The sequence below is a fragment of the Streptomyces sp. NPDC001822 genome (assembly GCF_042892135.1).
In the GTDB taxonomy this organism is placed as follows: Bacteria; Actinomycetota; Actinomycetes; order Streptomycetales; family Streptomycetaceae; genus Streptomyces.
In genome coordinates this window covers 747,002-804,672 of record NZ_JBIATW010000001.1, presented here as the reverse complement: position 1 = coordinate 804,672, position 57,671 = coordinate 747,002, and the positions used below count along the sequence as shown (strand labels likewise).

Annotated in this window: 31 protein-coding genes (1 of these 31 cut by a window edge); 19 read left to right on the top strand and 12 right to left on the bottom strand. The window is 70.9% G+C overall.

Features of this window, described 5'->3' with window-relative positions; translation table 11 throughout:
• Positions 1 to 530: the 5' portion of a hypothetical protein gene (locus ACFYY2_RS03670; protein ID WP_388736500.1), read on the bottom strand. 232 nt of this gene lie to the left of the window's left edge; 530 of the gene's 762 nt are visible here — the first part of the coding sequence; its start codon is at positions 528 to 530; its stop codon lies beyond the left edge, outside the window.
• 278 nt (positions 531 to 808) lie between these two features.
• Between ACFYY2_RS03670 and ACFYY2_RS03665 the strand changes: the two genes are divergently transcribed.
• From ACFYY2_RS03665 to ACFYY2_RS03655, 3 genes are all read left to right on the top strand, one after another.
• Positions 809 to 1,249 carry an ATP-binding protein gene (locus tag ACFYY2_RS03665; RefSeq protein WP_388736497.1) on the top strand — a complete coding sequence of 147 codons (441 nt, stop codon included), beginning with the start codon at positions 809 to 811 and terminating at the stop codon, positions 1,247 to 1,249.
• A 262-nt stretch (positions 1,250 to 1,511) separates the two neighbouring features.
• A complete protein-coding gene (locus tag ACFYY2_RS03660) occupies positions 1,512 to 2,381 on the top strand; it encodes an alpha/beta fold hydrolase (RefSeq protein ID WP_388736495.1) in 870 nt (289 codons plus the stop codon).
• 358 nt (positions 2,382 to 2,739) lie between these two features.
• The gene (locus ACFYY2_RS03655; protein ID WP_388736492.1) at positions 2,740 to 3,303 is read left to right on the top strand and encodes an SMI1/KNR4 family protein; all 564 of its coding nucleotides are present in this window, start codon (positions 2,740 to 2,742) and stop codon (positions 3,301 to 3,303) included.
• Positions 3,304 to 3,342: 39 nt separating this feature from the next.
• Here the strand turns inward: ACFYY2_RS03655 and ACFYY2_RS03650 are convergent, their stop codons facing one another.
• A complete protein-coding gene (locus tag ACFYY2_RS03650) occupies positions 3,343 to 4,107 on the bottom strand; it encodes a lysophospholipid acyltransferase family protein (protein ID WP_388736490.1) in 765 nt (254 codons plus the stop codon).
• A 718-nt stretch (positions 4,108 to 4,825) separates the two neighbouring features.
• Here ACFYY2_RS03650 and ACFYY2_RS03645 point away from each other — a divergent pair.
• Entirely contained in the window at positions 4,826 to 6,760 is a 1,935-nt protein-coding gene (locus ACFYY2_RS03645; RefSeq protein WP_388736487.1) for an N-acetylmuramoyl-L-alanine amidase, read from the top strand.
• A gap of 162 nt (positions 6,761 to 6,922) precedes the next feature.
• On the top strand, positions 6,923 to 7,933 hold the full coding sequence (locus ACFYY2_RS03640; RefSeq protein ID WP_388736485.1) for an LLM class flavin-dependent oxidoreductase: 1,011 nt from the start codon (positions 6,923 to 6,925) through the stop codon (positions 7,931 to 7,933).
• A gap of 263 nt (positions 7,934 to 8,196) precedes the next feature.
• Here ACFYY2_RS03640 and ACFYY2_RS03635 read toward each other — a convergent pair whose 3' ends face one another.
• From ACFYY2_RS03635 to ACFYY2_RS03605, 7 genes are all read right to left on the bottom strand, one after another.
• Positions 8,197 to 8,577 (bottom strand): hypothetical protein, encoded by a 381-nt coding sequence (locus tag ACFYY2_RS03635; RefSeq protein ID WP_388736483.1) that lies wholly within the window; start codon positions 8,575 to 8,577, stop codon positions 8,197 to 8,199.
• A 336-nt stretch (positions 8,578 to 8,913) separates the two neighbouring features.
• Complete coding sequence (gene fabV, locus ACFYY2_RS03630) at positions 8,914 to 10,113, bottom strand: enoyl-[acyl-carrier-protein] reductase FabV (protein WP_388736480.1); 1,200 nt, start codon at positions 10,111 to 10,113, stop codon at positions 8,914 to 8,916.
• 179 nt (positions 10,114 to 10,292) lie between these two features.
• Positions 10,293 to 10,646 (bottom strand): VOC family protein, encoded by a 354-nt coding sequence (locus ACFYY2_RS03625; RefSeq protein ID WP_388736477.1) that lies wholly within the window; start codon positions 10,644 to 10,646, stop codon positions 10,293 to 10,295.
• Positions 10,647 to 10,823: 177 nt separating this feature from the next.
• On the bottom strand, positions 10,824 to 11,675 hold the full coding sequence (locus tag ACFYY2_RS03620) for a septum formation family protein (RefSeq protein WP_388736474.1): 852 nt from the start codon (positions 11,673 to 11,675) through the stop codon (positions 10,824 to 10,826).
• 240 nt (positions 11,676 to 11,915) lie between these two features.
• Positions 11,916 to 14,030, bottom strand: a complete 2,115-nt coding sequence (locus tag ACFYY2_RS03615) for a discoidin domain-containing protein (RefSeq protein WP_388736819.1) — start codon at positions 14,028 to 14,030, stop codon at positions 11,916 to 11,918.
• 257 nt (positions 14,031 to 14,287) lie between these two features.
• Positions 14,288 to 16,465, bottom strand: a complete 2,178-nt coding sequence (locus ACFYY2_RS03610) for a discoidin domain-containing protein (RefSeq protein ID WP_388736472.1) — start codon at positions 16,463 to 16,465, stop codon at positions 14,288 to 14,290.
• A 542-nt stretch (positions 16,466 to 17,007) separates the two neighbouring features.
• On the bottom strand, positions 17,008 to 17,442 hold the full coding sequence (locus ACFYY2_RS03605) for a VOC family protein (RefSeq protein ID WP_388736469.1): 435 nt from the start codon (positions 17,440 to 17,442) through the stop codon (positions 17,008 to 17,010).
• Positions 17,443 to 17,721: 279 nt separating this feature from the next.
• On the opposite strand from ACFYY2_RS03605, the gene ACFYY2_RS03600 reads away from it, so the two are divergent.
• The 3 genes from ACFYY2_RS03600 to ACFYY2_RS03590 all read left to right on the top strand — a co-directional run bounded on the left by ACFYY2_RS03600 (position 17,722) and on the right by ACFYY2_RS03590 (position 19,663).
• Positions 17,722 to 18,291, top strand: a complete 570-nt coding sequence (locus tag ACFYY2_RS03600; protein WP_388736467.1) for a hypothetical protein — start codon at positions 17,722 to 17,724, stop codon at positions 18,289 to 18,291.
• A gap of 149 nt (positions 18,292 to 18,440) precedes the next feature.
• Positions 18,441 to 18,959 (top strand): SigE family RNA polymerase sigma factor, encoded by a 519-nt coding sequence (locus tag ACFYY2_RS03595; RefSeq protein WP_388736464.1) that lies wholly within the window; start codon positions 18,441 to 18,443, stop codon positions 18,957 to 18,959.
• Positions 18,959 to 19,663: a hypothetical protein gene (locus tag ACFYY2_RS03590; RefSeq protein WP_388736461.1), complete on the top strand. Its 705-nt coding sequence runs from the start codon at positions 18,959 to 18,961 to the stop codon at positions 19,661 to 19,663. The genes ACFYY2_RS03595 and ACFYY2_RS03590 overlap by 1 nt, the downstream gene beginning before the upstream one ends.
• 81 nt (positions 19,664 to 19,744) lie before the next feature.
• On the opposite strand, the gene ACFYY2_RS03585 is transcribed toward ACFYY2_RS03590, so the two are convergent.
• The gene (locus tag ACFYY2_RS03585) at positions 19,745 to 21,649 is read right to left on the bottom strand and encodes a glycerophosphodiester phosphodiesterase (protein ID WP_388736458.1); all 1,905 of its coding nucleotides are present in this window, start codon (positions 21,647 to 21,649) and stop codon (positions 19,745 to 19,747) included.
• Positions 21,650 to 21,931: 282 nt separating this feature from the next.
• Positions 21,932 to 23,629 (bottom strand): amidohydrolase, encoded by a 1,698-nt coding sequence (locus ACFYY2_RS03580; RefSeq protein ID WP_388736455.1) that lies wholly within the window; start codon positions 23,627 to 23,629, stop codon positions 21,932 to 21,934.
• A gap of 371 nt (positions 23,630 to 24,000) precedes the next feature.
• Between ACFYY2_RS03580 and ACFYY2_RS03575 the strand changes: the two genes are divergently transcribed.
• From ACFYY2_RS03575 to ACFYY2_RS03555, 5 genes are all read left to right on the top strand, one after another.
• Positions 24,001 to 25,950, top strand: coding sequence for a DUF5010 domain-containing protein (locus ACFYY2_RS03575; RefSeq protein WP_388736452.1), 1,950 nt, complete (start codon positions 24,001 to 24,003; stop codon positions 25,948 to 25,950).
• Between the two features lie 647 nt (positions 25,951 to 26,597).
• Complete coding sequence (locus ACFYY2_RS03570; protein ID WP_388736450.1) at positions 26,598 to 26,960, top strand: WXG100 family type VII secretion target; 363 nt, start codon at positions 26,598 to 26,600, stop codon at positions 26,958 to 26,960.
• A gap of 58 nt (positions 26,961 to 27,018) precedes the next feature.
• Complete coding sequence (locus ACFYY2_RS03565; RefSeq protein WP_388736448.1) at positions 27,019 to 27,351, top strand: WXG100 family type VII secretion target; 333 nt, start codon at positions 27,019 to 27,021, stop codon at positions 27,349 to 27,351.
• Positions 27,352 to 27,426: 75 nt separating this feature from the next.
• Positions 27,427 to 28,785: a type VII secretion integral membrane protein EccD gene (gene eccD, locus ACFYY2_RS03560; protein ID WP_388736445.1), complete on the top strand. Its 1,359-nt coding sequence runs from the start codon at positions 27,427 to 27,429 to the stop codon at positions 28,783 to 28,785.
• A 118-nt stretch (positions 28,786 to 28,903) separates the two neighbouring features.
• Positions 28,904 to 31,504 (top strand): right-handed parallel beta-helix repeat-containing protein, encoded by a 2,601-nt coding sequence (locus ACFYY2_RS03555; protein WP_388736443.1) that lies wholly within the window; start codon positions 28,904 to 28,906, stop codon positions 31,502 to 31,504.
• A gap of 41 nt (positions 31,505 to 31,545) precedes the next feature.
• Here the strand turns inward: ACFYY2_RS03555 and ACFYY2_RS03550 are convergent, their stop codons facing one another.
• On the bottom strand, positions 31,546 to 32,169 hold the full coding sequence (locus ACFYY2_RS03550; protein WP_388736440.1) for a hypothetical protein: 624 nt from the start codon (positions 32,167 to 32,169) through the stop codon (positions 31,546 to 31,548).
• 182 nt (positions 32,170 to 32,351) lie between these two features.
• Here ACFYY2_RS03550 and ACFYY2_RS03545 point away from each other — a divergent pair, with 182 nt between their 5' ends.
• The 6 genes from ACFYY2_RS03545 to ACFYY2_RS03520 all read left to right on the top strand — a co-directional run bounded on the left by ACFYY2_RS03545 (position 32,352) and on the right by ACFYY2_RS03520 (position 57,545).
• Positions 32,352 to 32,657: a WXG100 family type VII secretion target gene (locus tag ACFYY2_RS03545; protein WP_388736437.1), complete on the top strand. Its 306-nt coding sequence runs from the start codon at positions 32,352 to 32,354 to the stop codon at positions 32,655 to 32,657.
• A 2-nt stretch (positions 32,658 to 32,659) separates the two neighbouring features.
• Positions 32,660 to 33,091: a WXG100 family type VII secretion target gene (locus ACFYY2_RS03540; RefSeq protein WP_388736434.1), complete on the top strand. Its 432-nt coding sequence runs from the start codon at positions 32,660 to 32,662 to the stop codon at positions 33,089 to 33,091.
• The gene (gene eccCa, locus ACFYY2_RS03535) at positions 33,092 to 37,153 is read left to right on the top strand and encodes a type VII secretion protein EccCa (protein WP_388736431.1); all 4,062 of its coding nucleotides are present in this window, start codon (positions 33,092 to 33,094) and stop codon (positions 37,151 to 37,153) included. It abuts the gene before it with no gap.
• A 174-nt stretch (positions 37,154 to 37,327) separates the two neighbouring features.
• On the top strand, positions 37,328 to 46,816 hold the full coding sequence (locus ACFYY2_RS03530; protein ID WP_388736428.1) for a hypothetical protein: 9,489 nt from the start codon (positions 37,328 to 37,330) through the stop codon (positions 46,814 to 46,816).
• A gap of 306 nt (positions 46,817 to 47,122) precedes the next feature.
• A complete protein-coding gene (locus ACFYY2_RS03525; RefSeq protein WP_388736426.1) occupies positions 47,123 to 47,866 on the top strand; it encodes a DUF3152 domain-containing protein in 744 nt (247 codons plus the stop codon).
• Positions 47,867 to 48,083: 217 nt separating this feature from the next.
• Positions 48,084 to 57,545, top strand: coding sequence for a hypothetical protein (locus tag ACFYY2_RS03520; RefSeq protein WP_388736423.1), 9,462 nt, complete (start codon positions 48,084 to 48,086; stop codon positions 57,543 to 57,545).
• The last annotated feature ends 126 nt before the right edge of the window (positions 57,546 to 57,671 follow it).

Sequence of the window (57,671 nt, the reverse complement as noted above, 5' to 3'; positions counted from 1 at the left end):
CCGAGACCCGCGAGGACGACGGCCGCGCGTACACGGTGCGACAGGACCGCGGTCGCCATCGCGAGGGCGGTCAGCAGATACCAGCCGGTGAGCGCCCCGGGCAGTGCCACGTACTCGCGGAAGAGACTTCCTTCATGGGCGGGGAGGTGTGTGAGAGGCACCCAGCAGGCGTAGGCGAGCTCGATGCCGCTGGTCAGCAGCAGCGCGAGCGCGGTGCGGACGTACAGGGCCGGCCGTCGGCTCGCCAGCCAGAGCAGGACCAGCGCGGTCAGCGGCCAGGGAACGATTACGTACAAGGACGTCATCACCTCGGCCGAGTCCACCCATGCCAGATCGGGGTAGGGCTCACCGCGACGGGAGACTCCCAGCACGGCCGCATGGAGCATCGCGACCCCTGCCGCCCCTGTGGCCAAGTGCCGCAGGATCCGGGACAGTCGCGCCTCGCGCACGACGACGCCGCGCCGGGTGCCGATCGGGTGGACTGACGTCTGAGCTGCGGTGCCCGACGTCATCACAGCATGGGCTTCCACAGGTAACCGCCTCACTTTGTTGACTGCGCAAGTATAAGCAGTACTTGATGCGTCAAACAACTACTGGGGTCCGATGCTCACGGGAAGGGGGCCCTGTGGCCGCGGCGGTCCGCCGGACTGAACACCCGTCACGAATCCCTCCCCCCTTCCGGGCGCGGCAGCCGCGACTCCCGCGGATCCGTGGACGAGCCCGCCCCTACGTCCTGAGGCGCCGAGCGGGGCAGTGGGCTTCGGATGCGGGGGTACAGGAAGAGGGAGAGTCGAACGAGGAGGGGCCGATGACGAAGAACACGTCGCTGTGTGCGGTGGGATGGGCGCAGTCGTTCCCGATCTCGCAGGGGGTACGGGCCGGCCGCCACTGGACCCGGGAGCACCTGGCGTCCCTGGAGTGGGCGAGGGACGCCCCCGAGACCGTCGACGCGATACTGCTCAGCGTTTCCGAGCTGATCACCAACGCCCACGTACACGCACACAGCGATGCCCAACTGGTCCTCACCTGGGACAGCCGGTGCCTGCACGTGAGTGTCCACGACTCCGATCCCCTGCCCCCCGCCCAACGGCCCGAGGACGTCACGACGACGGGCGGGCGCGGGATGGCCATCATCGATGCGCTCGCCGACGGGTGGGCCACGCACCCGCAGGCGACGGGCAAGACCGTCACCGCCTGCTTCGTACCCCCGGGTGCTCCGAAGCCCCGGCACGGCGAGACCATCGGCTGACGTCCGCGCGGGCCTGATCCGGGAGGGCGGGCGGAGCGTGGCCGGGAACGGCAGGCGCACGCGCACTCACGTCTCGACGCGCGCCTCACGTCCAGCGCGTGCCCGGTGTTCTTCGCCGGCTCGGTGGCGGGTCGGGGTGGCGGCTCGGTTGCGGCAACCCCGCGGGAGCCGGCCGGGCACATCATGCGGGCGCCCCGTGGCACCACCGCGAGCGAGGCTCCGGCACCGATGAGTTTCCGCGGCGGGCCCGGTCTTCATCGGTATGGAGACCTACACACTGGAGACGGCGGGCGCGGACCTCGTGTACGACGTCCGCGGGCCGCTGCCGACCGGCGGCGGACGACCACCGTTGCTCATGATCGGCCAGCCCATGGACGCCACAGGATTCACCGCGCTCGCGGCGCGCTTCCCCGAACGGACCGTCGCCACCTACGATCCGCGCGGGCTCGGTCGCAGCGTCCGCAAGGACGGACGGGCCGACCACTCGCCCGAAGTCCAGGCCGAAGACGTGCACGCCGTCATCGAAGCACTCGGGGCCGGGCCGGTCGACATGTTCGCCAGCAGCGGCGGCGCGGTCACGGCACTCGCTCTCGTGACCCGGCACCCCGGCGACGTCACCACTCTGGTCGCGCACGAGCCGCCCCTCGTCACCCTGACTCCGGACGGCCCGGCAGCCGTGCGGGCGCGGGCCCGGGTACGGGACGCGTACGAGGAGCGGGGATGGGGGGCCGGAATGGCCGCCTTCATGGCCATGACCTCCTGGCAGGGCGAATTCACCGACGCGTACTTCGCACAGCCCGACGCCGATCCTGCCGCGTTCGGCATGCCCACCGGGGATGACGGCGTGCGCCACGATCCGCTGCTGTCCGACCGGTCATGGGCCGTCAGCGGCTACCGGCCGGACGCCGCCGCGATCGCCAAGGCGTCGGCCCGCGTGGTGATCGCCGTCGGTGAGGAGTCCGCGGGCCTGCTGACCGGGCGTACCTCCGTCGCGACAGCCGAGCTGCTCGGTCAGCGGGTGACGACGTTTCCCAGCCATCATGGTGGTTTCCTCGACGGCGAGTTCGGATACCCGGGCAAGCCGGACGAATTCGCGCACCGACTGCGTGAGGTACTGGAGGGCACCTCGTAGAACAGCTGACGCGTCCCGCCACCGGGCAGGACGGCGATGAACGGCCGGCCGGGGGCGGAGCTCACGGCGCCGCCCACCACCGTCCGCCCCTCCCGGGCCGTCGGATCACGCCCCGGGCCGCCCCCCGGCCCCCGGGCACGCGGGCTTCGGGCACGCGGGCTTCGGGCACGCGGGCTTCGGGCACGCGGGCTTCGGGCACGCGGGCTTCGGGCACGCGGGCTTCGGGCCGTAGCCTTCTCCGGACGGTACGGCCCGAAGCCCTGGTTTTCGCCCGACGCGCGGGAGTCGCGCCCCAGGTCGCCCGCCCTCCGTCCGCACGCAGCCGGGACCACGACCGGAAGGGGGCCGTCCGCCCACCATGAACAACGATCACGACGTGCTGACCGGATGGGCACGCATCGACACGTGGCTCACCGCCCACGACCGCCCGAAGCCCACGAGGCCCAGGGCGGACGCCGCGGGGCTGGACGCGTTCGAGGCGCAGCTCGGCCGGCCCTTGCCGGCCGGGGTACGGGCGTGGTGGCTGCTGCCCGGTGTCTCCGCCGGCCACTGGATTCCGGGCGAGTTCGCTCCCGTGTCCCTGGAGGAGGCGCTGGAGACTCACGAGATCTGGCTGACGATCGCCGAGGAGGAAGGCCCCCTCGATGACGACGGGCGGCCCGAGACCCGCTACCGGCCCGAGTTCATGCCGATCGCGCTGGATCCCGGCGGCGATGGACTGATCGTCGATCTCCGGCCCGGTGCCACGCACGGCGCCGTACTCCTCTGGGACCACGAAACGTGGGTGCTGGGCGCCCCCTTGTGGCCTTCGCTGACCTCCATGCTTCTCGGCATCGCCGATGCGCTGGAGGCCGGGGCACCGGCTCTGCCGGACCGCGCGCGCGTCGGCGGCGACACGCGGCGGCCCTCGGCCCGCGGGTGACACAGCAAGTGCCTCGCGCGGGCTGACGGGCCTCCGGACTCAGTGCGCCTGTTCGGAGACGGAACGGCGCGCGCGCCGGGGGCCGTGCGGGAGCCGGCCCTTCGGGGGCTCCTCGCCGCGAATGTCCGCGAGGAGTCCGGTGATCGCGGCCATGATGTCCTCGGTCGCCTCACGCAGCACCTCCTGGGTGAGCGGCTTGCCCGCGTACTTGCCGAGGTCCACGGGCGGGCCGGCGACGATGTCGACACGTCGACGGGGAACCAGGCTCAGGCGCCGGTTCCCGCGCCCTCCACGCGCATAGGGCGGCGCGATGAGATGGGCGCCCCACTGGGCGACGGGTATGACGGGCGCGCCGGTCGTGAGGGCGATGCGTGCGGCTCCGGACTTGCCCGCCATCGGCCACAGCCCGGGATCACGGGTGACGGTCCCCTCGGGGTAAATCGCCACGCACTCCCCGTTCTTGACCGCCTCCACCGCGTCGCGCAGCGCGGTCGCCGCGTCCGCGGTCCCGCGGTGCACCGGGATCTGGCCGGTCTTGCGCAGCATCATGCCGACGAAGGGGATGCCGAAGAGGGAGGCCTTCGCCAGCAGCCGCGGCGGCCGGCCGCTGTTGTACTGGAAGTGCCCGTAGGTGAGCGGGTCGACATACGAGATGTGGTTGACAGCGGTGATGAAGCCGCCGGTGGCGGGGATGTGTTCGAGACCGCGCCAGCGGGGGGACACCAGGGGGAACAGCACAGGCTTCACGATGGCCGCCGCCAGTCGAAGCCAGACGGTGTAGGCGTGATCGGTGTCGCGGGGCACCCGGGCCCTCCTTGATCCTTGCGGCGTGACGGACCGGTCCGGCGCGACGGAACCGCCGGCATTGCGGTGCTTCCCCTCGGTAGGTCACACCGTGGGGCGATCGCAGTGTCCGGTGCGTGTCCGACGACAGCCGCACGCGGCCCGGGCCCTGAGCCAGTCACTCGTTTTGAATGTTGCCGCATCAAGTATATTGCCCGCCCGGTCCGGCGATCACGTGAGGTCCCGGGGCGGGGCTCCACCACCAGCGGCGGGCAGGGCCTCGACCGTGACCGGCCGGACTCAGGCGGCGGAGTGGGCATCGGCCCTCCTCGGGCCGGCCGGACGGAAGCACCGCCCCTTCCTGGCGGATATCTTCACCCTTCATCCACGGGACACTCACGCCCCAAAAGAAATACCTGACGGCATTGCGTCCGAATTCGACTCGTCCTCGCTGCCGGTTTCGACGAGGGGGGTTGTGACCGGCAGTAAGTGTTTCCCGTAAGATACGTGTGAAACCGGAGAGCGACTGCGGATCGCGGCCCCCGCTACAGCGTGGTGCGCGACCGCGGCCCACACGTGCCCGAGTCCGAGGGGGGATCGCCCTCATGGCTTGTCGGCCAGCGTGACAGCCGGGATGAGCCGGTTCCCGCCGGTTCGTCAGATCGCCAGGTATGCACGGCATTTGACAGTAATTCGCCTGAGCACCATTCAACCCCCACATCCCGTTAGGACCAGCACTTTGCACAAGAGGAGAAAAGGGCTGCGGCTCCCCGTCGTGATCGCGGCGGGCGTCCTGGCCGCAGGCGGTCTGGCGGCCACGGTGCAGTTCAGCGCTTCGGCCGACCCCCAGACCGACTCCGCGTCCAGGCAGCAGCAATTCACCTCGGCCGCTGAGGAGTTCCACGTCCCCGTCAGCGTCCTGCTCGGCCTCGCCTACCAGGAGTCGGGGTGGGACGCCCACGGGGAGCAGCACAGCACCAGCGGCGGTTTCGGCCCCATGCACCTCACCGACGTGACCCCGGCCATGATGGCCGCGGGTGGGGCGGGCGGCGCCGGACGTGACGACCTCGCGTCGATGGCCGCCGATCCCGCACTGCACACGCTGCAGGCCGCCGCGAAGCTGATCGGCCAGTCGCCGGACACCCTGCGCAAGGACTCCGCCGCGAACATCCGGGGTGGTGCGGCGCTCCTCGCCTCGTACCAGAAGGACGTGGCCGGCGGCACGCCCGCGGACGCCGACAAGTGGTACGGCGCCGTGGCCCGCTACAGCGAGTCGAAGCAGCGGCAGGGTGCGGTGGCCTTCGCCGACCGTGTCTTCAACACCGTGCGCAAGGGCGCCGCCGACGTGACGCAGGACGGACAGCGCGTCCGCCTCGCCGCCTCCCCCTCGGTGGACCCCGCGGAGTCCCAGGTGGACAGGCTGCATCTGAAGTCCGCGGCCGCCGGGAACGTCGAGTGCCCGCCGGCCGTCCAGTGCACCTTCGTACCGGGGTCCCCGGCAGGTGTGCAGGTGTCCAACCGGCCCGCGAACGGCATCCGGATCGACACCATCGTCATCCACGACCTGGAGACGACCTACGACGCCGGAGTCAACTACCTGGCCTCACCGACCAACTCCTCGGCCACGCACTACGTGATGCGTTCGTCCGACGGCGCGGTGACCCAGATGGTGCCCACCACGAACCTCGCCTTCCACGCGGGCAACTACTCGACGAACATGCACTCCATCGGTATCGAGCACGAGGGCTTCGCCGCCCAGGGTGCCACCTGGTACACGGAGGCGCAGTACGAGGCCACGGCCACCCTCGTGAAGTACCTGGCGGCGCGGTTCGACATACCGCTGGACCGTCAGCACGTCATCGGTCACGACAACGTGCCCGGCCCGGCCGACAAGTACGTGTCCGGCATGCACTGGGACCCGGGCAACGGCTGGGACTGGGGCCACTTCATGACGCTCCTCGGCCACGGGTACAGCGGACTCCACAAGACCCCCACCGTGGGCTCGGTCGTCACCATCGACCCCGGCTTCGCCGACAACGTCCAGACTGTCCGCGTCTGCCCCGGGGACGACCCGAGCGACACCTCGTCGACGGCCTGCGTGGACAAGCAGCAGGAGTCGAACTTCGTCTATCTGCGCAAGTCTCCGGACGCTTCCGCCCCGCTCTTCGGCGACCAGGCGATCCACGGGCAGACCGGTGACGGCACGAACCGCATCAACGACTGGGGAAGCACCGCTCAGTCCGGACAGCAGTTCGTCGTCGCCGACGTCCAGGGCGACTGGACGGCGATCTGGTTCAGTGGCGCCAAGGTCTGGTTCCACAACCCCGACGGCAAGAACGCCAAGATCACCTACGGCGTGAAGGTGATCCGCCCCGCGGGCTCCGCCTCGGTGCCCGTCTACGGCCAGAGCTACCCGGACGCCGCAGAGTACCCGGCGGGCCTGAGCCCCTCGACGCAGTCCGCGCTCAGCATGTACAGCGTTCCGGCGGGGCAGGCGTACGTCGCCACCGAGCCTCCGGCACTCACGGACGACTACTTCAAGAGCAGCGGCACGGTCGTCTTCGGCGGTAAGAAGATGTACACCATCCAGTACAACCACCGCGTCGCGCTGGTCTACGAGAACGGTGTCACGGCCACCCCGGTGACCCAGCACTGGGAGAACCGCGGGAACTGATCATCCCGCTCGCACGGGCGGGGGTCCCGGCTTCGGGCCGGACCCCCGCCCGTTTTTCGCTGCCGTACGGGACGCGGGGGAACAGAACGGGCGCACTGCCGGTTTTCGGCCATGGGCCGGAAAGCAGAGTCCGCCGCGCCCTCCCCCATTGGAAGGTTTGCCATGACCGCGTCCGTCCCCCTCTCCCTCCTGGACCTGGCGTACATCAACGCCGGCGAGACAGCAGCCGACAGTTTCCGGGCCAGCGTCGACCTGGCCCAGCACGCCGAGACGTGGGGATTCCGGCGCATCTGGTATGCGGAACATCACAACATGTCCATCGTGGGATCCGCCGCGCCGGCCGTGCTCATAGCCCACATCGCGGCGCAGACGCGGACCATCCGCCTGGGTGCCGGCGGCGTCATGCTGCCCAACCACGCCCCCCTGTCCGTCGCGGAACAGTTCGGGACGCTCGAAACACTTCATCCGGGGCGTATCGATCTCGGTCTGGGGCGCGCCCCGGGCGGCGACATGCAGACCATGCGAGCCCTGCGCCGCGACCCGCGGTCCGGCGACACCTTCCCCGACGACGTGGTCGAACTGCGCGGGTTCCTGAGCGGCGAGACCGTGGTCCCGGGTGTCGAGGCGACGCCGGGCAAGGGTTCCGGTGTCCCTCTCTACATCCTCGGTTCATCCCTCTTCGGGGCCGGTCTGGCGGCGGCGCTCGGACTTCCCTTCGCCTTCGCCTCACACTTCGCGCCCGGAGCGCTGCTCGACGCGGCCGACCTGTACCGAAGCGAGTTCCGGGCCTCGGCCCAGCTGGACAAGCCGTATCTCATCGCTGGGGTGAACGTCGTCACAGCGGACACCGGGCAGGAGGCCCAGGACCACTTCCTGGCCGCCAAGCGCCGCAGGGTGATCCAGTTGCTGGGGCGTGCCGGGGTCGACGTGCCCGCACACGCGGCGGCGACGGTCCTGGAGACACCGGTCGGCAAGCAGGTCCTCGGGCAGGTGGAGCAGGAACTGACCTACGCCGCGGTCGGGACCCCGGCCGAGGTCCGTGACTACCTCGACCGCTTCACAGCGGCGGTCCGGGCGGACGAACTGATCACCACCTCGCTGCCGGTCGACCGGAAGGCGTGGCTGCGGTCCGCGGAACTGCTGGCGGAGGTCAGCGGCCTGCGTGCCGCCTGAGCGACGGACCGAGCGGCGAGGACGGGGTTCGCCGCTCCCCCGCCGTCCCCGCGGCATCCCCGGTCCGGCGGGATCGGCGCCGTCGACCAGGGACCGGCGAGGACGGCGGACGTACGTCAGCCACGCAGGGTCACCAGTGGTGGTGCGACCGACGGTGGCCACGCGCCCGCCGTCCGCCGCGGTGGCATCCGGAACGTACGCAGGGACACGGCTCCGCCCGGATACGTGTCACCGGCGGGCGACCGTGTGTCGCCCCGGATGACTCAGGATCCGACCGGCGGATAGGCCACGAGGACCTTGTAGCTCACGGCCGGGAGGCTGAGGTTGCCCGCGTGCAGACCCGTGATCCGAGCGAACCCGTGGGTGCAGTCCGGCCCCGAGAAGACGTCGACGTAGGCGTACTTGAAGTTCGCGACGGACTTCATCGGTTCCGGGAGATTGATGCACTCGGCGTCGGAACCGGTGGCCGGGATGGGGTACACCGTCCCGGTGAGATCGGCGCCCGTGTAGAAGTTGGCCTGCCCCCAGGGGGTCTGGGCCGCGGCCGCCGGCTGGGCCAGGGCTCCGCCGAGCAGAAGTGCCGCTCCCGCGAGGGCTGCGGTGACCGCGCCTGCGTTGCGGCGAAGGATCTTGCGAGTGTCCATGTGGGTGCCCCTCCGAGTGAGTCCCGCGGCCGCGCCATCGCCAAAAGGGCGTGGCCTGCCGTAAGCAGAACAACCTTGTACTTGCTTTCGCAAGTATTGCGTTGTTGTTCAACTCCCGCAAGCAGTCGAGCGCTTGACTGCGGCCACACCCTCTACGTATGTCTCGATCACACCTGTTCTGATGCGATATACCCTGCCGGCCGGCAGCGTGGCCGATGCGGACCGCACGACGCCTGGGCCTTGGAGGCTTCCCTGCGTCCGTGTATGGAAAGCCGGTCGACGTGACCCGGACCCGACGAAGCACGCTGTGAGGGGTTCGTGGCGCCGGTCAGTCGATCAGCTGGGCCACGGGACCTCGGTGTCGACAGCGGCGGTGTAGTCGATGCCCGGGACGGAGAACCCGTACAGGCGGCGCACTTCGTCACTGAACCAGTCGAGGTCGGCGAGCTCCGCGACCGTGTCGCTGGTGGCCGCGCCCCAGCGTTCGGCCACGGCGCGCTGGACGGCGGGATCGAGTTCCCAGGTGTCGAGGCGGACCCGGCTCTCCTCGTCGAGGACGAGGGGGGCGGCGCCGGTCAGCTGATCCCACAGCTCCACCAGTTGGCCGGTCGGTGACACCATGGTGTCACCGAGGACGCCCCGGAGCAGCCCGACGTACAGGGCGATGCCGGGGATGGCGGTGGAGGACTGGGTGACGGCCGCGGCGTTGACCGAGGTCACGGCCCTGCCTCCCAGCGTCCTGCCCAGACGCTCGTCCAACACGCGTGCGGTGGACTCCAGATGGGACTTCGCGGCGCCGATGGTGCCCTGCCGGTAGATCCCGGCGGTGAGCGGCGAACCGATGTAGGACAGGGCGGCGGTCGCGAAGCCTTCGGCGAGCAGGGACCGGTCACCGAGGTAGGTGATCCAGCGTTTCCAGTCCGTGCCGCCCATGACGGCCACCGTCTGCTCGATGTCGTCGCCCTCGGCCGGCGAGGTCGTGACGTCCTTCACCTCCGGGACACCGTGGTCGTCGAAGACGAGGGTCCTGGTGGTGCTGGGCGGGCCGATCGGCTTGAGGACCGAGGCATACACGTGGCCGTTGTCCGGGTCGGTGCGGCGAGGAGCGGCCACCGAGTAGATCAGGAAGTCGAGCCGTCCCCCGAAGCGCTCGGCCAGGAGGCCCGCGACCTGCTCCTTCATCGTGTCGCTGAACGCGTCTCCGTTGAGGAAGACCATGTCCCGCCCGTGCTGCCGCGCAAGCCGGGCGGCAGCGGCAGTGCGGTACCAGCCGGCGGTACCGGTACGCCGCCCGGGTGCCTTCTCGAAACACACGCCGATGCCACGGATGCCGACGCGGGCCAGGCCCGCGATCGTGGCGGCCAGACCGTACCCTGCGGACGAGCCGATGATCAGCGCCACCGGCCCTTCGCCCCCGGCGGCCACCGGGTCGGGGACGGACCGCCACATCTCGTCCACCAGCCGCGCGCAGCCGCTTGGGTGGGAGTCGAGGAACAGGAAGCCTCGGTTCTTGGGCGCGATGACGCGTTCGCTCACGGTGTGGTACCCCAGATGTCGTCACGGACGAGACCGGGGCGCCCGCCTCGGCCGCCCCGTCCTGCCAGTCTGGGGCGGTCGGGGTCGAGTGCGTGATCTTGACCGGCACAACGATGGCCGGCTGCGCTTGGAGGAATCCGCCAGCGGGAGACTCGGGGACGACCGCACATGACGGGTGGTCAGGCGGGCTGCCACAACTCGATCCGGTTGCCCTCCGGATCGGTGACCCAGCCGAATCGGCCGACGCCCTCCATGTCCTGCGTCTCCTCCGCCACGTCCGCACCCCCGGCGCGCAACTGCGCGAGCATCGCGTCGAGGTCACGGACCCGGAAGTTGACCATGGTTCGCTGAGCGCGGGACCCGAAGTAGTCGGTCTCGGCGTCGAACGTCGCGAAGACCGTCGGGCCGCCGTCCTGACGCCACAGGCCGGACTCATCGACGTCGAGACCCAGACGATCGCGATACCAGGCGCTCAGGGCCGCCGGGTCGGCGGCCCGCATGAAGTAACCGCCGATTCCAAGCACGTGTTCCATGCCCTCATCCTGCCAACGCCACCCCGGCGAGGCGGCGCACCACACCGGCAGCCGATCAGGGGATGACGCCTCTGTGGACCGCTTCTCGTGGGTCGGCGACCGAGGACCCGCAGCCCGGCCGACGCCGGGCGATGCCCCGGTTCAGGACCGGGGCATCGCCTTCGAGGCGGGTGGTGCTCAGCCTTCCCAGCTCTCGGCCTCGTCGGCCGGCACGGTCGTGGCGAGCTTCAGTTCCTTGCGAGCGGCGATCGACTTCTTGGGGTCGATGCCGGCGAACGCCGCGTCGTAGGCGGTCTGGAACGTGTCGGCGTCATCGGCCGACGCCGCCGTCTTCCACTCCTCGGCCGCCTCCTCCAACAGGGCGCGCAGCTTGCCGGTCTCCGGCTGTTCGATTCCCTGCAGCGCCTGCAGGTGGGTGTCGAGCGCCGCTGCCACGGCCCTGGCCTGCGCCTTGTATCCGGGGAGGTCGTCCGCGGCCTTTTCCCCCTCGGGCTGGTGGGACCACAGGGCGTCGTAGACGGCCGCCGAACCCTTGAGGTACGCGAGCTGGCCGGCGTCCAGGGGATCACTCTTCAGCGAGCCCGAGAACGTTCCCGAGTCGCTGGTGTAGGCACAGCTCACGGCGCGGTCACCTGCCGCCCAGCTCGTCTTCGAGGGGTGGTAGTAGAAGACGTCGACCCCCTGGGGCAGCGCCCAGGGGTCCGGCGCGAACTTCTGTGCCGCGGCCGGACACCGGCCGTCGGCGATCACCGCGACCGCGTCGTCCCCGGGGAAGGAATCCTTGTCGTCGATCTCGAACTCGTCGACGACCTGCCCCAGGTGCGGATCCTCGCACGGCACGGCCTGGACCGCGAGGTCCCCGGACCCGCCGGACTTGCCGTCGAGGTTGTAGCAGTCACCGGTAGCGAGGGACGAGACCGCGTGCTTGTTCGCGCCGTCCCCACCGGAGCAGCCCGAAGCGCCGATGGCAAGAATTGCGACGACGACGGATATACCCCGCAGGGAACGGGACGTGACACCCAGAGACATGACGTGTGCATCCTCAAACGGAAAATTTACGTATAGGTGTGCGCATCGTATGGCACTTCCGCGGCCACCCTTCACCCGCGGTGGCGTGAACGACCCGGGGAGGCCTCGGACTTCCCGGGGTGGGGCGGGCCGCAGCAGCCGTCGGCCGCGGGAACGAAGCCCGGGGCCATACCGGATGACGATGGTGCGGTCACCCGGTATGGCCCCTTTGCCTTCACCCCCGACTGCGGTCCGGCGGGATCAGCTGTAGACGCCGAACTCGTGGAGGGAGTAGCCCCATCCGGTACCCCGGGCCGTCAGCTGGAGACGGACGTGACGTGCGGTGACGGAGAGGTCGATCGTGTCGATGTCCCCGTTGCCGGCCGTCGTCGAGTAGACCGGGCGCCAGGTGGTGCCGTCGTCGGAGACCTGCACCTCGTAGGACTTGGCGTATGCGGGGTCCCACACGAGCTGCAGCGTGCGGACGGCCTTGGCCGCACCGAGGTCGACCTGGATCCACTGCGGGTCGCTCCAGTCGCTGGCCCACCGTGTGGTGGTGTTCCCGTCCGTGGCCAGGGCGGGCGCACAGGGGCAGTCACCGTACCCGGTCTGGTACGACGAGGCGGTGGTGGGCCGGTTCAGTGCGACGTTGGTGCCCGCCACGGGTGGGGCGACCACCTTGACGGACCTGGTCTCGATCCCGGCGTTGCCGCGACCGTCCTCCGCCTGGATGTAGACCTTCCAGACTCCCAGCTTGTCGGGGGCGGTCACGGCGAAGGTGCCGTTGCCGGTGGAGCGCCACTGCGCCTCGACGAGCCGCTTGTCGCCGTTGGCGTAGTTTCCGCTGAGGAAGATCTTGGGGGTGACCTGGTCGCCGTCGGGGTCGCGGATGTCGGCGCGCACGGTGAACTCACGGCCGGCCGGGGCCGCTGTGGCGGGGGTCACGGCCATGTTCGTGATGACCGGCGGGGTGTTGTCGCCCGTGGTGGAGCCCGCGTACGCCTTTTTGACCGCGTAGTAGGACAGCCGCTTCAGACCGTCGGGCACCAGGTTGAACCAGATGCCGCCGAAGTCGTGTTCCACGCCGTAGTGGAACATCGTCGCGCCCAGGGCCACGCCCTGGTGGCCGGTGACGCAGCCCCACGCCTTGGTGTAGCCGTCGGCCTTCTGGACGTCGGTCGGCTCGTCCGGAACGCCGTTGGCGTCGTCGGGGACCTCCCACTCCCCCGCCGGGCCGGTCTCGGTGATGATGTAGGGCTTCGTGTAGCCGCCGTCGGTCCAGTCCTGGCGCACCTTGCACAGGTTGCCGTAGGAGTTCATCGAGTACAGGTCGAGGTCCGGGGCGTTCCGCTTGTAGTACGGCCAGGCGCCGGTCCAGGCGTCGGTCGAGGTGACGGGGTGGTCCGGGTCGATGGTGTGGATCTTCTTGGCGACGTCGTTCACGAACGAGGTGTAGGCGTTGCGCTGCGCCTCCAGTTCGGTGCCGCTGTAGCAGTTCTGCAGGCCGAGGACGGACTCGTTGCCGACGTTCCACATCAGGGTCGCCGGGTGGCTCTTGTACGTGTCGACCCACGTGGCGAACTCGGTGAGTATGGTGCTCTTGTACGTCGCGTCGGTGACGTAGTTGACGCATCCTCCGGCACCGGGACCTCCACCGGGCTGGAGCCAGAAACCGTTGATGACCCGTACGCCCTGGGCGGCGGCGGCGTCCAGGAGCGGCTTGGTGGAGCCGTCGGTGCCCCATGTACGGATGGTGTTGACGCCCATGGACTTCACGTCCGGCAGGTATCTGGGTGCGTCGGCGACGGACGGGCCCCAGGTGAGTCCCTTGACCGTGTACGGCTGACCTCCGACGGTCAGCTGCCAGTTGCCCTGGGATCCGGTCACCTTGACGGCACCGCCCTGGGGCGGGGTCGTGGTCCCGTCGCCGCCGTAGACCTGGAACTCCCACAGGGAGTACCCGTAGCCGCCGGCGCGCGTGACGCCCTGCATACGGACGTACCGGCCGGAGCCGGAGACGGCGGCCTCGTCCGTGCCGCCGTCGCCGCCGGTGACCGTCTTCAGCGTGCGCCAGTCGGTGCCGTTGTCGGACGCCTGGATCTCGTAGTTCTTGCCGTAGGCGGCCTCCCAGGTGAGGACGACCCTGCTGAGGCTCCTGCTCGCCCCGAGGTCGACCTGGATCCATTCGCCGTCACGCCGCTCGCTGGACCAGCGGGTGCCGGTCAGGTTGCCGTCGACGGCGGCGGACGCGCTGTAGCCCTCGCCTTCCTGCGAGGAGGCCGTGGCAGGCCTGCCCTGGGAGAGCAGGGTCTCCGCCGCCTGAGCCGGCGAGGACGGGATCAGCGTGAGCGAGGACGCGAGGAGTGCGCCCAGCATGGCGAGCGACGTCGCGTTGCGCCGACGGGAGAGAGTGTGGGTGGAGGGGGGTCTGGACACGTGTGCTCCTGGCTGATTGGTGACGCACGGCGCGACGAGGCGGACTCGGTGAGCCGGCTTGACGTCCGGCGTGGCTGCTGGAGGGCGTGCGCGTGCTGACGTGCTCGCCCTTCCGGGCCGGGCCGGCGGGGCGTGAACGCCCGGCCCGGAAGGGAGTCGCGGTCCTCACCACCGGTCGGCGTGAGGCGGAGGGTGACTCAGGGGTAGGAGACGACGGTCGAGGGGACGGTGGAGGTACCCGCGGGCACGGTCGAGGCTCCCGTGTCGTTGATGACGTGCTCGTAGTGGCCGTTGCCGCCCAAGGACACGGTGAGCAGGCTGTGGAATTTCACCCCGGGCCTGACCGGGGCCTTGAAGCCGTGGTCCTGGCGGATGCCGGGGTCCACGTTGTAGTTGCAGTAACTGCCCAGACCCCAGGCCTCATGGGTGGTGACGGAGTCGTCGACGCGGTAGGCGGCGAAGCCCTTCGTGGTGCCGTTCTGGATGGCCGCCTGGTCGGGCGCGTCGTACGCCTTCTCGTTCTGGTAGAAGATCGTGCGGCCGCGCTCGCCGAACCACTCGACGTCGTACTTGTTGAAGTGCTCGACGAACAGGCCGGTGGCGAGTACGTCGTCGCCGTTGACGCGGACTCCGTAGTCGGCGCGGTTGGTCTCCCAGCCGACGCCCTCGCCGTGGTCGGCCCTCCACACCCAGGTGTGGTCGATGATCGCGTCGTCACTGTTGACGACCATGCTCGTGGTCGCCTTTCCGGCGCCGGCCCCGCCGATGCGGACGTAGACGTCCTGCACGGTGGTGGGGTTGGCCGAGTGGTCCGCGCCTGCGCCCTGGGGGCCGACCTCGAGGAGGGTGGGTGAGTTGACGCGGCCGGCGTCGATCAGGAAGCCCGCAAGCCGGACGCCGTCGACGTCGGCCACCCTCATCGCCGTCACCCCGTTGTCCGGAATGATCGTCGCGAGACCCAGGCCGAGGACGATCGTGTTCGCCCGGTCGACGTCGATCGTCCGGTCGACGTGGTAGATCCCCGGAGTGAACAGCAGATGCAGGCCCTGGGCGAGCGCCTGGTTGATGGTCGCGGCGGTGGCACCCGGCTTGACGACGTAGAAGGCGCTCAGCGGGATCGACTCCCCCTGCGGAGTGCCGTTCGCCCACGTCGTGCCCCGGGCGTTGGTCCGCTTGACGGGAGCGAACACCTTGTACTCGCCGCCGTCCAGGTAGAGGAAGGGCTTCTCGCGGGAGACCGGGGTCGTGTCGAGCGTGGTGTAGCGGGGCTCCGGGAAGCCGGTGGCCGGCGCCCCCTCGACGCCCGAGAAGGTCTGGTTCCAGACGGAGTTGGACCAGCCTCCGATCGTGCTGTCGCGCGTGTACCACTGCTGCTGCGAGTAGTTGCCGACCTGGCCGTCGACCTTGCTGTCGGCGATGTAGCCACCGCTCGCCCAGCCGTATCCGTCCGGCGCGAGGTTGAGCCCGCCCTTGACGTGCATCCTGCGGAACGACGAGGCCTGGGAGACGGCCCACCTGTTGGTACCGCTGACCGGAGCCACGGCCAGGTTCTCGGCACCGCGCCAGAAGTTCTGCGTGGCGTTCCCGTTGAACCAGCCCGCGTCGACGGTCACGTCACCGTTGATGGTGGTGTCGTCGGGGCGCAGCCCGAGTCCGGCGATCTGGGTGTAGAAGCCGATCTGCGCGTTGAGATCGTCGTACGTGCCCGGCTTGAGCAGGAACGCGTGGCGACCGGTGCCGAACTGCGCGGACTCCTGCTGCTCGAACACCTCGTCCATCCGGCCCTGGATGTCCGGGGTGGAGGGGTCGATGACGTGGACGTTGGGGCCCAGGTCGCCGCCCCCCGGCAGGGCGGGGCCGCCGTCACCGCCGCCGTACACCTGGAACTCCCAGAGCGAGTAGCCGTATCCGGTCGCTCGCGTCACGCCCTGCATCCGCACGTAGCGGGCCGAGCCGGAGACGGGGACGCTCTCCGTGCCGCCCGCCCCGGTCGTCGTCGAATAGGCCGTCGACCAGGTGGTGCCGTCCGGCGAGAGCTCGATCCGGTAGGCCTTGGCGTACGCCGACTCCCACCGCAGCACCACCTGGCCGAGCGGGACCGAACTGCCCAGGTCCACCTGGAGCCACTGCCCGTCGGACGCGGCGCTCGACCAGCGGGTACCGAGATCCCCGTCGACCGCCCCGGCCGCCGCGGTCCCGTAGTGCTCCTGGCTGGACGCCGTGACCGGCTTCCCTTGGGACAGGAGCACCGGTGCGGCGTGCGCCGCCGTCGTCGGCACCACCGCCAGGAGGGTAGCGGCCAGCGCGGTGACGACCGCACTCGCGAGACCGCTCCGCACGCGCCCGCGGGGTGGCGACCAAGTCGCCAGGGGCATGCCAAATAGAGACATAGAGGGACTCCCTGTAGGACAGGAGACGCTCGGGAGAGCGCTCTCCCGAACCATGCCGCTCCATCCCTGCACGGTCAATAACTCCGGCACGACTTTTCTTTTGGCTTGATTTAAGTAACGGCCCCTGAAGCGTGCGCCGTTCACGCTGCGTCGCGCCGAGACATGGCTCAGAGCCGTCCCGCGATCGGGGGACTCGGGCAGGCCATCGTCGGCCGCTCCACGGCGGAAGTTCCCGCCTCACCCGGGCGGCCGTCGACACGACCACGGGCGGCCGGGGCGGCGGCGAACCCGACCCCGGCTGTCAGCGCCCCGCACCGGAGCCTCGGCTGGGCGCACCGTCTGCGCGGTGCAACCGCGTCAGCGGGGTACACCGGCTTCCCGGCCCAACGGTCCGGAGTGCGGGCGCCCGCCGCGCCCGGTCCGCGACGGGCTCACTGGAGAGGGCGGGTCCGTGTCGTCATGTCCGGCCCGGCTGCGCGAGCTCACGCGCCGCCCCAGGACAGCGCGAGCACACGCGCGGGCCGACGTCAGTCGAGGCAGAATTCGTTGCCCTCGATGTCCTGCATCCCCAGGCACGACTCGTTGTACTCGTCCGCGACGAGCAGGCGCCCGCGCTTCGCGCCGAGGGGGAGCAACCGTGCGCACTCGGCTTCGAGGGCCGCCAGGCGCTCCTCCCCCACGAGCCCGGTACCGACCCGGACATCCAGGTGCACCCGGTTCTTGACGACCTTGCCTTCGGGAACGCGCTGGAAGTACAGACGCGGTCCCACACCTGAGGGGTCGGCACAGGCGAACCCCGCACCCCGGCGCTCCGGCGGCAGGGAGCCCTCGAATTCGTCCCACGAGGTGAACCCCTCCGGCGGCGGGGGGACGACGTACCCGAGCACCTCGCACCAGAACCGCGCGACGCGCTCGGGATCCGCGCAGTCGAAGGTGACTTGGACCTGCTTGATCGACGCCATCGGTCCACCATAGGACCCGCGAACGGCTCACCGGAACCAAGTTTTCGCCCGGGTCTTCGTCTCCTGGTGAGAACGGCACCGGAGTGCGCGAGCGGGCAGGACCGCCTCGCGAACGCTCCGTTGCACGGTGCGCCCGTCACCCACTGCGTGGAGGCACTCAACTGCTCGACATCCGATGGCGCATCGTGTCATCGGGATGGGCGACGGACGGCGTTACTAGGGATGGAGAGGCGCCCTCCACCTGTTGACCCGAACGATTCGCAAGGAGTCCCACGTCCCATGACACGGATGACGAGAACGAAGAAGTGTGTGGCCGCCGTGGCGATCACGGCCGCTGCGATGGCAGCGGTGCCGGCCGTGGCGCAGGCCGTCGCGCCGGTGCGGGTGGCGGCCGAGGCCCAGGGCCGGCAGGCCGAGGCGCCGGCGCGCGAGGACGCACCGGTGCGGGTGGTCGCGCCGGGTGAGCACGTCCGGGCCGGGGCGGGCGTCGAGATATGGCTGACCAAGGAGGGCAAGCACTGGTCGACCCCCGAGACGGACCACCAGTTCCGGAGCGTGGTCGACGGCAATCTCGACCTCCAGCACCCCAGCGTCGGCCTGAGCACGGAGATCCTGGGCGACCGCTACTTCCTCTCCGGCGTCTACGTGGCCCGGCAGGGCTCGGTCCGGGTCACCGTCGACACCAGTGACGGCACGGTCGACGCCTCAGTGGTGCGGCTGTCCGGAAGGCCCGGCTGGGGCGTCTGGTACGTGGACGTCCCCCTCCACGACGACCTCACCGTCGACCGCGTCACCCTGTACGACGGGCGCGGCGAGGAGATCGCCTCCCTGTCCCCCTCGCACCCGTAGCGCGCCGAGGGCCCGGAAGGCCCTCGAAGCGCTCCTGAGGTGATCCCGAAGGCGAGGGCCGGCGCCGGCCGGCCCTCGCCCCGGCTCCTGTCGACGCCCCCTCACTCGCTGTCCTCTCCCCCCACCACCGACCCCAAGGATCCGTTGTCGTGACGCACGAGAGCCACGCCGACTTCGCCGACTTCGCCGCAGTGGCCTGGCCCCGCCTGGTGCGTACGGCCCACATGCTCACCGGCGACTTCCACGAGGCCGAGGACCTCGTCCAGACCACGCTGGTCAAGGTGTACGCACGATGGCGGAAGATCCCACGAGCCGAGGTCGACGTCTACATGCGCAGGGCTCTGGTCAACAACAACATCAGCCGGTTACGCAAGAAGCGCATAGCCCACCTGCTGATGCCCTTCCTGCCCGAGTCGGCCCACCGGCACCGCGGACATGCCGAGACCGTCGAGGACAGCGCCGTACTCGTGCAGGCCCTGTCGGTCCTGTCCGCCCGTCAGCGTGCCGTCATGGTGCTGCGCTACTGGGAGGACATGAGTGAGCAGCAGATCGCGGCCACGCTCAACTGCTCGGTGGGCACGGTCAAGACGCACGCCCGGCGCGGCCTGGAGGTCCTGCGCGCCCATCCCCTGCTCACCCTCTCAGCCGACCAGGAAGTGAAGAGCTGATGTCCCGGACCTCCCGGCCCTCCCCACAGCCTCGGCACGAGGCCGAGCGACTGCAGGCCGCGTTCGGTGCCGTGGCCGACGCGCTCACGCCGTCCCTCGTCCCCCTGGCCGCCATCGAGAGGGCGGGGCGTGCCCGGCGGCGCAGGCGAGCGGCCGGTCTGGCCGTCGCCTGCGGACTGCTTCTGGTTCCGCTCGCCTCCATCACGCTTCGCGCCGTCTCCCCTGATCACGTCCCGCCGACGCGTGGCAGGGTCGCGGCGCCTCCGACGCCCCCGGACGCACCTGCGGCGGACCCGGTGCGGGTGGTCGCGCCGGGTGAGCACGTCCGGGCCGGGGCGGGCGTCGAGATATGGCTGACCGAGGAGGGCAAGCACTGGTCGACCCCCGAGACGGACCACCAGTTCCGGAGCGTGGCCGACGGCAACCTCGACCTCCAGCACCCAGGCGTCGGCCTGAACACGGAGATCGTGGGCGACCGCTACGTCCTCTCCGGGCTGTACACGGGCACCGGTCAGGCCGGCAGTGTCGTCGTCAGCACCGGCGACGGCGAGGTCACCGCCTCTCTGGCGCGGTTGCCCGGTTCACCGGGCTGGGGCGTCTGGTACGTGGACGTCCCCCTCCACGACGACCTCACCGTCGACCGCGTCACCCTGCACGACCGGCGCGGCGAGGAGATCGCCTCCATGACCCCCTCCCGGCCCTGACCGGTCAGGCGTGAATCCGAGGACGGGGCCGGCCCGGCGTCACGCGCCGGGGCGGCCCCGCGATTCCTTACCGTCAAAGGTTCAGTGAGCTGAGCCGAGGGCGCGCGCGTCACCGGCGATGAGCGCCGCACGGTCGGGGGTCAGCGCCTTGCCGGACTGCAGCTTCGCCCAGGTGCCGAGGAGCGCGTACTGCTTCAGCCCGAGCATGGCCGTCATCGAGCCGACCGAGGCGTCCTTGGCACCGGAGGTGAAGATCAGGTGCGCCAGGCCCGTCGGCGTGGCGTCGACGCTGAAGGTCCGGGTGTCCTCGACGGTGCCGCCGGGCCCGGAGGCCACGGCGCGCAGTGTGTGCGGTCCGGCCGCCAGGGTGGTCAGGTCCAGCGGCGTTCCGGCGGTGACGGGCCGGCCGTCGAGGCTGAGCGCGACCGAGTCCGCGTGATCGCTCTGCACGGCCGGCAGGGGGGACTGCGCACGGTCCAGCACCGCGGAGGGGGCGGGAGAGGTGATCGCGACCTTCGGTGCGGCCGGGGGTGTCGCGTTCTCCTGGCGGAAGGCGCTGTTCCAGCCGTTCAGCTCGGTCGGCCGGTTGGTGATGATGCCGTCGACGCCCGCGCTTTCGAGAGCCTTCCAGCGGTCGGGGTTGTCCACGGTCCACACCATCACGGCCACGCCGGCCTTGTGCAGATCGGCGACGACCGACGGCTTCTTGCCGAGCGCGCCGTCCTCCGGGTTGTACGCGGCCAGGTGCAGCTCCTCGGCCAGCGCGACCGGATCGGCGTCCAGGGTGCTGCGCAGCAGGCCGAGCGGCAGCTCAGGGGCGAGTTCGTGGGTGAAGCGCAGGGCATCGACCTCGAAGCTCTGCACGAAGACGCGTCCGGTCATGCCGTGACCGCGGATGGTCTCCACGATGGTGGCCACTTCGGCCTTGGTGTGCGCGCCCTTGATCTCCAGCAGGAGGTCGCCGCCACGGGTGCGCAGGTCGTCCAGCTGGGCGGCCAGTGTCGGAACACGTGCTCCCGTGTAGTGGGGTGCGAACCAGGAGCCGGCGTCGAGGGCGTCGAGCTGGGAGGAGGTCAGCGAACGGACCGGGCCGGTCCCGTCGGTCGTACGGTCGACGGTGGCGTCGTGGAGGATGTAGGGAACCCCGTCCTTGCTGGGCTGGACGTCGTTCTCGATGAAGTCGGCACCGCCCCGGCGGGCGATCTCCTGGGAGACCAGGGTGTTCTCGGGGGCGGCCGAGGAGGCACCGCGGTGGCCGATGACGGTCAGCGGGGCTCCGGCCGGGCGGATGTAGCTCTGCGGCGGGAGTTCGGTCACCTTGAGGTCGTCGTAGGAGACGGAGGCGCCGTTGACCAGCAGGCCCTGGACGCCGTCCGCGGAGCGGGCGACCTTGGCGGTCCGCATCACCTCCTTGCCGTCGAAGTACCAGACGGCCTTGGTGCCGTGCACCTCCGCGGCGATCTTCACGTCCTTGCCGGTCCCCGCGCTGGAGGGTGCGGCGTGGGTGTCCGTGACGTTCCAGGTGTTCGAGGAGGTGCGCTGGGCGAACTCCAGCCCGTTGGCGGCCGTGGTGCCGGTGCGCATGGTCGCGATGGACCAGGGCACGGTCCCGCCCGTCGGCATGTCGAGTCCCATCGCGGTCCAGCGGGCGGTGTCGACGGCCGACTCGAATCGTGCGGTGACCTCGATGCGGAAGTCGTTGAGGTGCTCGCCGAAGGTGATACGGCTCAGCTGTGACGAACTCGCGGAACTGCCGTGCAGACGGCCGTCCTTGACCTGCCAGGTGCCCTCCGCGGCCCTGAACCCCTCGGGCACGGTGCTTCCGGAGAAGTCCGAGGCGACGACGACCCGGCCCGGGCCGGTTCCGGTCCGCGGTGCGGAGTCGTCGGCGAAGGCGATCGCCGGGAGTGACACGGCGACCAGCGCGGAGGCCAGGAGGGCGAGGCCTGAGCGTGGGGTGCGTGAGGTATGAGGAGTACGAGGCATGCGGGTGACGTTAGGAAGTTCCGGCGATCGGTGAGGGCCCTTGCGGATGAACGCCGGCAGTCGGGAAGAAGTCCAGTCGCGGCGACGGCTCGGAACACGGTGCACGGTCTGCTCCCTCGCATGGACGGCGGAGTCGTACGGCCGGGGCCGGCCGGCCCCGGCAGCTGAGCGTAACCGTGCGGGGTCGCCGAGGTGTGAACGGCGCTCGTCGCGGGCCGGGGCGTCGCCGGCCGGGGCCCCGGCCCAGGTGGGACCGGCGGCTGCCCGGCCGGCGGCACCGGTTCAGGTCACCGGGGGCAGGTTCGGGCCGGTCGTACCCAACTGCTCCGCGGCCACGACCTGGGGCACGGGCCAGGTCACCCCGGGCGGGGGCCAGCTCTGGCCGGTCTCCCGCAGGAAGTCCGCGGGGGGCTCGTACAGCGGCGGCTGGCTGCCGTCGGGAAGCATCGACGCCCACCGCAGGCCCGCGGTGCGCCCTTCGAACTCCTGCCGCATCGCGTCCAGCCGGTCGGGCTGCTCGATCAGGTCGACGGCGGCCGCCGCCAGATAGCGGGCGGCCGAAAGCAGTGCCTGGTGGCCGATGTTGGTCGCGGCCGTGGCGGTGACGCCCCAGTTGTGGTTGGGGATGCCGGGCGGGTAGGCAGCGGAGAGCAGCACCGCGGTGGGTGCCTGCCAGCTGACGTCGGCCGTGTCGGTGGCCAGGCCACCGGTGTAACCGGCTGCCGGCGGCGCCAGCGGGGTCAGCTCGGTGGGCATGCCCACTTCCGGGCGGCCGAGGGACCTCTGCAGGGCCTTCGCCAGCGCGTGGTCCGCGTCGGTGAACCGGGGAGCGCCGATCTCCCGCATGTTGTCGTTGAGCAGTTCCGCACCGGCCTTGTTGGCCAGCAGGTTCCACGTCGCCGAGTGGAACTTGTGCACCAGTCGGGTCTGACTGGCCTGTGCCGCGGCCTTCGCGCAGTCCACGAGCTTGTCATACAGGATCCGTGCCCGGTCGGGGCTGCCCTCCCGTACGAAGAACCAGATCGAGCCCATGTCGGGGGTCACGTTGGGAGCGCCGCCGCCGTTGATGATCGCGTAGTGGAACCGCCCCGACGGTGCGACGTTCTTCTCCCGGAGGTACTCCGACATCGTGGCCATGAGGAGGGCGCCGTCGAGACCGCTCTTGTTGCCCAGCGGTGTCCCTCCGTGCCCCGATGCGCCGAGGAAGGTGAACGTCGTCGATATGAGGGCGCTGGTGGTGTTCCAGAACGGCACCGTGATGTTGAAGGGGTGCCAGTCCAGGAAGGCGTCGAGCCCGTCGTAGACGCCGGCCTTGACGGCGTAGGCCTTGCCGACGAGTTGCTCCTCGCCCGCGCTGCCGAACAGTTTGACGGTGGCCTTCAGGCCGTGCGCGCGGATCGCGTGTGCCACGGCGATGGCGGCTGCCGTGCCGCCCGCGCCGAGAGCGTTGTGGGCGTCTCCGTGCCCGGCACCGTACGTAGGTCCGTAGGCGTCGTGGTGGTAGACCAGCGGATCGTGGCTGGACACGCCCCGCTTCTGGGAGAGCCCCGGAAGTGCGTCGTATTCGGCGTTGAAGCCCAGGACCGGACCGCCCTCACCGTAGGTGGCGACGAAGGCGGTGGGGAATCCGGCGGAACCCCACTCGACGGTGAAGCCGTTGGCCTGCAGCAGCCGGGCGGTGGCGAGCGAGGACTTCCACTCGCGCAGGGACAGTTCGGCGTGCCGCCAGACCTCGTCGCTCAGCTTGGTGATCGCACCGGCGCTCGTGCTGATCCAGTCCAGGGCCGTCCTCTTCGCCGCGGTACTGCGGGCGAGGCCGGTCGGTGGCCGATAGCCCGCGGCGGTCACGCCGGTGCTCTCGTCGTAGCCCAGGGTCGCGGCCAGCACGGGGTCGGCCTGGAGGACGGCCGCGGTCGTCGCCGATGCGCCGAGTCCGAACATCTTGAGCAGGCGCCTGCGGCCCGGGTCCAGTTCATTCACGTCAGGGTCGTCCTCGCGGGATCGGGGGGGAGGGGAGCGAGAGGGACCGGACTCCGTGCACACCTGTGGGAGAGACATGTGTTTTCCACGTGTGCGCCGGGCGCGCTGTCTCCGGCGAGGGCCGGCTCACGGGTGTCCCGGCGGCGCCCTCAACGCATCGTGGAATTCTAACGGAACGGCGACGGCGATACTTTGACGGTCCGCGACCCGCGCGAGGGTGTGATTCCGCCTCCACCCGGCATGGCAGGATCACCCCACCCGGCCACGTCGCAACGGCCGGGGGCCACACACTCCACCGATCAACTCCGAGAGAGCGTGCAGACGTGCGTATACGTGCCTTTCACCGGAAGCACCGCCGGAGATACACACTGATGTCAGCGGTCCTCGCGGCCGCCGCCGGAATCGCGACGACGGCCTCGGGGGCCACGCCCGCCGGTGCCGCGCCGACCGCCGTCGTCGTCGACACCGGTGGCACGGTCCTGTCGCACCGGGCGCCGGGAAGGACCGGGGACCTGGGCGTGACCTTCGGCTTCTCCACCCGGACCCTGGCGGGGGGACCGTATGAGAACCAGAGCAACAGGATCGACAACCTTCCCCTGTACCAGGCGGCCACGGGATCGTCGGACCGCTTCTGGGACAACTACGTCGAGGAACTGGTCACCTCTGGCGTCGACTTCGTCGCGATGGTCACCCGCGGTTACGTCCCCGGTTCCGCCGTGCCCAACCAGGGCGGGGACCCGCGAGCGATCACCGGGCTGGTGGACGCCATCAAGCGCGGTGGATACGCCGACAGGCTGAAGGTCGCCGCGTTCGACGACATCCCGGCGTCGATGACCGACAAGAAGAACCAGGTCAAGCACAAGACCGGTGGCTACTCGCCGGTCTTCGACATCGGTGACACGAGCGGGGCGGGCGAGGGCGGATACCAGTACCTCTGGGACAACGACCTCAGGGCGTATTTCCAGTCCGTGCCGGACGAACTGCGCTACAAGGTGAACGGGCAGCCGGTCGTCTACCTCTGGTCCAACAACGCGTTCGCCTTCACCGGCCAGGGCGGCGGCAACTCGGCCCGGATACTCCAGCACGTCCGCTCGCGGGCGCAGTCGGAGTTCGGGCAGAGCCCCTATTTCGTCGTGGACAACAGCTGGCTGAAGAACGACTCCGCGGTGGCTCCCGTGGTGAACGGGGCGAACAGCTGGTTCGGGGTGCCGAGTCCGCCGTACACCAACCAGACGTTCAACGGCCAGTCCTACGGCGTGGCCGTGCCCGGCTTCCGCTTCGTGTCCGGGACGACGAGCATGGTGATCGACCCCGATCACGGCAAGACCCTGGTGAGCAATCTGGAGGCCACCGTCAACGGCGGCAACAGGATCACCCTGTTCGAGGGGTTCACGGACTGGGAGGAGAACGCCGCCCTGTGGCGTACGCGGAACGCGCCGTACGCCACTACGCAGCGTGACTATCCGAACCAGAATCTCAACATCCTGCGCCGGTATTCGAAAGATCCCTTCCCGGCGGGCATGGTCGTCCAGGCGGAGTCCGCCGACACGGTGAGCGACACCACGCCCGGCAATCTCTGGAACGTCTACCGCGACGACGACCTCGACGTCCAGACCACCACCGACACGGGGGGCGGCTGGAGCGTCGGCAGCACCGCGACCGGCGAATGGATGCAGTGGCGTGAGGTGCCGATGCAGGGCACCGAGAACCTCAGGGTCCGCGTCGCCACTCCGAACAGCGGCTCCCAGCTTCGGTTCGTGGTCGACGGCGTCGCGGGACCTGTCGTGAACGTGCCCAACACCGGGGACTGGCAGACCTGGCAGACCATCGACGCCGGGACCTTCCAGTTCTCCCCCGGCACGCATCACACCGTGCAGTTGCAGCAGGTGTCGGGCGGCCAGAACATCAACTGGTGGCGGGCCGACCGGGCGGCCGAACCGGCGGGGCGGATCAGCGGATACGGCGGCAAGTGCGTCGACGTCGCCGGTGCGAGCTCGGCCGACGGCACCGCCGTCCAGCTCTACACCTGCAACGACTCCGCCGCGCAGACGTGGACCAAGGCGGCGGACGGCACTCTGAAGGCCCTGGGCAAGTGCATGGACGTCAGCGGCGGCGCCACGGCCAACGGCACCAAGGTGCAGCTGGCGACCTGCAACGGCGGCGGCGCCCAGAAGTGGCAGCCGACGGCGTCGAGTGGCCTGGTCAACCCGCAGTCCGGCCGGTGCCTCGACGCGACCGGGCCGAGTTCGGCCGACGGCACGCGTCTGCAGATCTGGGACTGCGCGGGCAGCGCCAACCAGAAGTGGGCTCTTCCGGGCTGATACGAAGCACCGTCGGGCACGGGGCGGCTGCGGGGCCGACGGCGGTCCTCGACAGGAGCACGTCGCCGTCGGTCACACCGGGGCGGGGCGCAGTCGCGCGACATCTCCCGGCCCCGCAGGGGTCCGCGCCTCGCTTTGACAGCCGGTCCACGCGTCACCATAATTGCGTAGTCAATTTATTCGGGCACCCCGAGGTGGTGCCCGCGCGACCCGCGCGCAGTCCCGCCACCCGGAGCCGCGCGCGAACGCACCCCGGCACCTCGCACGACCGGACGCATCTCCCGACCGTCGCGCGGGGTGCCCGCGAGCGACAATGGCATACTGCGCACGCATCGTTTCACGAGGGTGTTCGACGGCACCGGACATCGAGTCCGACCCCAGGGGCTCGATGTCCATCGTGCCGAGGCCGGCCATTTTGATAATTGTTCGGTCAATTATGAGTGAACTCCCGGTGCTGCGGAAAGGCCCGCCGCAGCGGTGGCATAGCATCACACATTCATGGCGACACTTCCGCTCCGCGCAGCGTGTTTCATGCCTGTCGGGTGCGAGTGTTTCCGTGCCGGAGGGCTCTGCCCCGGCACATGTTTCGTAGCGGGCCGGAGCATCGAGCACCGGCCTTCGGCCATCAGTGCAGGAGGGTGGACGTCATGGCGGCGACCGACGGCGGAATCACGGGCTTTCAGGGGTCGGACGGGGTTCTCTACAACACCACGCCCGCGGACCTCAAGGCGAAGGCCGCGGACATCAGGACCACCCATGAGACGGTCCGGGGCGAACTCGCCGCCCTGAAGAACTACGTGGTGGGCCTCGAAGGCACCTGGGGAGGCATCGCGGCCGACACCTTCCAGCAGTTGATGCGCGAGTGGGACATCCACGCTGCGCACCTGCAGGACGCACTGCTCGGCATGGCGCACGGTCTGCAGTCGACCGCCGAGAACTACATCGACGGCGAGCAGACGAACCTGACGAACCTCGGCAAGATCAGCCTTCCGCCGGCCCGCCTGTCCTGACACGGCGCACATCCGGGTCCCGTTAGCCCCTAAGCACACTCTCGCAGGAGGAAGCAAGATGCCCGACATCGAAAGCAGCGCCATGCGCGTCGGCCGTGATCTGGAGACCGCCGGCCCGTACCTCAACGCGCAGGCCCAGCACATCATGGGGGAACTGCACGCTCTCCGGGGCCGCCTCAGCTCGCTGATCGACACCTGGAACGCCCAGTCCGCGACCGAGTACCAGGCGCGCGTGCACGAGTGGGACCTGGCAGCGGTCGGCCTCTTCGGCAGCGAGGAGGAGGACGGGGTCCTCGGCGAGATCGCCCACGCGCTGGGCGTCAACTGGGGCAACTACGTCGGGGCCGAGGAAGCGAACATCAGGACGTGGAACCTCACCCACACCAACTGACCTCGGCAGAACAGTGCGACGCCTCGCCGCACGGGCGAGTACGGCCCCGTCGACGTGTGACAAGGAATGACCCCAGTGGAGAACGAACGCTGCCACGTGACCGTGGTAGGGGCGCGACGGCGCGTGGATCTCGCGATCCCCACGGACGCGGCCATAGCCGAGTACACCCCGACGCTGCTCAGGCTCGTCGGACAGGTGGAGTCCGACGAGACCTTCCCTCCGGTCTGGTCGCTCGCCCTGCCGGGCGCAGCGCCGTTCCGCCCGGAGAGTTCGCTGCGGGAGTCCGGCGTCGTGGACGGCGCGACGCTGTACCTGCGGGACGCGGCGGCGGGTGAATCCGACGAGCCCGTGGTCACCGACCTGGAGGAGTCGGTCGAGAACGCCGCCGAGGACGTCACCGTGTGGGGCTGGCGGCCCCGGGCCTACACCACCATGGTGCTCGGCCTGCTGAGCTTCATCGCCGCGTTCGTGATGCTGGCGTCGACGGGCGACCGCGACAGCGTGCTCCCCGCCACAGGTGCGGGCGCGATCGTCATCGCCTTCGCGCTGACCTTGCTCACCTGGCACGCCACGCGGAAGGGCTGGTCCCTGCCGTTGGGCCTGCGGCTGATCATGGCGTACTCGGCCGTTCCGCTGCTCGCCGTCGGTGCCGCGTCGCTGCCGGCCGCCGCCACGAGCACGGCCTCCGCCCTGACGGCGTTGAGCGCCGGAGGACTTCTGGGTGCGCTCGCCGGTCTTCTGGCCCTCAGGCACGCGACGACGCTGATGGCCGTGGCGATCACCGGCGTCACCCTGCTGCTGACGGTCTGCCTGACCCTGGCCGACGCCTCCCTGGCCGAGTCGTCCGCCGTGGTCGCCGTCAGCATGATGGCCGTACTCGGCGCCGCCCCCAAACTCTCCGGTCACTTCGCCGTGCTGGCGGGAACGCCCGGCGAGGGGGCCGAGGCATACGGGGACGAGGCCGGCGTGCTGCACCTGGTCAGGCGGGGCAGGCGGCTGCTCGTCGGGACGAACGTCCTGGGCTCCCTCGTCGCCGGTGCGTGCCTGGTGGTCCTGGGCACCACGGACCAGCCGTTCGCGGTGGCCCTGGCAGGCTGCCTGGGCCTGGCGCTCATCCTGCGGGCGGGCCGTCTGACCGTGGCCCCCGCCGTCGTCCCGATGGTGACGGCCGGGGCGGTCGGCCTCGCCGCGACTCTCATACGGGCGCCGGGCAACTTCGGCGCACCGTACTGGGCGGGTTCCGTCGCGCTGCTCGGTGCCGCTCTGCTGACCCTGGTGTTCGGACTGGCCAGGGCGTTCAGGGCGGACGGCGCCGACGAGCGCCCCTCGTGGATCGATCCGCTGTCCGGTTTCCTCCTGCTGGTCTCGGTGCCGCTGGCCGTGGGCGTCTTCGACGTGTACGCCTCGCTGCTCGACGCCGGGCAGACGCCGTGACGGTGCCTGGGGACGGGGCGCGGCGGCAGTGAAACGCAACGTGCTGCGGGTGGCGGATCGCGGGTGGGGTACCTTCCGCACCGTCACGGCCGCCGTCCGGGCAGCTGACGCCGGGGCCGTGATCCATGTTCAGCCGGGCGTCTACCGTGAGTCCCTGATCCTCGACGCCTCGGTCACCGTCCTGGCGGAGAAGGGCCCCGGGACGGTGCGGATCGTGGCACCGCACGGTCCCGCGCTCAGCGTGAACGGCGGCACACCCGTGGTGCGGGAGATCACGTTCGAGGGCACGCCGCACGGCGGGGCCTCGGTTCTGATCGGCGGGGGCGCCCCGGTCCTCGAAGCGTGCACGGTGACCGGCGGCAGGGTCGACGTCGTCAGGGACGCGACGGCGGAGTTCCGCTCGTGCACGGTGGAGGACACCACGGACTCCGGTGTCCACGTCACCGGGACGGCCGGTGTGGTCATGGAGGACTGTGTCATCCGCTCGGGGGCCGGACACGGTCTGGCGCTGAGTGACGCCGCACGGGCCGACGTGCGCCGGACCACGGTCGAACGGGTCACCGGGAGCGGCGTCGTGATGGCCGGGCAGTCGCTCGGCACCTTCGACGACTTCACGGTCCGGCACACCGGTGACGCGGCCGTAGTCGTGCACACACCGGCACGCGCCGTGCTGCGGGGCTGCCGGCTGCACGACACCGGGGCCCAGGGGTTGCGGGTCGCCGGCGGTCCTGGCTCCGCGGGCACCGCGGGGACGAAGACGGACCGCGATTCCGCCGCGGCCGGTCAGGAGGAACCGCAGATCCGGCTGGAGAAGTGCGAGGTCTTCCGCACCGGGCTGGAAGGCGTGCTGGTGGGCGCCGCGGCCGAACTCAGGCTGCGCGACTGCCATGTCCGGGAGACGGGCGGGGCGGGGGTGATCGTGGCCGGGGGCCGGACGGAACTCGACGGGACCCGGGTGGTCGACGTCCCCGGCACCGGCGTGGCCGCCATGGACACCGCCGAACTCTCGGTGAAGGGCGGGACGATAGCCCGTACGGGCGCCAACGGCGTACACGGGACGGGCACGTGCACGGTCCTCCTCACCGGCTGCGAGATCTCCACGACGGCGTACACGGCGCTGCACTTCGGCGGGAGTGCGCGGGCCGAGCTGCGCTCCTGCACGGTGCGGGACAGCGCTCAGCACGCTCTGCGGGTGGAGAGCGCGGCGGTCCTGGTCGCCGAGGACACGCGGGTGGAACGCGCGCGGATGACGGGCGTCGATGTGCTGGACGCCGACGCGGTGCTGCGCCGGTGCGTGATCAGTGACACGGAGACGGGGATCCGGCTGGACACCGGGCACCGTCCCCTGCTGAAGGACTGTGAGGTGCTCCGGCCCGCCGGTACGGGAATCGAACTCGCGGCCGGCACGGGCGCCGTGGTGCTCGGCGGGCGGGTGGAGGCCGCCGGATCCGCCGGAGTCTTCGTCGACGAGCGCGGCGAGCCCGTGATCGAGGACCTGACCATCGCCGACGCGAAGGGCAGCGGGCTGGTGATCTGGTCCGGCGCCCGGCCGCGGGTGCGGGCCGTGACCGTCGCGGGCACCGGCAAGAACGGTGTGTACGTGGGCGAGGGGGCTGCGGGGCTGCTGGAGGACTGCTCGGTATCGGCCACCGGCTTCCCCGCCGTGTACGTGGGGGCCGGGGCGTCTCCCGTGCTGCGCCGGCTCCTGGTGCACGACACGGACGAGGACCTGTCCCAGTCCGACGACGCCGCCGCCCGCTTCGAGCAGTGCCGCACCCGCAACGTCAAGGACGCCACCATGCCGACGGCGGCCGAGGGCGAGGTGGCCGCCCCGGCGGGCGTCCCGCGCGCCGCGGCCGACGGGCAGAGCACCGGGGCACCCGGCGCGCAGACCGCGGCCGGTGACCAGTTGCCCGAGCTGCTGTCCGAACTGGAGCGGCTGGTGGGCCTGGAGGGCGTCAAGCGCGAAGTCGCCTCCATGACCAAGGTGATGCAGATGGTCAAACGACGCCAGGAGGCGGGTCTGCAGCCGCCGCCCCTGAGCCGGCACCTGATCTTCGCGGGCAACCCGGGCACCGGCAAGACGACCGTCGCCCGGCTGTACGGCCGGCTCCTCGCGGCACTCGGGCTGCTGGCCGACGGGCACCTGGTGGAGGCCGACCGCAGTGCCCTGGTGGGCGAGTACGTGGGGCACACCGCTCCGAAGACCACAGCCGTCTTCCGCCGGGCGCTGGGCGGCGTGCTGTTCATCGACGAGGCGTACGCGCTGGTTCCGGAGGGGCAGAGCAACGACTTCGGGCAGGAGGCCATCTCCACCCTGGTCAAGCTCATGGAGGACCACCGGGACGATGTCGTGGTGATCGCGGCCGGCTACCCCGCGGACATGGAGCGTCTCATCGACTCCAATCCCGGCCTGGCGTCACGCTTCACCCGCACCCTCGGCTTCGACGACTACTCGTCGGCAGACCTGGTGCGGATCGTGGAGCACCAGGCGTCCCGCCACGAGTACAGCATCGGTGACGACACCGCGTCGGCGCTGCTCGCCCACTTCGAGTCGACCGACCGCACGGAGCGCTTCGGCAACGGCCGCACCGCCCGCCAGACGTTCCAGCGGATGACCGAGCACCACGCGATACGGGTGGCCGAACTGGCGGATCCCGGTGCCGGCGACCTGACGGCGCTGCTGCCCGCCGACGTGCCCTCGGCGGTGACCGGATGAACCGGTGCCGAGGGCACGCGGGAGGGTGCGGCGCGTGCGGTTCAGCTCGTGACGGAGCCGGGAGGTTCGGGGAAGCGCGAGGCGCGGTCGACGCGGCCGTAGGACTGGCCGGAGTTGTTGATCATGGCCACGTAGTTGCCCAGCAGTTCGAGGGCGTTGCTCTGCATGGCCAGGGCCTTCTGCATCGCCGGGCCGATGTGCCGGGCGAACTCGTCGCCGATCTGGGCGAGGGTCTCCGTGTCGCCGTCGTCCCGGTCCTTCTGGGACTGGTAGTACCCCGTGTTCGGTGTCGCGCTGCCCGTGTTCATCGCCGCGACGGGAGAGTCGGGGTGCTTCGGACCCCAGAAGGCCGCCGAATGCACCACGGCGTCGACCCGGGCGCGCAGCGTCTCGTAGTTGGCGACGGCGTTGCGGCCCTGGGTCAGCAGCGTGTTCTCGGTGGCCCGGACGGTGGCGGCGTCGAAGAGTATCGGACCGCTGTCGGCGACGGTGCCCACCGACTGGCCTCCCCCGGTCCCGCCGTTGGGGTCGAGGTTGAAGCTCGGAGGAGCGGTCCAGCCGACCCCCATGGTGGGGACGAGATGACTGAGATCCTTCCCCGCGTCGGGATCGTCGATGGTGCTGCCGCCGTGGTCGTCGTGGGACCCCGAATTCTGGTGAGGCATTCTCTTCTCCCGTGTGCGCGTCCGGCGGTGATGCCGGTCCTTTGCCCGGTTCGGAATCCACCGGCCGGCATCAGTCTGACATACGGGATTCCGGAAGTGAAAGGCCCTGCCGGGCAGTCCGCGAAGACGGCAGACACCGAAGGACCGATACCCGATCGGTCGCCAGGAAAGGAGCGTCGACCATGCCCAGTATGACCCCGGGTGAGTTCCGGGTCGCCTTGCGCGAACTCAATGCTGCGACGAATCTCGTGCGCAGGGAAAGCGGGCACGTGTCGGACCTGATCGGTCAGATCGAAACGCATTTCGACGAGGCGCACACATTCTGGCAGAGCCCGTCGGCCTCGACGTTCGGGACGATGTCCGTGTGGTTCTCCAGGTCCTCCCGCGAACTCGAGGCACTGCTCGCCGAGATGGCCCGGCGGATGCAGACCGCCTACGACAACTACGTCGCAGCCGAACGGGCCAACACCCACAACAGCGGAGGCTGAGCATGCCCGAGAACGCCGACTACGACATCAGTTCGTTGAAGATCGACCCCGGACCGCTCGGCACGGAAGGCGAGAGAATGCTCGCCCTCGCGCAGGAGATGGGCGAGTCGATCACCCTGATCAACAACACGGTCGCCGACCTCGTACTGGGCTGGGTCTCACCCAGCGCGGAGGAGGCGCACGAATTCGGTAATCGCTGGACCAGGGTGATGACGCAGATGTTCGGTCAGAAGGACGGGGCCATCGGCGTGCTCCCGGCCATCTCCGGCGGAGTACGCGGGACCGCCGTCGGATTCAGTCATGTCGAGTTGGAACTGGAGAGGGCCTTCGTCAATTTCTCGAACGAGCTCGCAGTGCCCTCGGGCGACGGCGGCAACGGCCCCTCGGACCACAGTGGATCCGAATTCCCCATCACTCAGGACTTCCCGAACTAAATGACCAGGAAAGACTTCCACCGCCCGGCGAGAACGTTTCCGCCGTCGGTTCCCGAGCAGCAGGTCGCACTGGCCGCCCCGCCGCAGAAGGCCTCGCAGAACCAGGCCCAGACGTGGCTGTACATGCTGCTGCCGCTGCTCAGCAGCGTCAGCATGGCCGCGTACATGGTCACCTTCGGCAAGACGTGGATGATCCTGCTCGGCATCGGCTTCGTCGTCATCTCCGTCGGCGTCATGGTGTTGGTCAGGACGCAGACCAAGAACGCGAGCCGGCGCACGCAGTACCGTCAGCGCGACCGTTACATGGAGTACCTCGCCGACATCCGCGGCCAGGCTCGGCAGTCGGCCGCCGCACAGCGCGCGGCGAGTGCGTTCGTGCACCCCGGCCCGCAGCGGCTGTGGGCGATCGCCACCTCCGGCCCACGGCGGGTGTGGGAACGCCGCCCCGCCGACGCCGACTTCCTGCAGCTGCGGCTGGGCATCGGCCGGGGACGGCCTGCCATGCGCCTCGCGCTCAGCAAACACAGTGACCCCACCACGGAACACGACCCCGAGTCCCACCGTCGCGCGGAGCGGCTCTCGCAGGACTTCGAGTCCGTCAGTCTTCAGCCCGCCTGGGTCGACCTGGCGAACACCGGCGTCCTGAGTCTGCTCGGCCCCGAGAAGCGCACCGCCGAGCTCGCCGGATCGCTGCTGATGCAGCTCGCCGTGCTGCACGCTCCCGACGACGTGCAGGTCGCCGCCCTCACGCCGGGCGACGACCACTCCTGGGCGTGGGTGAAGTGGCTGCCGCACGCCCGTCAGCCGGGACGTGCGGACCTCGTGCCCATGGTGGCGGACAGCATGGACGGCATCGCCGACCTCCTCCAGTCCCATGTGGACCGGATCCGGGAGGAGCGTGCCGAGCGCGCGGTCTCGCTCGGCCTGCGGCAGCGGGCACGGGCCTCGAACCACCTCGTGGTCGTGCTGGACGGGTTCCGCCCTGATGCCGAGTGGGCACGTCTGCCGCTCGTGACCGACCTGCTGGCCGAGGCCGGCCCCGACAGCGGTCTCCACGTCGTCTGCCTGGTGTCCAAGGAGAGCGAGGAACCGAGCAGGGTCGACGCGCGCGCACGGGTGGACGCCGAGGGGAACCTCCGTCTGGAGACGCGGCACACCGGCCTGGTCCAGGTGGTGCAGGACGCGGTGGCCGACGTACCCCCTGCGCGGCTCGGCGAACAGGTGGCCCGGGCGCTCGCGCCCCTGCGCCTGTCCGGGGAACAGGAGCAGGTCCTGGCCCGGGCCGTCGCCCTGCCCGAAATGCTCGGCGTCACCGATCTGGGCACCTTCGACCCCACCGGTCTCTGGCGGAAGCCGGACGACGAGGGGCTGCTGCGGATGCCGATCGGTTTCACCGGCGACGGCGCCCCGCTGGTGCTGGACCTCAAGGAGTCCGCGCTCGGCGGTATCGGGCCGCACGGTCTGGTCGTCGGCGCGACCGGCTCGGGCAAGAGCGAACTGCTGCGCACCCTCGTCACGGGTCTGACGATGACCCACGCCCCGGAACACCTCAGCTTCGTGCTGGTCGACTTCAAGGGCGGTGCCACCTTCGCCGGTGTGACCGAACTGCCGCACGTGGCGGGCCTGATCACCAACCTCGCCGACGACCTGGCGATGGTCGACCGGGTCCGCACGGCCCTGCAGGGCGAACAGCAACGGCGTCAGCAGATGCTGCGCAGGGCCGGCAACGTGGACTCGGTACAGGAGTACCAGCTCCTGCAGGCGGCCGGCGGGACCGACGTGGACGGCAGGCCTCTGGAGCCCATGCCGTATCTCATGATCGTCGTCGACGAGTTCGGTGAGCTGCTCGCCCAGCGGAACGACTTCATCGAACTCTTCGTCCAGATCGGGCGGGTCGGCCGCAGCCTCGGCATGCACCTGCTGCTGGCGACCCAGCGACTGGACGAGGGACGTCTGCGCGGCCTGGAGTCGCACCTGTCGTACCGGATCTGTCTGCGCACCTTCAGCGCTCAGGAGAGCCGGGCCGTGATCGGGACCCCCGACGCCTACCGGCTCCCCTCGATCCCCGGATCCGCCTACCTCAAGGTCGACGAGTCCGTGTACGAGCGCTTCCGCGTCGCCCACATCTCGGGGGCGTACCAGGAGGACGACGAGCGGGAACCGGTGACCGGGCCGCCCCTCGTCCCGGTGCCGTTCGGGCTGCGCACCGCGGAGCAGGCCCGGACCGAGGACCAGGACGAGACCGAGCCGTCCGTGACGCTCGCCAGGCCGCTGCCCGGTCAGCGCACGGAGATGCAGGTGGCCGTGGAGCGGGTCAGGGCGCACGGCAACCCCGTGCACCAGGTGTGGCTGCCGCCGCTGCCGTCGGAGATCGAACTCGACTCGATGCTGGGCCCGGTCGTCACCGACGCCGAGCGCGGCTTCCACTCCGCGCTGTGGCCCGAGGGCGGCCGCCTCTCCTTCCCGGTCGGCGTGGTCGACCTGCCCAGCCGGCAGGAGCAGCGGGCCATGCTCCTCGACCTGTCCGGCCAGCAGGGCCACCTGATCCTGGTGGGCGGGCCACAGTCCGGGAAGAGCACGCTGCTGCGCTCCATGATGACGAGTGCCATGCTCACCCACACCCCGCGCGAACTGCAGTTCCTCGGCATCGACTTCGGCGGCGGAAGCCTGGTCGGCCTGGAGCGCGCACCCCACGTGGCGGGCATCACCACCCGGCACGACCCCGCCCGGGCCACGCGCGCGCTGTCCGTGGCCAGGCAGCTGATCGACGACAGGGAGCGGCTCTTCCAGGAGCTGCGGATCGACTCCGCGGCGGACTTCCGCCGGCTCCGTGACGAGAACGCGCTGCCCGAGGGCACCAACGCCGCGGACGTCGTGCTCGTCATCGACAACTGGGCGGGCCTGCGGGGAGCCATGGAGGAGGCCGAACTGGTCGTGCCCGACATCGCGGTGCGCGGCCTCGGCGTGGGGGTCCATCTCATCCTCACGGCCAACCGCTGGGCGGAACTGCGGGCCAACCTGCGCGACACCATCACGGGCCGCCTGGAACTACGGCTCACCGAACCGGCCGAGTCGGAGATCTCCCGCCCGCTGGCCAGGCAGTTGCGTGCCTTCCTGCCGGGCCGTGGTCTCGTGGCGCCCGGAAACGTCTTCCAGGCCGCGCTGCCGCGCCTGGACGGCACGGCGTCCACGGACAACCTCGGCAAGGCTCAGGAAGCGGTGGTGGACCGGCTGGTCGACGGCTGGACGGGGCCTGTCGCGCCGCCGCTGCGGGTACTCGCCGAAGTCATCACGCCCAAGGAGCTGGAGGAGGCCTGCGAGGCCCTCCCCGGCGGAGTCGCCGCACTCCCCGCGGGTGCGGTGCCGATCGGGATCAGCGACTTCGACCTGAGGCCCGCGACCCTCGATCTGGGGGCGGACGGGCCGCACTTCCTCGTGTACGGCGACTCCGGGTCCGGCAAGACCACCTTCCTGAGGTCGTGGATGCGCGCCATGTCCCGGCGGCATTCCGCCTGGGACCTGCGCTTCATCGTCGTCGACTACAGGCGGGGCCTGTTGGGCGCGGTGCCCGAGGACTACGTGGGGGCCGTGGCCGGGGACCCGGACGCTTCCGCCACCTACCTGGAACAGGTCGTGGAGAAGCTGAAGGAGCGGATGCCGCCCGCGGGCATCACCCCACGCGAACTGAAGCAGCGCGACTGGTGGTCCGGCCCGGAGCTGTACCTGGTCGTGGACGACTACGACCTGGTGGCCGGCAGCGGCGCGACCGGCCGGGGGCCACTGGCCGTGCTGAGCGACTACCTGCCCCAGGCGGCCGAGATCGGCTTCCACGTGGTCATCGCCCGGAGAAGCGGCGGGATGGGCCGGTCCTACGCCGATCCCGTGGCCGGCCGGATCCGGGAACTCGGCTCCGGTGGCCTGCTCCTGTCCGGTGATCCCCGCGAGGGGACGGTGCTGGGCGACCAGCGCGCACGGCGCCTCCCGCCCGGCCGAGGCATTCTCGTCTCCCGGCGCAACGGTGCCTCCCTCGTCCAGACGGTCCATGACGGTGCGGAGGAGTAGGGCCGTGTCCCGGGGCCACTCGTCAGGATCGGGGTCGGCCCGCGTACCCCTGCACGTACCCGGTCCAGTCTGATCCGGACGAAGGGCCCCGGAGGGCCCCACCGTCCGTCACGTCCTACCCGATGATCCGCGGGCGGCCCCCTGAGGGCCGCCCGCCCGTGAGGAACCGACGCCATGCCAGCCCATTTCGACGACTCGCAGATCCGTGAACTCGGCAACCAGTGGATCGACGACGGCCTGAAGCTCCACGAGTACCTGGGGACGATGCACGGCAGTGTGCAGTCCATGGGCGGGGGTTGGACCGGCAAGGCGGGCCGCGCGGCGCAGCTGGCGTGGAACGGGGTGGCCGACCACAACATCTGGCACGCCATCTGGGAGGCGGGCTACGTGGCGCAGGAGATCGGGAAGGCGATCATCGGTTATGCGGACGAGCTGCAGAAGACGATCAAGGAGATCAACAGGGCTCACATGATCGAGGCCCTGACCGCGGTCTTCGGCATGGTCCTCGGTATCGCGTCGTTCGGCATCGGCGCTCTGCTGAGCCGGGTCGCCACCATGGTCGGCGAGATCGTGGAGAGCATCGTCGCGAGCATCTCCAAGCTCGCTTCGGCAGCCGCCGCGATCGGGCGTGCGGCCGCGTTCACCGCCGACTCGGTCCTCAACGCGGCCATCACGCTCGGCCAGGACGTGCTCGCGACCGTGCTGAGCTCGGTGGCCGTCAAAGCCCCCATCGCGATCGACTGGCAGGGCGAGGGCATCAACATGGGCCTCAGCGTGTGGGCCGGCGCGGGAATGGGAGGTCTTGAGGAGCACGGTCTCAGTCCGCACACCATCACGGGCAAGGGCCTGGCCGACATCACCGGCCCCACCGTGTCCCCCACGCCCGCCCCGGCGAACATCTCCCTCCCGAACACGTCGTCGACCCTGCACAACGCGATTCCGGCACCCACGAACCTCAGTCCCTTCAACATGAACTCGGTGATCGAGACGAATCACGTCCCGCCGACGGGGGCGGGCATCGCGGGTTCGCAGACCGGCACACCGCGGTCGAACGTGGGAACCTCCGGTCCCCACGCTCCTCTGCCGGGCAACGCTCTGCCCGCGACGGGCGGACCGGTCAAGAACTCCGTCACCGGACCTCCCGGCAGCCCGGCCCCGGCCGTCGGTACTCCGCACACCCCCGTCAAGCCCGTCACGGCCACCAGCGGCGGGCAGACACCCCCGAAGCCTGTCAACGGCAACGTCACCCCGGCGTCCGGCGCGCCGCACGCCTACCTGGACTCCCCGCCCCGCAGCCTCGGCGGAGGCCCGGGCAGGGCCGACGTCGCCCCCTCCGTGCCGCACGGGACGGGCACCGGTGGCAAGGGGACCACCGCCGGCGGACCAGGTGTACGCGACGAGGTGCCGCCGTCCACGGCCGCCGCATCGCATTCCGGGGGAATCGGAGGCCCGGTCCCTGCGAACACCGCGTCGTCGCACGGCAGCGGTGCCGGAGCGGGGACCTCCCCGGGCAACGCCACCTCGCACGGCGTTGCGGGGCGCGGAGCGGGGAGCGCGGGCAACGGCAGCGCGTCCGCAGCGGAACCGGACGGTACGCACACGGGACCTGCCGGCAAGGGCGCACCTGGCCGTGCCACGGCCGCGCCGGGAAGCCCCGGCGGGTCGCGTCCCCTCGCGGACCCCGTCCCGGCCGGGGGCCGCGGAGCAGCCGACGGCGCACCCGGCGTCACGTCACGGCCGGGCAGTCCGGATGTGCCCGGCGGCACTCGTCCGAACCACGGAGCGCCGCAGAGTTCCCGCGGTTCCACCGCTCCGGGCGAGGGAGGGGGCAGCCGGAACACGACGGTATCCGGCGCGCCCGATTCCGGGACGGCCGGCCGAACCGCACCCGACGGCCGGAACCAGGGTGCGCAGCCCGGCGGCGGCAACGCCGGACCGAAGGGCAGGACGGCGTCCTCGCAGACGTCGGCGGAGTCCGGGGTTCCGGGCACACCGGACCGGTCGCCCGGCTCCCCGGCGTCCGGGGCACCCGGAGGGCGCGCGGTCACCCAGCACGACGTCGGCTCGGGCGCGACAGCCCCGGGTGACGGCCGCCCGGGCAGAGGCCCGGGCCGCGCCGACGAGGCTGAGGCCGGCGCGACGAGCCACGGCGCGGCCGCTGGAACCGGTGACGCGTCGGTTCGCGGCCGGACCTCCGGAAGCCAGACCTCAGGCGCGGACGACACGGCGGGCCACGGCGTGACGACCGGCCACGGGGACACCGCGCTTCACGGTGCTGAAGGACACACCGCGACCGACGCGGGTGCACCGCCCGCCCGGGACGACTCCGCGAGCGGTCCCTCCGCCCACCACACGGCGGACACCCCGGCGTTTGATCCGGACGGTGCCGCCAGGATGAAGGAGTGGATCGACTACCAGAAGGATCAGACCCAGCGGAACGCCCCTCTCGTCGAGGCGGAGGCACGCCTCGAACTGCGCACCGAGGAACTCGACGCCGCGTGGCAGCGCGGGTTCGACCGGTTCACCGAGCAGGACGTGTTCGGGGTGGCCAACCTGACGCCGGACGGCCCGGAGGCGATCCACGCCCGGTGGAAGTGGCGCAAGGACATCACCGAGGCCTTCCGGGGAGAGATCGACACGTCGGGTTTCGTCTCCACGGAAGCGCTGAACAGCATCATCGGGGACGCCGGGAACAAGGCGCACAAGTACCTCACCTGGTCCGACCAGGCCACGAAGTTCATCTCGCGCTTCAAGGCGGAGGTGTCGGACTTCAAGTCGAGCGGCATCTTCTACCGCAAGGAGCTTGCGGACTTCGATTCGGCGCCCCTGGACTACGTCTACGACTCCAGGCTCAAGACGTACGTGCGGGACGACTCCAAGATCTACGGGGCTCCGACCGTCAGTGGTGACGGGCCGGGCGGCAGGCCCGGGCCGTCCGGAGCGGGCGCTCCCGACGGGGCCGACATCGACGTGTTCACGGAGTACACGGGCCGGTCGGACGTCCCCGTCGATCACTTCCGCGACAAGGCAGCCGACTACAACCAGACCGAGCAGTACTTCATCGGGAAGATGGAGCAGTTCAACGAGGTCTTCGCCCACTACCTCCACGCCGGGGACCAGACCACGCTGCCTCCGTCGACGAGGCATCAGCTGGACGCGGTCACGAGCGGGATGGGCGGCGACCTCGAAACGATCGTGTTGCGGGACTATCGCATCCGGCTCATGACGGGGCGGAAGTTCGACGACGTGATCGCGTGGCAGGAGAAGGGCAACGCCGGACGTGACGCGCTGAGTGACGACTTCGTGAACCGGATCCGGCGGGAGTTCCAGCACGATCTCCGGAACCAGTACGACATCGTGTTCGAGAGGGGCCGCGGGGACACCGCCAGTGGCGCGCTGTGGGATTCGGTGACGGAGCGCGCCGTGGACGACCTCCCCGGCCGCATCGAGCGGGAGAAGTTCATCCGCTCCAAGTTGTCGGAGGAGACCGCGCACGCGGAGGAGCATCTGTCGAGCCTCGACGAGTCCCGGATCATCAGCCTGGGTGAGGACGGCCGGCAGCGTGTCATGGGCGAGTACCTCGACAACGTCCGCGACAAGGCCGGCGCTCTCTTCTCCGACCTGCTGGACAGCGGACGGACCTCCGCGGACGCCGTCCACACGGCGTGGTCCGGCGCGCTCGACGACGTGCGGTCACCCCTCCCCCACAGCATCCGTCACGAGAGCGAGCTGCAGGGCGTCGTCTCCGAGGCCGCGTTCGAGTTCCACAAGATCGTGGGCCACCCCGACAGCGTGGAGGCCTTCCAGATCCACGAGGACACCCTCAGCAGGCTGGCCGACGACTTCCGCACCGAGCGGGTGGTGAAGTACGACGAGCTGTACGGCCCCGACGGACACAGGACCGAGGTCTGGCTCGCGCACGAGTCCGCGCACGAGGACGGCTTCCGGTTCGTGCTCGACGATCTGCGCCGGGAGGACACCGGGCCGCGACTGCGCACCTGGCGGGACGACGCGCCCGGAGTGGGAGGGGAAGGCGAGCCGGCCCCGGGCACCGCGGGTAAGACCCCCGCCGGGGACGAGGTCACCGCCCCCGGATCGACGGCGGCCGATACCGAGCCGGCAGTGCCGTCCGGGAAGAGCCCGGGAGATCCCCGTCCGGCGGCCGCCGACGGCGGTGCCGAGCCACACGGCGGGCAGGCACACGCCGACGCGGGAACCGAGAGCAGCGCGCACCAGCAGACGCAGATCACGGTGAAGCGTGACACCGTCGGTGTCGCCGGTACCGCGCACGACGGCCGCCCGTCCGGGACGGCCCACTCCGGTGGCCGGGAGCGGACGGCGGTGCCGTCGGAGCAGAAGCAGGCACGGCCCGCCCCGAAGACGGTGGACGACCTGCCCGGCGCGGTCGGTGACTGGCTGCGCTCGAACTCCGACCACACCTTCAGCCGCGCCGAGATCGAGACCGCCCATCAGGAGATCCTCCAGCAGCGCACGTCCTCCTTCTCGGACATGCCGCTGAGCACGCAGGCGGCCGAGATCGGACGCGCCCTGGAGGGCGCGGCGTCACGGGCGGTGCGCGCGGCGAGCGACATGTTGCTGCAGCAGACCGGCGTCTATCCCGACGCGTCCGTGGTCCGGCAGGCACATCGTGAGCTGGCCGAGCACTACGGTCCTGTCTTCCGGCAGTTGGGCGACGACCAGAGGGCAGCCGTGGTGGCCGTCCATGTACGTAATCAGCGGGACGTGGCCCCGGGGGCCGCACCGGTCGAGGCCACGGATGTCGAGGTCAGGGACGTCGAGGCCACGGACAGCGGGGTCACGGACAGCGGGGTCACGGACAGCAGGGTCACGGACATCGAGTCCGCGCCCGTGTCCTCCGGCCTGCGGGAGGTCGTCGGTGTGGACGACGCCGTTCACGTGTCCGTGGACATGGGCCCGACGGCGGCGACCGATGGGCAGGCGGTCTTCGAGGACCCGCATGCCGGCACCGGGATCGCCGACGGGCACGGCGTGTCGAGCTCGGCGGTGGCATCGGCCGGGCCCGAGGAAGTGACGTCGGCCGGCCCCGAGATGCCGGCATCGGTCCGGCCCGAGGAGATCGCCGAGGCGCTGACGGATCTTCGCGACGTGTTCGGGACGTTCCGTCAGGACGATGTTCCCGGGTGGGGAGTCTGGAAGGAGCATCCGGCAGGCGACACCGCCGGGGCCGTACCGGCGCTGACGGAGAGCGGTCTGGGGGACGCCGGGAGGGGCGTGCGGCAGTTCTTCGCCGACAAGTTCGGCAGGATACTGCCCGGGGCCCGCAACAGGCCCGATCTGAGCGTTCCGGCGAATCCGGATGCGCCGGGCGATGTCCCGGTGGACAGGCTGAGCGATCGAGACATCAGCCGCATGCGGCTCAACCGGGCGGGTGACGGCGTGACCGGGGGCGTGCTGAGCCTCCACAACGCCGAGGACTGGAGTGCCCGGCAGGGACACTGGGGCGACTACTCCGGTGCGGACGGCCGCTTCGCCTCGATGCGGCCGGGGGCGCTGACCTCCCGGGTGCAGCCGGCTCCCTGGGGCACGGACCGGGCCGTCTACTACGTCACCGCGCACGGTGAGTACGACAAGGCCAAGTCCTACCTGCTGTCAGGCAAGAAGAAGATCATCGACGCCCAGGGGATGAGCCGCATCCTGCGACGCGACCCCGTCTTCTCGGAGCTGTCCAAGAAGCCGGTGGATGTCGTGCTGGCGATCTGCGAGGCAGGCCTGACGGGCGAGCAGAGCATGGGCCAGCAGCTCGCGAACGAGCTGGGTGTCACCGTGCACGCCCCGAACGGCGAGGTCGCGATGGCACCGTCGGCGCTGCACGGAACCACGCTGCTGACCGTGTACTCCCAGGGCACGCAAGCGGGAACCTTCAGCACGTTCGTCCCCCGCCTCGCCGCGGCCACCGATGTCACGACGCTCGAAAGTACTCCGGCACCGGTCTCCTCTTCCGAGGCCACCGCCCTGACGTCGCATGCGGCCCCGCCGGCACGTGCCGGCGCCGGCGTGCACGAAGATTTTCCCGATCTGCGTTTCACCGCCGGGCTGCTGGACGAGAAGGGTGTCCCGCGCACGGATCTTCTGGGTGGGTCCGAGGCAGGCGCAACGCAGAAGGACACGCAGCATGCGGCCGACGAGGCTGCCGTGTCCGACTCCGCCCCCGCGGCCTCGGACACACGCAAGCGGCGACCTCCCCGTCTGGTGCTCGACAACAGGCCCAGGGTCCTCCGGGACTACGTGGTCAGGCATTCCGACGGCACGATTGCCACGGCTTTCTTCAGCCGCGTCACTCCCCTGCTCCTCTCGGACGACCGGGCGGCGGCGAGTATCGGCGGAGGCAAGGCCGGACCGTCGAAGGGCCTGGTCACCGTAGTTCAGGGTGTGGTCACCGACGACCACCCGGACCTCCACGTGTCCGCCGACGGAACGCTCGCCATGAGCACGCGGGGCGAGGTGCGGGAGGCCTTCGCCACCCGGGGAGCCGTCGCGCGCGCGTCGGCAGCGCTCAAGCAAGCGGACAGCGGTGTGACGCTCGAACTGGACACGAGCGTGACGCTGTCGTTCACTCACCGCGGCAGAAGCCGCACTCTGCACGCGGTCAGGCCGAAGTTCGCCTCGAAGCCCACGGACGTGTGCCGCGACCTGGCCGGTGAACTCATCGGCGGGAAACCGGACATGATCGTCTACCGCGGCCACGACGGCCGGACTGCGGTCGGCCCGCTGCGGGGGGCCGACGGTCTGAAGGTCAGCGAGCTGCACTACCTCGCACAGGCGGTCACCGATGTGGCGGGCGGCGACCGGCTGTCGGCGACCACACCGGATGCCTCATGGGCCGCGAAGAAGTCCATCCGGCCGGAGAACTTCGCAGACCCGAGGACGCCTCTCCCGGGCCGGACCTACGGCGCGTACCTCGGCCCTTCCCAGCCGTATCGGGCGGAGCGACAGGCTCTGTGGGACCTTTCCTCGCAGATCGGAATCAATGCCAAGGCATGGGCTCAGGTCGGCGAGGCATACGTGTCGCAATCCATCGGGCACCGTGACCCCGACGGGGGGTTCGCTCTCGAGGATCACGCGGGGGCGTTCCACTCGATCACCAATCCGTTCGGCTATCACTACGCGACGGCCGTCCTCGAGAGCGAGGACGGGAAGACGCAGGTGACGCTGGAGAACTACAACCGGCTCGGAGTGACGCGCCGGACCTTCGAGCAGGCCGTCGAGCGGAATGTGGAGATGCCGGACGGTGCGTTGGAGGCGGCACTGGAGGCCTACACGAGCAAGGTGTTCCCCGCGGCACAGTCGGCCGAGGAGCGCAACGCGGCAGCTGAGGCGGTCGCAGGGCGTGAGGCAGCGACTGCTCTGATCGCGCTGCGGGATGCGAGATCCGCACTGGCCGTGGCCCAGGACACCTCGCTGGAGCCGGAAGCGATCCGGTCGGCGGAGAACGCCGTGCGGTCCGCTGCCGCGGCCGCCAGCCGGAAACTGGTCGCGGTTTCGGCCAGGACCGGCCGCCTGACCACTCCCGGGCAGCTGTGGCACATGAGGTTCGTCAACAAGGACCATGCCACCTTCCACGACCAGATGGCGGGCATGCTGGAGCAGGACCGCCCGGGGATCGTGGTCAACCCGCTCACGGGCGTCGCGATCGGAGCCCACAGTGACATCACCGAGTCCTCGCGCTGGATTGACTTCGTTCCCGGCTCCACCGGGATCACCGGTGACGACCGCCTGAAGATCGCGTCCCTCGCACACCGGGTCGCGCGCGTCGGTCTGTGGAACGCCCGCAACGGCCGCCCGCTCCCGACCGTCCAGATCTCGGCCGGCGGCAACGGCGCGGAGTCGGTTCTCGTTCCACACCGCGAGCAACTCGCGCGCAAGCAGGCGAGTACCCGCATCGACGCTCTGAAGGAGGTCTTCCGACAGGAACTCGGGAGCAGCCTCCACGACCTGCAGAGCGGGGCCGACCGCCACTCGGACATCGCTGTCGACGCCGGTCAGTTCGCCGTCACACACCACAACAGGGGGCGGTCGTTCCCGCAGGGCGTGCAGCCCTCGCGCGAACGCCCCGCCGACGTACTCCGTCGACGGGCCCTCTTCGTGATCGACATGCATCCGATCGGTACGGATCAGCCCTCCCCGCTGGCTCACACCCTGGAGTACCTCAAGCTGAACTCCCCAGTCAGTGCGGGCAGTCTTGACCAGCCGCTGTCCTCCGCGCTGCGGAGCCCCACCGGGCTCTCCTCGCCCAGGCCGCCGATGAGCGCCGTGTCGCAGGTGAATTCGGCGTCGGTGGAGGTCGGTCCGGCCGAGCGCCGGTGGAGGGTGACAGATTCGGCGGCCGTGCCGGCAAGGTCTTCCCTACCTGCCGGACGGAGTCCCGCGGACATGGAACTCCTGCACGAGGACGTGCTGATCGCGCTGCGCAGGATGGACACGGCGGAGACGAAGGGGCGCCCGAGCGAGCACGAGATCGCGGACCTCTACGCTCAGGTGACCGACACGTACAAGCGGCGCTACCCCCTGCACGCCTTGGCCGAGCGGATCGCATACCGCTGGATGTCGGGGGAATGGCCCCGCCTGGAAGGCGGCTCACCGCAGCCCGGAACCGCCGAGACGGTCCATTCCGCCACCGGCCTCCTGCATGCTGAACGGGGCCCACTGGGCCTCGAACGGAAGGCCGTCGGACGGAATGTCCGCTGGGACCGCTCGTGGGAACCCGCGAAGGAGCCGATCGCGTCCGAAGCCGACGCCGTTGTGCCCGGGATGCGCTCCTGGGACGTACCCGCCGCGGCGGTGGTCGAACGTTGGGCGAAGGCAGTCGCCTTCGGCGGCGAACAGATGGAACGCGATCTCGTGGGCATGAGCCCGGACAGCACCGCTGTCGGCGCGGGAACGAGCGCCGGGAAGGCGTACACGCAGGCGACCGGAAGGACCGCCATGGGTGTGGGGATCGACCGACTGCTGTCCCACACCTATGACGTCCCGGTCGCGGCGCGGACGGTCACCGTCGGCTTCGACCTGATCTCCGCGCGGCAGCGGCCCGGGACCCAGCACACCGCGAGTGACCCGACGTACCGCCAGGTCGCCGACATCGGGACGGACGTGAAGTCCACTGGGCCGCGGGTTCTGGTCGACTTCGGGGTCAGAGTGCGCATCAGCCTCCCCGGACAGGCGGGACGGCTGACGGTCGACGTACCGAATGGCCTCACTGCGAGTCTCCCGGTCGACGGGACCGGAAAGCTCACTGCGGAGGTGCTCCCGAAGATCGAACATCTGCTTCGGTTCCGGGAACGCGTCGCGCTCGCCAAACGGGACTGGACGGGACCGGTGGAGGACGAGATCCAGCACCTGCAGGAGCTTCTGACGAACGCGGGTCCGGGTGCACGGTCGCTGGTGCTGGGAACGGGATCGGACAGGGCGCTGTGGGCATGGAACCTGAACGGAACCGTTCGCTGGCTCGACAACGCGACGGCACAGGAGACGCAGCCACCGCTGACCTCTTCGCACGTGCAGTCGCTCGACCTGGACCCGCGGGGCACACTGCTCCGACAGGACGCGGACCCGGGAGTCTCCCGCGCCGGCGCCTTGAACCTCTGTGAACTGACTCTGGGGGCGGATCTGAAGCACGTCGTGTGACGTCCGTCCCACGCGTCCCACAGTCCACACGTCCCACACCCCGGCGGCAGGGGCCGCGGACCGGTGACCGACCGGCCCGCGGCTCCGGCTTCCCGGTTCCGGCCGCCGCACCGTTCGAACATCGAAGTGAACAATTCCGGCCATCCCTCTCGTGTCGGTGCAGGAGGACATTTCCCCACGCACTCGGAAAATGGACCGGCAACAGACATGGCACGTCACTCTTCCCCGCAGACCGGGGCGCGAACGCACACGGAATCCGGAGCCGCCGAGCCACGGCAGCGGCCCGGACGAAACCGCAGGAGGCCGGTGGGACTCGCCGCGTCCGTCCTGCTCGTCGCAGCCCTCGCGGTCAGCGCCCCGCAGCTGCTGCACTCCCACGGCAACCCGTCCGCGAACGTCGGCACCGTGGCCCACGGGCAGGAGCCCGCGGCCCACCCGCCCACAACCCCGGCACCTTCCGCCTCGGCCTCGGCGTCGGCATCCGCCGGCTCGGAGGACACGGACGGGTTCGTGACGGCGAGGATGTCCGCCCCGCCGATCGGCAGCGGCAACATCCGGCGTTTCAAGGTCCGGGTGGAGGACGGCATCGGGGTCTCGGCGGACGAGGTGGCCCGCGAGGTGTACGGGACGCTGGCGGACCGCAGGTCCTGGACGGCGGACGGCCACGACGGCTTCCAGCTCGTCTCCGGGGGCGCCCGCGACTTCGTCGTCGTCATCGCGTCGCCCGCCACCGTGGACCGGATCTGCGGAGCCGCCGGGCTCAAGACGCAGGGCGAGGTGAACTGCGACGTCGGCTCCCGGGTGATCGTCAACCTGAAGCGCTGGAACTCCGGCTCCCCGAACTTCCACGGACCTCTGGCCGACTACCGCGCACTGATCATCAACCACGAGGTCGGACACCGCATCGGACACGGCCACGAGGGATGCCCCGGGCCCGGCAGACCGGCCCCGGCCATGATGCAGCAGATCGACGGCCTCGACGGCTGCCTGCCCAACGCATGGCCGTACGACGCGCACGGTACGTATCTCGGCGGCCCCAAGGTACCGTGAGCCGAGTGAGCACACTCTGATCCGCCTCAGTGACACATAGCGACACACATGTGAACGCCAGGCCACCACACGCTGTTCTCCGGCCGGACTGTCGGTGAATCCTCTCGCTGGCGTCCCCCCTCTCGGCGTGGGTCGTGCAGGATCGTCGCTGTAGTCCGACACCGGTGTGTTCCCGGTGGTTCTCGGACCCTGTTCACGTGGTGGGGATGTGATGGGGATGACTGATCTCCCCGACGGGTCGGTGTGTTTCCAGGTACCTCGGGAGATCGCGCGGGAGGTGAAGCGGCTCCCCGGCGCACGGCAACGGCTGGCAGCGCTGACGGCGTACTTCGAGCAGCAACCGGATGTCCGGCGGACGTCCACGCCCGCCCCGTATCCGGAGGTGCGTCGGGAGATCCTGGAGCACTGGCACGACGAGTTCGCACAGGCACGGGAGAACCTGAGCGGTCTCGGTGACAGGGAACTCGGTGAGCTGCTGTCGCAGGCGACCCGCCTCACGGCCGGAACCCATCGCGCGCCCCTCGCCATCCGGGAGGCGGGAGCGACGGACGCGCCGGCACTCCGGTACGCCCGCCTGCACGCCGACATCGTCCATCTGGTCGCCGACCGCATCCGCTTGGACGACTCCGGGCTCGACCCGCTGAGCGCCCACCACCCCGCGCGGAAGCTCTCGATACAGCTGCGCGACGCGTTCGGGACCGGGGCGACGTCCGGCATACGGGGAGGTGCGTCGCCGGAGACGGACCGACGGCCCGCCGGAACCGGATCGACGTCGGCCGCGCCGCCGCGACTCGCTCCCGCCGCTCCGCGGACACCCCTCCCCCACGACCGCCAGGCCGCCACGGTCGATCAGCGCCCGGTCGCCGCTCCGCGGCAGGTGCCGATCGCGGACGACCTCGACACGCGGCGGCCGCCGCGGCTCGACCGTGATCTGCCGGCGGCGCCCGCGACGACCGGGCCCGTACAGTTCACGGACTCGGCACAGCTGCCCCTGTACATGAGCGGTGGCGTGGGTTCCCGGCTGCCCGGGCTCCCGCAGGACGTCGTGCGGAAGTCCTTCAGCTTCGGCCAGAGCGCCCGTGCGCTGCGCGGCACCGAACTCGTCGTCGAGGAGCTCGGGCGCACGCTGTCCGGGTCGACGGGTACCCGGCCCGTGCCCGGCGACAGCGGGTCCGGCCTGCTGGACGAGATCGGTGACGCCCTGCGATCCAGCCCGCAGTCGTTCTTCGGCGACGGCCGGCGGTTCGTCTACGACACGGTCGACAGGAAGACCCGGACGCTGCACGTGACCGCCCGGCCCTACGGACAGTGGGAGCGCTTCACCTTCGGCGCCGGGAAGCCGGTGAAGATCGACACGATGCAGCGGTCCACGGCCACCAGCGGCGAGGTCAAGGTCAACAGCACCTCGCTGGCGCTGGCGCCGACGGCGCCGCTGGGACCGCTCAAGCACGTCGCCACCGCGTGGGGCCGGGCGTCCGTCCAGATCGCCATCGGCAAGCAGGCGCGGTACAACCTGCAGAACCAGGTGGTGAACCAGACCGAGACCCGCACCACCGACAGCTCTCACATGCACCTGGACGACGTCTGGTACGCGTTCTCGGTGACGGACCGGTCGGGCCGTCCGATCGGCACGGACGGCAGGGCCGTTTCCGAGGGCGATGCGGCCGGGCGGCCCCTGGCCTTCGGATTCGCGGTCCGCGACGGCCTCGTGGTGCGGCTCGCCGACAGCCTGACGGTGCCGAAGACACCCCGGGACCCGATGCCGGAACGGCTGACCCTGGGCCCCGGCTCCCGGTTCCGGATGGCCAACACCGAAGCGTACGGACCGGTGGCGCACATCCGGGACTGGGCACTGCGGCAGATCGGCGCCGAGGAGGGTGCCCTCGCCGCCGCACAGCTCGACGACTTCTTCTCCAGCGAGGGATTCCAGCGCATGAGCCGTGCGCTGAACAACGGCCCCGCCTATACGCCGTTGCTGTCCCGCGGTCACGACGGCGGTGATCCGGCGGGGATATTCTCCGTGCGTGTGGTGTCCGGTGACGCGGTGCTGATCAACGAGACCACCGCGGCCGAACTGCGGGACATCGCCCAGTCCACGGCCCGCAACGAGCGGCTGATACGGCACACCGTCGGGGCCGAGGTGGGGGGTTCCGCGGGACCCGGGTTCCACCTCTTCGGCCTGGAGGACGGGGCGTTCGACCTGCGCCTGCTGGCCGGGGTCAGCCTCCGCTACGGCGCCTCACGCGCCCAGGGCTCCGTCTTCGGCGGCTCGGGCGCCGTCAAGTCCGCCGCCCAGGCCAAGGGCGCTGCGACCGGCCTGTACCTGGTGCAGAAGACGGTCACGGTCACCGCTCCGCCCGACACCAGGGCCGCGCTTCCCGAGCCGCGCGGGGACGGGGCGGCGCAGCGGGGCAAGCTGCGGAAGAACTCCCCGCGGACGTGGAGTGAGGCGCCCCGCACCGAGACGTTCCAGACCTGGGCGGTGGAGCGGCTGACCCGGACCGAGGCCCGCCGCCTCGACGGGCTCGACACGGGTGTCGTTCGGGGCGCTGCTGAGCCCGCGCCGCCGTGGCTCGCCGCCGACGGGCCGTCGACGCTCGGTATGAGCCGTGTGGAGGAGTTCACCTTCGCCGACGGAGGCCTCACGCGGGACATCGGCGGCCGCCCGGTCACGTTCGCCGAGCACTTCGCCGACACCGTCCTGAGGCGCATGGGCTCGGTCTACCCCGATCTGGTCGCGCCGCTGGACGAACTCAACCCGGACAACCCCCGCTGGCGCGACGCCGGGCACTTCGAGACCGTGGTGTCCAACACGCTGGAGGTGCTCAACACGCTGTCGCACCAGGGCATGGCCTCCGGTCTGGAGACGATGGCGGCCACCGGGCTGCGGTTCGGCCTGGTCGACTCGCGCACTCTGTCGCGCGGACACCGGTACGTCTGGGTGGACGCGTCCTTGACCGGGCGCCGCTACGAGGGGAGGCAGGAGGACCTCCGGCTGCGGCACAGTGCCCCCGGCAGCGAGAACCTGGGCGGTCAGCAGGGTGGAACCCGAGGGGTACAGGTCGGTCTGGAGGGCCTGCTCTCGGGACGCGACACCGGCACGGACCGGATCGGCCGGCCGCAGAACAGCGCCACCGCGTCGGCGGGCGCCAGGCTGGGGCTGCGCACGGAGTCCGAGAGCGGCTACGGTCACGGCGCCACGCACGAGGCCATGTCGATCGGCACCGGCGGCTCACACCTGCACAGCTACGAACTCACCCTCACCGCCGAGGCGGGCGGCTTCCGGCGGCCCCGCAGATGGATGCGCGGCCTGGTGTCCATGAACGTGCTGGGCACCCAGCCGTTCGTCTTCACCGACACGCCGACCGCGCTGATCGAGCCTCCCGGGGCCGGCGCCGAACGGACAGCGGCGCCGGGCGTCGGGAGGGTGCTGCTGAGCATTCCCGTCGAGCACACGCCGACGGTCGCCCTGGCCCCGCCCGCGGCTCCCGGGCCGGCGCTGGCGATCCCGGCCCCGACCGCCCGTGACCTGGTGCTGGCGACCCCGGAGTTCCTCGCCGGACTGGCCGGGCGGGACGCGTCCGTCTTGTCCGAACACCCCCACCAGACGGTCTCCGTCACCGCGCACGAGATGCTGACGGCCGCAGCGGAGCAGGCGCTGGAGGAGGCCTCCGGCGGCTCGTGGCTGGTGACGCAGAAGGGTGCTCCGGCGCACGACGCCGTGGCCCGGGTCTTCGAAGGGCGTTCCCTCACCGCCAACTTCGACCAGAGCTCCGCACCGGCGGGCTGGCGGGCCACGTCCTTGTGGTCCCAGGCCCCCTACCTCGACCGGACGACGGCACTGGCTCACCGGACCACGCTCGGGGAGGACATGACCGCGGTCACCGGGGCGGTCAGGATCGAGACGGAGACCACGCTGGGCGGTCTCACGCAGGCGGCCGGCCGGACCAGCAGGACGACGACGCTGTTCCTCGGCGGGCAGGTCGGCTATGCGAGTTCCCACCGTGTGGGGGACGGGGTGACCGGCAGCTACGCACTGGTGGCCAGCCCCTTCCGGCTGGACACGTCCAGGTCGGTGACGGTGTCCCGGTCGGCGGTGTCCGAGATCAACCGCAAGGACACGGGGCGGCAGGTCGTGGTGACCGCCTCCGTGGCCCACGAGGTGGCTTCGGTCTCCAGCAAGGTCGGTGAGCGGGCGACCGGTTCGCGCGGCGTGCCGGCGTCCCTGGCGGGAGCGGCGGGCCGCCGGATCGAAATCGGCCAGGGCTGGGTGGGCCACGTACCCGAGAAGAGTGCCCACCGGCTCGGGCTGCTGAAGGACGGCTTCGGCGACGTGCCGCTGTACACGAGGCGTTCCTGGTCGCCCCTGCCGTGGCTCCGCGACCATCCGTTCGGCAGTTGGGCGGTGAACTCCCTCGACGCGTCGGCGGCATTGCGGCAGTTCGAGGAGGAACTGCGCCCGCTCGGGCTGTCGTCGACGGACCGGGACCAGCTCCGCCGGCTGGTGTCGGACCGGGTGGTGCGCGCGATCGGCAAGGAGATGACGGGCGCGGGCTCCTCGGTTCCGGCCCGGATCGGCCGGTGGGGTTCACAGACCGCCCAGGTGTGGCTCGGAAAGCGCCAGGTCCGGCTGCGCGCCGAGCTGATCCCGGTCGAGGAGCGGGTGGACGGCTTCCGCGGCATGGGCCACAGCGTGGAACTGGAGGAGCACCGCCAGGCGGTGGAGAGCGTTCAGCAGGGCCGCGGCCGGACATCGGGGGCCTCGCTCGGGATCGCGGTCTCCGAAGGCGCGCACATCGGCAGCGGCACGGTCAGGACCGCGGGCCCGACGTACTCCCAGTCGGGTTCCGCACTGCGGTCGGTCACCCAGTCCACCGGCCGGGGCACGGTCCGGATCTCGACCGCGACAACGACGCAGGCGCACGGTGAGTACGCCACGCGGTACAGGATCCGTCTGACGCTGGACGTCACCGACACCGGGCAGGCGGATCCGTTCCGCGCGCCCGAGGACCGTGCGGGCCACGTCGTCGGGCAGATCGACCGGTCGTGGCGAAAACTGATCGGCCGTCGGCAGCTGACGGTCTCCGCCGAGGCCGACGCGGGCCGGCTGATCGAGCACTTCCCGATGAGCCTGATGCGGCCCGATCCCTCGCAGCCCGTGGCGCACGACGTCCTGGCACCGGACGCGCCGTCGGTGGGCGCGGGACCGCACCGGGTCGACGTTCCGCGGTCACTGGGGACGGGAGGCTGGCACGACGTCGTGCACCCGGTGGCCGGGGGTGAGGTGAAGCCGTTCGAGATGCCCGCCGAGGGCTTCTCCGTGAGGCGGATCGTGGGCCTGGACCAGTTGCACACGGCCACCACGGTCGCGCTGGGGGCCGCGTACGACGCGTCGCTGTTCGTGCCGAAGGGCGCCGAGTTCGACGACGACGTGCTGAGGCGGGCCAAGGACACGCCCCTGACCCGGTCGGGGACCGGCGCGGCGCAGAGCCTGGAAGACGGTACGTCCAACGGCGCCCTCACGGCGTTCTTCGGCCGGACACTGACACCGGTCGGCTACGCGGTCGCCGGTCTGACCGACCGGGGCCTGCTCGGAGGTGCCGACGGCAGTCTCACCGTGTTCGCGAGGCCCGACCTCCGGGCCGCCCGCCTGCTCGCCGTGGCGGACGGGATGAAGTTCGAGGCACCCGAGCGGGAGACGCGTGGCGGTGGTTCCTCCACCGCTGAGCAAGGGGTGGCGGAACAGGTCCTCGCGGCGGGACCCACCACGTCCACGGTGGCCACCGGCACGACCCAGTCCGGCACGGGGTCGGGCGCCCAGGACGGCGAGTCGGTGGTGATGGGCGTGTCCGGCGAGCGGCTGGCCTCGGTCAACGTGAAGCCGGAGAAGGACCGGGCGTTCCTGTTCGCCGTCCCCACGACCTGGCTCAGTCTCGCCGAAGTCCGTCACCACGTGAAGGACAGCACGGTGGGCAGTGTCTTCCGGAGCGCTTTCGGCAGTCCCGCCCGGACACCGCAGGCCGTGGAAACAGACGCCACGGTGCTCGCCTGGGTCCGCGAGGACGTGGCGCGCGGTCTCGGTCTGATGGACGACGTACGTTTCCCGCCGGAGGTGGCGAGGGCCTGGGACGCGGTGACCAAGGCCGACAAGGCGTGGACCGCCGCCGACACGGCCTACTGGGACCTGCGCCGGAGCGAGGGGCCCCGGCTGGAGGCCGGCCTGCGCGCTGCCGAGGCGCTCGACACCACTGATTCCGAACGGGCTTCGGCGCTGGCCCGGTTGGAGTCTTTCCGCAGCACCCTGCGGGACCGGCTGGCCCACGCGGAGGCGGTCGCCGACGCGTACGCCGACGTCCGCGAGGGGGCCGACCGGCTCACCCGATGGCACCAGCTGGCGGCCACGCAGGAGGGCCGCCGGCTGCTCGGTGACACCCCACGGCCGTCCGCGGTCACCTTCAGGGCACCAGAGGCGCACAGGGCGGAGACGTCCGTCGCGCAGACGGCAGCCACGGCGGGACCCGGTGCGCGCAAGACGGACACCTCGACGGCGCAGGCGCCGGCCACGAAGGGGACGAACGCCGGGACGAAGGCCGAAGCACAGAAGACCGAAGCTCCGAAGACCGAAGCGGTGAAGGCCGACGCGTCGAAGGCAGGGCAGAGCTCCGGCGTCCGGCCTGCGCACGCCCTGCCGCCGTGGCAGCGGGAGGGCGTGCCCGATCGGCACCTGCGGCACTACGACGCGGCCTCCGACCACCGCACGCTGACGGCCGTCGACCCGGACGGCCGGAGCTGGGTCCTCGACCTGCACCAGCCGGCGGGCGACGGCAACGGCTTCTACGCCGCGGTCGGACAGGCCGGGAACGGCACGCCCGGCCCCTGGGCCGAGCGGCTGGCGTCGACGGTCTCGCAGAGCGCGGACGTACCCACGCACGCCACGCTCGACCCGCGGGCGGTCTTCCACCCCCACGAGGTGGAGACCCTGCTCGGCACCCGGACGCGGGACGGCGACGTCCTGCACCGTGAGCTCACCGCGAACGGTGGCCGGCTGCCGGAGCACGTGCGGATCGGCCTCGCTCCCGAACAGCGGCACCGACTCGTCAGGCTGAACCTGCGCACGGCCCGCCGGTGGGACGCGGAAACGGCCGATCTGGCCGCTTCGCTGACCGCGCGGACCCTGGGCGTCGACCTGACCGTCGTCCAGGAGGACGGCTCCTACCGGTTCCACTCAGGTGCCGCGTCCGACACCCCCGTCGCACGGAGCCAGGTGACCGTGTACCAGCGGGCGGGCTCCTATCTCGCAGCCGTCCCGCGACAGGGCGGCCACCCCTTGACGGCCCCGCCGGAGACCGGGACGTACGGACAGCCGGAGACGACCCGCCCCGCGGCCGGTGAGGCCACGGTCCGCGAGGCGGCACCGGAGGTGCACGAGGCCCCCCACCAGGTCCACGGTGCCACGCAGGAGGCGGGCGGGACCGCCCGTCACCACGGCACCACGGCGGCTCCGGCCGAGTCGGCGGCCGACGCGCGGCGGAGGGAGATCCGGGAAGGCAAACGTCCGGAACGCCCGGGGACGACGGCCGACCGGACCGAACCCGGGAAGCCCGTCACGTCGGAGTACACGCCGGGGACGGAGGTGCGCGGGCGGCAGCCGGAGGAGACCGCCGTTCGCGTCGAGGCAGAAGGACCCGGCGCCGGGCCTCTCGGCCTCAGCGGCGACCGGAAGGCTCCCGAGGTGCCGCTCGACGTGTTGTTCGGGCCCGCCGTGCCACCGAAGACGGTGAAGCGCGGCGAACGGGACGACGCGATGACCCCCCAGGTCCGGCTGAACCCGTTGTGGTACCCGCTGGAGGACTTCCGGCCCGCGCTCCTGGAACGCGGCGGCGTATGGCTGTACGCGATCGACGAGGCAGGCCGCTTCTTCCTCGGGAGCGAGGACGTCTGGTCGATCGCCGGCGAGGAGGAACGGCACCGGCTCCTCACCGCGATGCAGACCTCCCGGCCCGACTTGACGACGGAGGAGCTCCGGGGCCTCCTCAACGATCAGGGTGTGCCCACGGTGGCCGCCGGCTTCGACGAGGCGGGCGCGACGGTCGTCGGTCCCGCCCGCGTCGGCGGCGAGCTGTTCCGTGACCCCCTGACCGGACGGTGGACGATCGACGCGTCCAGCCGTTACGTGGGCCCCGCCGTTCGGCCGGGGGTGGAGCCGGCCACCGTCACCCGCTGGGTGCGCAACGCGGCGGAGGTCCTGAGTTCGGCCCTGGGCGTCCCTGTCCTCGCCAAGGACGCGGAACGGCCGACCATCGCGCACGGCGCGTTCGTGGCGGGTACGGGAACGCAGGAGCTGGACAGCGCGTACGGCCCCCTGGCCGGGCCCAAGAAGGTCAAGGACCGTGAACGCGACTCCCAGGACGCCGCCCAGGTGCGTCTGAATCCCCTCTGGTACCGCTTGGAGGAGTTCAGACCCGCCCTGCTGGAGCGCACCGACGGCGTGTGGCACTACGCCGTCGACGAGGAGGGCGAGATCAGCATCGGCAGTGATCAGGTGCTGACCGTCATGACCGAGGACGAGCTCGACGAGCTGTGGTCGTCGATGCGGCGCGTCGCCCCGGACCTGACGCCGGACCAGCTCAGGGCGGCGATCGACAATCAGGGCCATCCCACCGTCGCCGCCGGATTCCGTGCCGACGGAGGCACCGTCGTCCGCCCCGCGCGGATCAGCGGGGAGCTGTCGTACGACCCCGTGGCGCAGAGCTGGCAGCTCACCGACAAGTCCGGCCGCTACATGAGCAACAAGATCCGTCCGAGCCTGTCCCCGGAGGACGGACTGCGGTGGCTGGCGAACACCGCCCGGCGCATCAGTGAACACGTCGGCCTGCCCGTCACGCCCGTCCTGTTCAAGAACGCGTCGGTGCCGAAAGCCACCGTTCCGCCCGCCCCGGCGCGTGCGGCCGAGGCCGGCGCTGCCGCGACCGAGCCGGTCGACCTCCTGGACCCGGCCACGTTCCTGGAGAAGACCGGTGGCCCGGGGGCGGAGCTGCGGTCCCTCTCGCGAGTGGCCGACCTCGACAGGCTCCTGAACGACTACCGGACCACGGGCGAACACGAAGCGGAACGGCGCGCGGAGCTGCTGGAGGCCCTGGCCGGTCGGGCCAGGACCTACGCGGCCGCGACGAAGAACGAGTCGCGCGGGCAGGTGGTCCGGCAGCTGAGCGAGCAGGCCGGAACCATGGCCGCGGAGTACCGGAGCCGGGCCTCGGCCCCGAGGACGGACGTCGCGGCCGAGGAGCCCGTGGGGATGGCGGGGGGTGTGCCCGACGCCCTGCCGGGTGAGAGCGAGAGGGAGCGCGTGGCGCGGGCCATGCGCCTGTGGGACGGGCCGGTGGCTGAGCAGGCGCGGCAGTTGGAACAGCGGCTGCTGGAAGCCGGCCAGGGTTCCAGGTCGCTCGTGCTGGGTGTGCTGCCCGGCGAGCCGCTGTGGGCCGTCAACACCGCTCGGACGGTCCGCTGGCTGGAGCACGGTACCGGGCGGCAGACTCGGACTCCGCAGTTCGCGCCGGGCAGGGTGATGTCGATCGACCTGGACCCCCGGTCCCATGTGATCGATCCGCCTTCGGGAGCCGGCGCGGGGGCCCGGTTCTGCGGACTCACACTCGGCAGTGACCTGACGCACGTCATCTGACGGACCCGCAGGAAGACGCGAGGGGCCCGGTGGAACGGCTGGCAGCCGTTCCACCGGGCCCCGCCCGGGGGGGGGGAGCCGGGTGAGCCGGCGGTGTGCCCCCCCGCCGTGCGGGGGGAGGGGGGA

Bases quoted from the DNA above. Each gene is read 5' to 3' on its own strand.
- ACFYY2_RS03665 (WP_388736497.1), top strand. From the start codon at position 809: ATGACGAAGAACACGTCGCTGTGTGCGGTGGGATGGGCGCAGTCGTTC.
- ACFYY2_RS03660 (WP_388736495.1), top strand. From the start codon at position 1,512: ATGGAGACCTACACACTGGAGACGGCGGGCGCGGACCTCGTGTACGAC.
- ACFYY2_RS03655 (WP_388736492.1), top strand. From the start codon at position 2,740: ATGAACAACGATCACGACGTGCTGACCGGATGGGCACGCATCGACACG.
- ACFYY2_RS03640 (WP_388736485.1), top strand. From the start codon at position 6,923: ATGACCGCGTCCGTCCCCCTCTCCCTCCTGGACCTGGCGTACATCAAC.
- ACFYY2_RS03635 (WP_388736483.1), bottom strand. From the start codon at position 8,577: ATGGACACTCGCAAGATCCTTCGCCGCAACGCAGGCGCGGTCACCGCA.
- ACFYY2_RS03625 (WP_388736477.1), bottom strand. From the start codon at position 10,646: ATGGAACACGTGCTTGGAATCGGCGGTTACTTCATGCGGGCCGCCGAC.
- ACFYY2_RS03620 (WP_388736474.1), bottom strand. From the start codon at position 11,675: ATGTCTCTGGGTGTCACGTCCCGTTCCCTGCGGGGTATATCCGTCGTC.
- ACFYY2_RS03615 (WP_388736819.1), bottom strand. From the start codon at position 14,030: ATGCTGGGCGCACTCCTCGCGTCCTCGCTCACGCTGATCCCGTCCTCG.
- ACFYY2_RS03610 (WP_388736472.1), bottom strand. From the start codon at position 16,465: ATGCCCCTGGCGACTTGGTCGCCACCCCGCGGGCGCGTGCGGAGCGGT.
- ACFYY2_RS03605 (WP_388736469.1), bottom strand. From the start codon at position 17,442: ATGGCGTCGATCAAGCAGGTCCAAGTCACCTTCGACTGCGCGGATCCC.
- ACFYY2_RS03600 (WP_388736467.1), top strand. From the start codon at position 17,722: ATGACACGGATGACGAGAACGAAGAAGTGTGTGGCCGCCGTGGCGATC.
- ACFYY2_RS03590 (WP_388736461.1), top strand. From the start codon at position 18,959: ATGTCCCGGACCTCCCGGCCCTCCCCACAGCCTCGGCACGAGGCCGAG.
- ACFYY2_RS03585 (WP_388736458.1), bottom strand. From the start codon at position 21,649: ATGCCTCGTACTCCTCATACCTCACGCACCCCACGCTCAGGCCTCGCC.
- ACFYY2_RS03575 (WP_388736452.1), top strand. From the start codon at position 24,001: ATGTCAGCGGTCCTCGCGGCCGCCGCCGGAATCGCGACGACGGCCTCG.
- ACFYY2_RS03570 (WP_388736450.1), top strand. From the start codon at position 26,598: ATGGCGGCGACCGACGGCGGAATCACGGGCTTTCAGGGGTCGGACGGG.
- ACFYY2_RS03565 (WP_388736448.1), top strand. From the start codon at position 27,019: ATGCCCGACATCGAAAGCAGCGCCATGCGCGTCGGCCGTGATCTGGAG.
- ACFYY2_RS03550 (WP_388736440.1), bottom strand. From the start codon at position 32,169: ATGCCTCACCAGAATTCGGGGTCCCACGACGACCACGGCGGCAGCACC.
- ACFYY2_RS03545 (WP_388736437.1), top strand. From the start codon at position 32,352: ATGCCCAGTATGACCCCGGGTGAGTTCCGGGTCGCCTTGCGCGAACTC.
- ACFYY2_RS03540 (WP_388736434.1), top strand. From the start codon at position 32,660: ATGCCCGAGAACGCCGACTACGACATCAGTTCGTTGAAGATCGACCCC.
- eccCa (WP_388736431.1), top strand. From the start codon at position 33,092: ATGACCAGGAAAGACTTCCACCGCCCGGCGAGAACGTTTCCGCCGTCG.
- ACFYY2_RS03530 (WP_388736428.1), top strand. From the start codon at position 37,328: ATGCCAGCCCATTTCGACGACTCGCAGATCCGTGAACTCGGCAACCAG.
- ACFYY2_RS03520 (WP_388736423.1), top strand. From the start codon at position 48,084: ATGACTGATCTCCCCGACGGGTCGGTGTGTTTCCAGGTACCTCGGGAG.